At 70.7% G+C, this 51,052-nt stretch carries 49 protein-coding genes (1 of these 49 running past the window's edge); 28 read left to right on the top strand and 21 right to left on the bottom strand.

Annotated features, from left to right (window positions below; genetic code table 11):
• Positions 1-31: 31 nt before the first annotated feature.
• On the bottom strand, positions 32-859 hold the full coding sequence (locus ABD841_RS20340) for a trypsin-like serine peptidase (protein WP_344973910.1): 828 nt from the start codon (positions 857-859) through the stop codon (positions 32-34).
• 579 nt (positions 860-1,438) lie between these two features.
• Between ABD841_RS20340 and ABD841_RS20335 the strand changes: the two genes are divergently transcribed.
• The 4 genes from ABD841_RS20335 (at position 1,439) to ABD841_RS20320 (ending at position 5,978) form a co-directional block, all read left to right on the top strand.
• The gene (locus ABD841_RS20335) at positions 1,439-1,774 is read left to right on the top strand and encodes a hypothetical protein (protein ID WP_344973907.1); all 336 of its coding nucleotides are present in this window, start codon (positions 1,439-1,441) and stop codon (positions 1,772-1,774) included.
• 272 nt (positions 1,775-2,046) lie between these two features.
• Complete coding sequence (locus ABD841_RS20330) at positions 2,047-2,811, top strand: ferritin-like domain-containing protein (protein WP_344973905.1); 765 nt, start codon at positions 2,047-2,049, stop codon at positions 2,809-2,811.
• A gap of 17 nt (positions 2,812-2,828) precedes the next feature.
• The gene (locus tag ABD841_RS20325) at positions 2,829-3,086 is read left to right on the top strand and encodes a leucine-rich repeat domain-containing protein (RefSeq protein ID WP_344973919.1); all 258 of its coding nucleotides are present in this window, start codon (positions 2,829-2,831) and stop codon (positions 3,084-3,086) included.
• Positions 3,087-3,452: 366 nt separating this feature from the next.
• Positions 3,453-5,978 carry a GmrSD restriction endonuclease domain-containing protein gene (locus ABD841_RS20320; protein ID WP_344973902.1) on the top strand — a complete coding sequence of 842 codons (2,526 nt, stop codon included), beginning with the start codon at positions 3,453-3,455 and terminating at the stop codon, positions 5,976-5,978.
• A gap of 154 nt (positions 5,979-6,132) precedes the next feature.
• Here the strand turns inward: ABD841_RS20320 and ABD841_RS20315 are convergent, their stop codons facing one another.
• Positions 6,133-7,266, bottom strand: a complete 1,134-nt coding sequence (locus ABD841_RS20315) for a leucine-rich repeat domain-containing protein (RefSeq protein ID WP_344973899.1) — start codon at positions 7,264-7,266, stop codon at positions 6,133-6,135.
• A gap of 541 nt (positions 7,267-7,807) precedes the next feature.
• Between ABD841_RS20315 and ABD841_RS20310 the strand changes: the two genes are divergently transcribed.
• Both ABD841_RS20310 and ABD841_RS20305 read left to right on the top strand, forming a co-directional pair.
• The gene (locus ABD841_RS20310) at positions 7,808-9,652 is read left to right on the top strand and encodes an alpha/beta hydrolase (RefSeq protein ID WP_344973896.1); all 1,845 of its coding nucleotides are present in this window, start codon (positions 7,808-7,810) and stop codon (positions 9,650-9,652) included.
• A gap of 111 nt (positions 9,653-9,763) precedes the next feature.
• Positions 9,764-10,198, top strand: coding sequence for a hypothetical protein (locus ABD841_RS20305; RefSeq protein ID WP_344973893.1), 435 nt, complete (start codon positions 9,764-9,766; stop codon positions 10,196-10,198).
• A 328-nt stretch (positions 10,199-10,526) separates the two neighbouring features.
• On the opposite strand, the gene ABD841_RS20300 is transcribed toward ABD841_RS20305, so the two are convergent.
• Both ABD841_RS20300 and ABD841_RS20295 read right to left on the bottom strand, forming a co-directional pair.
• Positions 10,527-10,934 (bottom strand): ATP-binding protein, encoded by a 408-nt coding sequence (locus ABD841_RS20300; RefSeq protein ID WP_344973890.1) that lies wholly within the window; start codon positions 10,932-10,934, stop codon positions 10,527-10,529.
• Positions 10,931-11,209 carry a hypothetical protein gene (locus ABD841_RS20295; protein ID WP_344973887.1) on the bottom strand — a complete coding sequence of 93 codons (279 nt, stop codon included), beginning with the start codon at positions 11,207-11,209 and terminating at the stop codon, positions 10,931-10,933. The genes ABD841_RS20300 and ABD841_RS20295 overlap by 4 nt, the downstream gene beginning before the upstream one ends.
• Positions 11,210-11,440: 231 nt before the next feature.
• On the opposite strand from ABD841_RS20295, the gene ABD841_RS20290 reads away from it, so the two are divergent.
• Entirely contained in the window at positions 11,441-12,304 is an 864-nt protein-coding gene (locus ABD841_RS20290) for a helix-turn-helix domain-containing protein (RefSeq protein ID WP_344973884.1), read from the top strand.
• A 99-nt stretch (positions 12,305-12,403) separates the two neighbouring features.
• Positions 12,404-12,637: a DUF397 domain-containing protein gene (locus tag ABD841_RS20285; protein WP_344973881.1), complete on the top strand. Its 234-nt coding sequence runs from the start codon at positions 12,404-12,406 to the stop codon at positions 12,635-12,637.
• A gap of 175 nt (positions 12,638-12,812) precedes the next feature.
• On the opposite strand, the gene ABD841_RS20280 is transcribed toward ABD841_RS20285, so the two are convergent.
• Entirely contained in the window at positions 12,813-12,950 is a 138-nt protein-coding gene (locus ABD841_RS20280; protein ID WP_344973878.1) for a type I restriction enzyme endonuclease domain-containing protein, read from the bottom strand.
• Between ABD841_RS20280 and ABD841_RS20275 the strand changes: the two genes are divergently transcribed.
• From ABD841_RS20275 to ABD841_RS20265, 3 genes are all read left to right on the top strand, one after another.
• Positions 12,941-13,135 carry a hypothetical protein gene (locus ABD841_RS20275; RefSeq protein ID WP_344973875.1) on the top strand — a complete coding sequence of 65 codons (195 nt, stop codon included), beginning with the start codon at positions 12,941-12,943 and terminating at the stop codon, positions 13,133-13,135. The two genes, ABD841_RS20280 and ABD841_RS20275, sit on opposite strands and share 10 nt — an antisense overlap.
• 313 nt (positions 13,136-13,448) lie before the next feature.
• Positions 13,449-14,093 (top strand): type II toxin-antitoxin system antitoxin SocA domain-containing protein, encoded by a 645-nt coding sequence (locus ABD841_RS20270; protein ID WP_344973872.1) that lies wholly within the window; start codon positions 13,449-13,451, stop codon positions 14,091-14,093.
• On the top strand, positions 14,090-14,461 hold the full coding sequence (locus ABD841_RS20265) for a type II toxin-antitoxin system PemK/MazF family toxin (RefSeq protein WP_344973870.1): 372 nt from the start codon (positions 14,090-14,092) through the stop codon (positions 14,459-14,461). Before ABD841_RS20270 ends, ABD841_RS20265 begins: the two co-directional genes overlap by 4 nt.
• Positions 14,462-14,531: 70 nt before the next feature.
• On the opposite strand, the gene ABD841_RS20260 is transcribed toward ABD841_RS20265, so the two are convergent.
• The gene (locus ABD841_RS20260) at positions 14,532-14,888 is read right to left on the bottom strand and encodes a nucleotide pyrophosphohydrolase (protein WP_344973868.1); all 357 of its coding nucleotides are present in this window, start codon (positions 14,886-14,888) and stop codon (positions 14,532-14,534) included.
• Between the two features lie 277 nt (positions 14,889-15,165).
• Between ABD841_RS20260 and ABD841_RS20255 the strand changes: the two genes are divergently transcribed.
• Complete coding sequence (locus ABD841_RS20255; protein ID WP_344973866.1) at positions 15,166-15,882, top strand: hypothetical protein; 717 nt, start codon at positions 15,166-15,168, stop codon at positions 15,880-15,882.
• 180 nt (positions 15,883-16,062) lie between these two features.
• Here the strand turns inward: ABD841_RS20255 and ABD841_RS20250 are convergent, their stop codons facing one another.
• The 9 genes from ABD841_RS20250 to ABD841_RS20210 form a co-directional block, all read right to left on the bottom strand.
• The gene (locus tag ABD841_RS20250) at positions 16,063-17,211 is read right to left on the bottom strand and encodes a pectinesterase family protein (RefSeq protein ID WP_344973864.1); all 1,149 of its coding nucleotides are present in this window, start codon (positions 17,209-17,211) and stop codon (positions 16,063-16,065) included.
• Positions 17,212-17,368: 157 nt separating this feature from the next.
• Positions 17,369-18,274, bottom strand: a complete 906-nt coding sequence (locus ABD841_RS20245; protein ID WP_344973862.1) for a GNAT family N-acyltransferase — start codon at positions 18,272-18,274, stop codon at positions 17,369-17,371.
• A 256-nt stretch (positions 18,275-18,530) separates the two neighbouring features.
• On the bottom strand, positions 18,531-19,307 hold the full coding sequence (locus ABD841_RS20240) for a methyltransferase domain-containing protein (protein WP_344973860.1): 777 nt from the start codon (positions 19,305-19,307) through the stop codon (positions 18,531-18,533).
• Positions 19,308-19,953: 646 nt separating this feature from the next.
• Positions 19,954-20,739, bottom strand: coding sequence for a hypothetical protein (locus tag ABD841_RS20235; protein ID WP_344973858.1), 786 nt, complete (start codon positions 20,737-20,739; stop codon positions 19,954-19,956).
• Positions 20,736-22,322, bottom strand: coding sequence for a hypothetical protein (locus ABD841_RS20230; RefSeq protein WP_344973856.1), 1,587 nt, complete (start codon positions 22,320-22,322; stop codon positions 20,736-20,738). The genes ABD841_RS20235 and ABD841_RS20230 overlap by 4 nt, the downstream gene beginning before the upstream one ends.
• A 477-nt stretch (positions 22,323-22,799) precedes the next feature.
• On the bottom strand, positions 22,800-23,714 hold the full coding sequence (locus ABD841_RS20225; RefSeq protein ID WP_344973854.1) for a PCRF domain-containing protein: 915 nt from the start codon (positions 23,712-23,714) through the stop codon (positions 22,800-22,802).
• Positions 23,715-24,002: 288 nt separating this feature from the next.
• The gene (locus ABD841_RS20220; protein ID WP_344973852.1) at positions 24,003-24,560 is read right to left on the bottom strand and encodes a DJ-1/PfpI family protein; all 558 of its coding nucleotides are present in this window, start codon (positions 24,558-24,560) and stop codon (positions 24,003-24,005) included.
• Positions 24,561-24,668: 108 nt separating this feature from the next.
• On the bottom strand, positions 24,669-25,031 hold the full coding sequence (locus tag ABD841_RS20215; RefSeq protein ID WP_344973850.1) for a DUF488 domain-containing protein: 363 nt from the start codon (positions 25,029-25,031) through the stop codon (positions 24,669-24,671).
• A gap of 221 nt (positions 25,032-25,252) precedes the next feature.
• A complete protein-coding gene (locus ABD841_RS20210) occupies positions 25,253-26,335 on the bottom strand; it encodes an ADP-ribosylglycohydrolase family protein (RefSeq protein ID WP_344973848.1) in 1,083 nt (360 codons plus the stop codon).
• 475 nt (positions 26,336-26,810) lie between these two features.
• Here ABD841_RS20210 and ABD841_RS20205 point away from each other — a divergent pair, with 475 nt between their 5' ends.
• The 9 genes from ABD841_RS20205 to ABD841_RS20165 all read left to right on the top strand — a co-directional run bounded on the left by ABD841_RS20205 (position 26,811) and on the right by ABD841_RS20165 (position 36,387).
• Positions 26,811-27,815, top strand: a complete 1,005-nt coding sequence (locus tag ABD841_RS20205; RefSeq protein WP_344973846.1) for an ABC transporter substrate-binding protein — start codon at positions 26,811-26,813, stop codon at positions 27,813-27,815.
• Positions 27,812-28,738 carry an ABC transporter permease gene (locus tag ABD841_RS20200; protein ID WP_344973844.1) on the top strand — a complete coding sequence of 309 codons (927 nt, stop codon included), beginning with the start codon at positions 27,812-27,814 and terminating at the stop codon, positions 28,736-28,738. Before ABD841_RS20205 ends, ABD841_RS20200 begins: the two co-directional genes overlap by 4 nt.
• A complete protein-coding gene (locus ABD841_RS20195; protein ID WP_344973842.1) occupies positions 28,735-29,433 on the top strand; it encodes an ABC transporter ATP-binding protein in 699 nt (232 codons plus the stop codon). Before ABD841_RS20200 ends, ABD841_RS20195 begins: the two co-directional genes overlap by 4 nt.
• A gap of 150 nt (positions 29,434-29,583) precedes the next feature.
• On the top strand, positions 29,584-30,780 hold the full coding sequence (locus tag ABD841_RS20190) for an ABC transporter substrate-binding protein (protein WP_344973840.1): 1,197 nt from the start codon (positions 29,584-29,586) through the stop codon (positions 30,778-30,780).
• Positions 30,780-31,766: an LLM class flavin-dependent oxidoreductase gene (locus ABD841_RS20185; RefSeq protein WP_344973838.1), complete on the top strand. Its 987-nt coding sequence runs from the start codon at positions 30,780-30,782 to the stop codon at positions 31,764-31,766. Before ABD841_RS20190 ends, ABD841_RS20185 begins: the two co-directional genes overlap by 1 nt.
• Positions 31,756-32,907, top strand: a complete 1,152-nt coding sequence (locus tag ABD841_RS20180) for an LLM class flavin-dependent oxidoreductase (RefSeq protein WP_344973835.1) — start codon at positions 31,756-31,758, stop codon at positions 32,905-32,907. Before ABD841_RS20185 ends, ABD841_RS20180 begins: the two co-directional genes overlap by 11 nt.
• Positions 32,904-33,806 (top strand): aliphatic sulfonate ABC transporter substrate-binding protein, encoded by a 903-nt coding sequence (locus tag ABD841_RS20175; RefSeq protein ID WP_344973832.1) that lies wholly within the window; start codon positions 32,904-32,906, stop codon positions 33,804-33,806. Before ABD841_RS20180 ends, ABD841_RS20175 begins: the two co-directional genes overlap by 4 nt.
• A gap of 263 nt (positions 33,807-34,069) precedes the next feature.
• Positions 34,070-34,615: a hypothetical protein gene (locus ABD841_RS20170; RefSeq protein WP_344973829.1), complete on the top strand. Its 546-nt coding sequence runs from the start codon at positions 34,070-34,072 to the stop codon at positions 34,613-34,615.
• Between the two features lie 281 nt (positions 34,616-34,896).
• A complete protein-coding gene (locus ABD841_RS20165) occupies positions 34,897-36,387 on the top strand; it encodes a PepSY-associated TM helix domain-containing protein (protein WP_344973827.1) in 1,491 nt (496 codons plus the stop codon).
• A gap of 88 nt (positions 36,388-36,475) precedes the next feature.
• Here the strand turns inward: ABD841_RS20165 and ABD841_RS20160 are convergent, their stop codons facing one another.
• The 3 genes from ABD841_RS20160 to secA2 all read right to left on the bottom strand — a co-directional run bounded on the left by ABD841_RS20160 (position 36,476) and on the right by secA2 (position 40,765).
• Positions 36,476-37,237 (bottom strand): hypothetical protein, encoded by a 762-nt coding sequence (locus ABD841_RS20160; RefSeq protein WP_344973825.1) that lies wholly within the window; start codon positions 37,235-37,237, stop codon positions 36,476-36,478.
• Between the two features lie 106 nt (positions 37,238-37,343).
• Positions 37,344-38,147, bottom strand: coding sequence for a helix-turn-helix domain-containing protein (locus tag ABD841_RS20155; RefSeq protein WP_344973822.1), 804 nt, complete (start codon positions 38,145-38,147; stop codon positions 37,344-37,346).
• A 416-nt stretch (positions 38,148-38,563) separates the two neighbouring features.
• Positions 38,564-40,765 carry an accessory Sec system translocase SecA2 gene (gene secA2, locus ABD841_RS20150; RefSeq protein WP_344973916.1) on the bottom strand — a complete coding sequence of 734 codons (2,202 nt, stop codon included), beginning with the start codon at positions 40,763-40,765 and terminating at the stop codon, positions 38,564-38,566.
• A gap of 436 nt (positions 40,766-41,201) precedes the next feature.
• Between secA2 and ABD841_RS20145 the strand changes: the two genes are divergently transcribed.
• Positions 41,202-41,993, top strand: a complete 792-nt coding sequence (locus ABD841_RS20145) for a class II aldolase/adducin family protein (protein WP_344973821.1) — start codon at positions 41,202-41,204, stop codon at positions 41,991-41,993.
• Between the two features lie 176 nt (positions 41,994-42,169).
• Here the strand turns inward: ABD841_RS20145 and ABD841_RS20140 are convergent, their stop codons facing one another.
• Positions 42,170-43,072: an EamA family transporter gene (locus tag ABD841_RS20140; RefSeq protein WP_344973819.1), complete on the bottom strand. Its 903-nt coding sequence runs from the start codon at positions 43,070-43,072 to the stop codon at positions 42,170-42,172.
• Positions 43,073-43,322: 250 nt separating this feature from the next.
• Here ABD841_RS20140 and ABD841_RS20135 point away from each other — a divergent pair, with 250 nt between their 5' ends.
• Entirely contained in the window at positions 43,323-43,685 is a 363-nt protein-coding gene (locus tag ABD841_RS20135) for a VOC family protein (protein WP_344973817.1), read from the top strand.
• A 276-nt stretch (positions 43,686-43,961) separates the two neighbouring features.
• Positions 43,962-44,828, top strand: a complete 867-nt coding sequence (locus tag ABD841_RS20130) for a DMT family transporter (protein WP_344973815.1) — start codon at positions 43,962-43,964, stop codon at positions 44,826-44,828.
• A gap of 29 nt (positions 44,829-44,857) precedes the next feature.
• On the opposite strand, the gene ABD841_RS20125 is transcribed toward ABD841_RS20130, so the two are convergent.
• Complete coding sequence (locus ABD841_RS20125) at positions 44,858-46,231, bottom strand: FAD-dependent monooxygenase (protein ID WP_344973813.1); 1,374 nt, start codon at positions 46,229-46,231, stop codon at positions 44,858-44,860.
• 73 nt (positions 46,232-46,304) lie between these two features.
• On the opposite strand from ABD841_RS20125, the gene ABD841_RS20120 reads away from it, so the two are divergent.
• Entirely contained in the window at positions 46,305-46,922 is a 618-nt protein-coding gene (locus tag ABD841_RS20120; protein WP_344973810.1) for a TetR/AcrR family transcriptional regulator, read from the top strand.
• On the opposite strand, the gene ABD841_RS20115 is transcribed toward ABD841_RS20120, so the two are convergent.
• Entirely contained in the window at positions 46,903-47,490 is a 588-nt protein-coding gene (locus ABD841_RS20115; protein WP_344973807.1) for a GNAT family N-acetyltransferase, read from the bottom strand. The two genes, ABD841_RS20120 and ABD841_RS20115, sit on opposite strands and share 20 nt — an antisense overlap.
• A 354-nt stretch (positions 47,491-47,844) precedes the next feature.
• On the opposite strand from ABD841_RS20115, the gene ABD841_RS20110 reads away from it, so the two are divergent.
• The 3 genes from ABD841_RS20110 to ABD841_RS20100 form a co-directional block, all read left to right on the top strand.
• A complete protein-coding gene (locus tag ABD841_RS20110; protein ID WP_344973804.1) occupies positions 47,845-49,047 on the top strand; it encodes an acyl-CoA dehydrogenase family protein in 1,203 nt (400 codons plus the stop codon).
• A 49-nt stretch (positions 49,048-49,096) separates the two neighbouring features.
• Positions 49,097-50,272 (top strand): acyl-CoA dehydrogenase family protein, encoded by a 1,176-nt coding sequence (locus ABD841_RS20105; protein ID WP_425582011.1) that lies wholly within the window; start codon positions 49,097-49,099, stop codon positions 50,270-50,272.
• Positions 50,273-50,493: 221 nt separating this feature from the next.
• Positions 50,494-51,052: the 5' portion of an acyl-CoA dehydrogenase family protein gene (locus tag ABD841_RS20100; protein ID WP_344973801.1), read on the top strand. It continues 548 nt past the right edge of the window; 559 of the gene's 1,107 nt are visible here — the first part of the coding sequence; the start codon lies at positions 50,494-50,496; its stop codon lies beyond the right edge, outside the window.

Here is a 51,052-nt window from a genome sequence, read left to right as displayed (position 1 = left end):
GAAACACCCTCCCGAAACAGGACGCGTCAGCCTAAACCCCTACCGGACGCCCTCTCAGAGCCGTCACCCTGACGAGGCGGCGGCGCTTCTCGGTACTCCACTCCGACATCGCCCGCTCGATCCAGTTCTTCGTCCTGTCATTGATCATGGCGATCAGTGTCTTGCCGTGGTCACTGGCGTCCTGGCAGCTCAGCACGCCGACCAACCGGTACTCCGCCCGCTTGAACGCGTCGGTGGAGGCGTGGAAAACCGGCGAGCCGCTGTGTCCGGGCTGGGAGGCACGGGTGATGCTGAACCAGTGGGCTCCGTAGTCGGCGTAGTCCACCGGAGCGTTGACCTGGGTGAGCAGGCCGGGGGTGCCGCCGTAGCCGGCCGTGCGCAGGACGCTGCCGTCGCCTTGGTAGGCGGGATCCTGGTTCAGGTATTCGTCAGCCTCCAGCACGAACGAGGGCACGTTCCTGAACACGAGCGGAGTGGCCAGGCAGACCAGGGCGAAGTCCCAGCTGAAGTCGTCCCTCTTGTCCCGGGTGGCAAGCTGGGCCTCGCAGACCTGCACCCACTCGGCGCGCACTCCCCCGTCCGGCGGGCCGGAGTCGGCCGGACGGGCGGTGTTGTGGGCGGGGAACACCTCGACGTATGCGATCCGATTCAGGCCGCCTTCGGAGAAGATGTGCGCGCAGGTCAGGACCGCGTCATTGTCCAGGAAGACACCTGTGCCGCTGGTACTCCACTCCTGGCCGTCGCGGGGGTCCCGGAAGTGCACCCAGATCCAGGCGATCCGGGGGTAGGGGCTGAACGGCGCCGTGACCTCGGCCGGTGCGACCGGCTGGTAGGCGGGGGGCGGTGCCGTCGGGTACATGTGGCCTCTCAGGGGGTGGGGGATCGTTGAGGGAGCATCGTCCTGGTCCCTTCTCGGAGACCGGAAGCCGAGTTTTCCGGCTTTGGTGCCGCCGACGAAGCCGCACCTTCCCGCCGCCCGGACTCATGGTTGACCTTTCATGCGAACCGTTCGCCGGGTGCCAGACCGGATGATGAGCCACAAAAGCATGCGTACGACCACTCACACCCGTGCACTGACGTCACATGGCGAGTGGTCCGTCTCACCCACGAATAGAACACGTCTGATCGCAGAAAGAAAGGTTACGGTGTGCTTGCCGCGGGAGCGAGCCGCTCGCGCCGAGCGTGTTCCTCCGGGGAACGGGATGCCGGTGAGGAGTGGATCCTCTATAGGGAGCTGTATCCGAGCGCGGGCATCTTGGAGCGGTCCTACCCTATGCGTGGAAGGTGTTGATGGGTGAATGGCGGATGTCGTGGCGACGTTCACCGATGCGGTGGAGGTGTCAAACGACACGTTCCTTGTCATCGACGAGGAGGTTCTCCTGGGTAACGCTCCGGTCGGAGCGGCGGATCCCTGGGGTGAGCGCGCCCCGGAGGGAGAATGGGCTACCCGTCCGGTAACGGCGCTCATGTCACCCTGGAAACCAGCGACCAGGTGGTGGACGTGCGGTTCGAACTCTGGGACGGGCCGCCGTCCTCCTCGGAGTCGTGGACCAAAGAATGGCAGGGGGAACTCCGGCTTGTCTCCGGCAAGGTCTGTCTGGCGGACTGGATAGAGCTTGACCCTCCCCGACTTGTCTTCGACCTGGGGCGACGCGAGGCGACATGGGGTATTCATGCCTATATGCGATGTCTGCGTGATCTGATAAGGAGTGAGCATCAGATCACCTCCTACGACCTGGCGATCTACCTCGTTCAGTTCTGGCCGAAGGGTTGATTTCCTTCCCGATTCCGCGCCGATCGGTACGGAACTTCGCGAACCCCGCTGAATCCGAGCAGGAGAAGCGCCGCAGCGCATGATGGTGCGCGGCCGTTGAGGCGCATACGGGGCGACCAGGCTGTGAGGTCGGCGTACCGACTGTCACCTCCTGCTCCTTGCCGTTGGTACGGAGACCGAAGAACGAACGAGGTCGGAAATGACGTGGAAACGTGCTGGACCTTCACACGAGCCCCGCTGTTTCTGCACACGCTGACCGTAGGTTGCCGGACATGAGGGGAAAGCGGGACTTCGGGGGATGGGTGCTGGACTTCGAGGCCGAGGCCGATCGGCGGCGGCTTCTCGGTGATCCCGACTGGGAACGGGGAGCGCGTCTGGACCGCTCGGTGCTGCGCAGCCTGCAGCGTTTCCAGGTCGGTGAGGACGGCGACGGCTCGAACCTGATCGTGAAGGCGGCCGAGTCGGGCGATGAGGCCTACGCGACGGCGGTGCGCCTGTTCGTCGCCGAGGAGCAGAACCACGCGCGACTGCTGAAGTCCTTGCTCGCCGCGGCGAACACGCGGACCATCGAGGCTCACTGGAGCGACACGGTCTTCGTACGGCTCCGCCGGATGCTGGGGCTCCGGCTGGAACTGATGGTGTTGATGATCGCTGAGGTGGTCGCGCTCCGGTACTACCGGGCGCTGCGCGACGGGAGTGGGGACCGGCTCACCTCGGAGGTGGCGGGCCGGATCCTCGCCGACGAACAGCGGCACGTGCCGTTCCACTGCGACCGGCTACGGGACGCGTTCCGGCCGCTGCCCCGGCCGGTGCGGGCGGTCGTCCGCACCGGCTGGTGGGTGCTGCTGCTGGGCGTCTGCATCGTCGTCGCCGGGGACCACGGCTCCGCCCTGCGCCGTCTCGGGGTGCCGGAAGCCACCTTCGTCCGCGACGTCGCCGGGTTGTTCTCGACGGTGACCGAGAAGGTCTTCGGGGCGGAGGGCAGGGGACGGCGGACGCCGGGACGCCCGTCCGGCGCCGTGGACGTCCGGTCGTAGCCGACGCCGTACCGGAGCTGTCCGAGCTGGACCTCACGGGTAACCGCACGCTGACCGCCCTTCCCGAGTCGATGCGGGCCCTCACCTCCCTGACCAGGCTCGATCTGCAGGGCAACCGGCTGGCCGAGCTGCCGGAGTGGCTGGGCGAGCTGACCGCGCTCACCGAGCTGCGCCTGGACGGCAACGACCCCAGGCCCCAGGTGCCGGCCTCGCTGCGCGCGCTCGCGCGCACCCGCCCGGAATGGCGCCGTTTCCTGGCCAGCCGCACCCGCTGAGCCTCCCCGGGTCAGGTGAAGAGCGAGAGCTGCTCATCGAGGTCCGATTCCTGCGCGAGGCAGGCGGCGGCCAGCTCGGAGTCCGGGTCAGAAGATTCGTCCACAGCGGGAAACGCCGTCACATTCAGCAATCCCGCGAGCTCATCACCATCCTCGAGTTGGCGGAGAGAAAACGCGCTCAGGAAGGAAGCCGCCCATCTTGTCTCTTCCGCACGATCACTTCATTCCGTGTTCTTGGCATAACCGAGAGGCATCTGAGAGATGATGCATCTCTGCGATCCCCGCTTCTGCGGAGCTGTTCTCGGAAGCGGTCTCACCGAACGAAGACCATGATCTTTTTGAGGGCGACGTACCGAGGGGGGCGGAGTGAAGGCCAACGAGACGACGCTGCGGGATCTCATCAGCGGTGAGCACCAGCTGCTCGTGCCGCTCTACCAGCGGCCCTACGCATGGGAACGGGAGCAGCTCGCGCGGCTGTGGAGCGATGTCGAGAGGCAGGTGGACGGGCTTCAGAAGGGCGAGGACGTCAGTCATTTCCTCGGCTCCGTCGTCCTGGCCCCCGCGCCCGGCAACGCTCCGGGCCGTTCCCGCTGGCTTGTCGTCGACGGGCAGCAGAGGCTGACCACCCTGTTGCTGGCGTTATGCGCCTTACGGGACCACCAGGCGGCGGAAGACCCGGTCCACCGCGAGCGGATCAATGACCTTCATTTGCTCAACAAATACAAGCCCGGTGACATGCGATACCGGCTGCTTCCCACCCAGGTGGACCGGGAGGCGTTCAAAGCGTGTGTGGAAGAGTTGCCGTACGGCGGTGCCGACAGCCGGATCGGGAGCGCCTACCAGTTCTTCCGGAGCAAGCTGGGCCTGGTGGACGATCCCGCCGACCCGCACGACATCACACGCTTCGAAGAGGTCGTGCTCGACAGGCTCACACTCGTGCAGATCGTGGTCGAGAAGGACGACAACGCCTTCAGGATCTTCGAGTCCATCAACAACACCGGAATGCGGTTGAGCCAGGTGGACCTGATCCGCAACTACGTGTTCATGCACCTGCCGACCCGGGATCAGCACGTCTACGACACGTACTGGCGTCCGATGCACGATCTGCTCGGTCCCAAAGCCCTGGACCAGCTGATGTATCTCACCCTGGTGCTGGAGTTCGGTGACGACGCCCAGTACAACGACACCTATCGCGGGCACCAGGACCTCCTCCGGGCCGCGACCAGTACCGATGAGGCAAAGGAGGAGAAGGTCACCCAGTACGTGAAGGACCTGGCACGGCGGGCCCGGTACCTCCACCGGATCCTGAACCCCCAGGGGGATGGAGAGATCGAGGAGCGGCTGCGATTCCTGATCGACTGGAAAGGCGCGACGACCTACCCCCTGGTCATGCGGCTGCTGGAACTGGCCGACGACGGCCAGGCCACCGATGACGACGTCGTCGAGGCGCTGCGGTACATCGAGAGCTTCCTGGTGCGGCGCCTGGTCTCCGGTGTCACCACCGGAAACCTCAACAGGATTTTCATGCGGCTCACCCGTGACCTTACCGGTGACGAGCCAGTCGCCGACGCCGTCCGCACTGCCCTGTCGTCGGCCCGCCTGTACTGGTCGTCCGACGAGCAGTTCCGCCGGGACATCCGCCAGCGGGCCTTCTACTGGCAGGGCCGTACGGCGCAGCAGAAGCTGGTGCTCCGTCGCCTGGAGGAGATCCACGGTGCCAGGGAACGGGTGGACATCTCCGATAAGAAGATCACTATCGAGCACATCCTCCCGCAGAGTCCTACCCCGGAGTGGCTGGAACAGCTCGCCGATGAGGGCGACGCCGAGCTGGCGCACAAGGAGCTCGTGCACACCCTCGGGAATCTCACGCTGAGCGGCTACAACTCCGAACTGGGCAACATGCCCTTCGCCAGAAAACGGGATTTCCTCGCGCGGAGCGGACTGGTGATGAACCAGGAGATCGCCAGGCAGGAGCGCTGGGGCAGGGCCGAGATCCTCGCCAGAGCCGACACGCTGGCCGATCGGGCGATTGAGATCTGGCCCGGCCCGGTCGAGACGGGTCCGGTCAGCCCGTCCCGAGACTGGACCCTCCTGCACGCGGCCCTTGCGACGCTTCCACCGGGAACGTGGACGACCTACGGCGACCTTGCCGAGCTGACCGGTTCCCACGCCCGGCCGGTGGCGGCGCACCTGGCCGGCAGGCATGTGCTCAACGGCCACCGGGTCCTCACCGCCTCGGGAACGGTCTCACCGGGGTTCTACTGGCCGGATGAGAACGACGACCGGGACGTGCACGACGTGCTCCGAGCCGAGGGCGTCAAGCTCGACGAGGCCGGCCGGGCCAACCCTACCCAGCGCGTCTCCGCTCGCGAGCTGGCCGAACTGCTCGACCTCCCCGGCGCAGAGGACCTGAGCGAATCGGATCTGAGCGAATCGGGCCTGAGCGTCGGTGATCTGGAGGGTCTCGACGAGTGGGAGGAGCGTTTCTTCCACCAACTCGGAGAGGCGAGCGGCCCGCAGGCCGCCGGTGCGGTCTCCCGCCTGCTGGACCACTGGAAGGCGTACGGGGGAGAGGTGCAGTTCGGCCGCTCCTCCGGCGCCTCCTGCGCCCCGATCATCCGGCGTGGCGGTGAGCAGCTGCACCCCTTCCGCTTCTACTCCGATTCGGTGGAGGTGCCGTTCGGCACGCTCAAGAGACGGGCGCCCTTCAAGGACCCGGCGCTCCGGGAGGAGCTACGGCAGTGGATTAACACGGCACCGGGCGTGGACATCCCGGCCGCCAAGTTGGAGCTGTATCCGTCGTTCAAGGCCACCCTGCTCGCCAACGAGGCCGTCTGGGATGTGATGATCGGCTGCCTCGACTGGTTCGTCGCCCGGGTCAGGGACGAGTAGAGCCCGGTGGGAACCGGCGGTGACGGCGAGCCGATGTTCCGCGCCTCCCGGATCGCATGGAACAGTTCCATCGGCTGCGGTGGCGTCCTCTTCGCCGCCCTTCGCTCGGTCGTCCCCCATGCCCCGGCACCTTCCCGGTGGTGAGCCCTTGACTTCAGACGTCCCTCAAGCCGGGGCAACCCAGGAGCAGAGTCCCCGGCTTGGTTTTGAAGATACGACCCAGTGCCTCAGGAATGGTGGTGACCTGGTTGCCATCCAGGTCGAGCGTGACGAGGTTGGTGAGGTTCCCCAGCGACTCGGGCAATACCCTGAGCCGGTTGCCGCTCAAGCTGAGCATGGTGAGGGCGGTGAGGTTCCCCAGTGACTCCGGCAGGGCCGTGAGCTCGTTGTGCCACGCGCTGAGGTCGGTGAGGGCGGTCAGATTCCCCAGCCACTCGGGCAGGGTGGTCAGCCGGTTGCTGCCCATACTGAGCATGGTGAGGGCGGTGAGGTTCCCCAGTGACTCCGGCAGGGCCGTGAGCTCGTTCTTCCACAGGCGGAGCGTGGTGAGGGCGGTCAGGTTCCCCAGTGAGTCGGGCAGGGTGGTCAACCGGTTCTCGCTCAGGTCGAGCGTGGTGAGGGAGGTCAGGTTCCCCAGCCATTCGGGTGCGACGTCCAACGCGTTGTCGCTCAGGTCGAGTTCGGTGAGGGAGGTGAGGTTCCCCAGCGACTCGGGCAGGAGAAGCGAGCTGCACAGGTCGCTTTTACTCAGGTCGAGCGTGGTCAGAGCGGTCAGGTTCCCCAGCGACTCGGGGAGGGTCAGGAAAGCGTTGGACAGGCGGAGCGTGGTGAGGGAGGTGAGGTTCCCCAGCGACTCGGGCACGACGGTGTACTGGAGGGCGTTTCCGCTCCAGGACAGGTCGAGTTCGGTGAGGGAGGCCAGACTCCCCAGCCGTTCGGGCGCATCTCCCAGATTCGTACCGCTCAGGTTGAGCTTGGTGAGGTCGGTGAGATTCTCCAACCACTCGGGCAGGGTGGTCAGCGCGTTCTCGCTCAGGTTGAGTTCGGTGAGGGAGGCCAGGTTTCCCAATGAGTCGGGTAGGGCGGTCAACCGGTTCTCGCTCAGGTTGAGCGTGGTGAGGGAGGTCAGATTCCCCAGCCAGTCAGGCACGCTGGTCAGCCGGTTGTAGCTCAGATCGAGCCTGGTGAGGGCAGTCAGGCTTTCCAGAGACCGAGGCAAGGCGGTCAGCGTGAGCCCGGACAGGTCGAGTGTGGTCGATCCGTCCCGCAAGCATCTGTCGATCCGCATGGCGGCGGCTCTTGACTGGTCCCTCTGGGAATCCGACAAGATCTTTCTCCTTGTGCTTGCCGCTGTGGCCGGTCGTGGTCTTGCCGTATTGCGTCGAGCGAAGGCTGATGACGAAGTTAGCGATCGGTACTGGAGACCGACTTGCAGATCAAAGGTCTCCACGAATCGAGTTGAGGCGCACCGGCACCTCGCGGCCTCGTAGCTCCCGCCGGGGTCACGTGAGCGGGTCCCGGAAGCCGGGGTCCAGGTCGTCGCCGACCGTGCTCCCGGCCTGTGAGGTGCGGTGCGTCACCGCCGGCCTCGTACAGCTTTTCCACGGGGTACAGCTTTTCCAATGGAATCTCGTCGTCTCATCACGGCGGGCCGTCCGTAATGCGAGGCGGCGGTAGGTGTCTGGGATACGACGGTTGCCTATCCGGACTGGTCCCGGCCACGAGGATCCCGGAAGAGGTGGTATCCGGAATGACGCTGTCTTTGCCACACATTTTTTATTGATAAGCAGACCATTGATCGTTTGGTGCCCTTTTGGTGAAATAGCCGGGTGACGACCCCGGGTACGGACTCCACGGCGGCACCGTTACTCGCCGCGTACCGCAAGGTTGCCGAACTCGCCGGCACCCACGCCCCGGCGCTGGACACGGCCGCCCGGACGATGGCCACGAGCGCCTGGGTAGGCGGCGGGGCGCCCCGGTTCGGCGACGAGCTGATGGAACGACGCAAGCGGATGCAGACGGCGTTCGAGCAGGCGCTCACCGAGATCGCCGACCTGATCGCCAGGCGGGGCGAGAGCCCGCCCCGGCCGCCCCGCCTGACCTCGTCGATCGCGGTCGCCACCGCGACCCGCGGCGCGTTCGCCGGCATGGACGTCGAGGCGATGGAGCGGCTGGTGGCCGAACTGGACCGCGCCGGTCATTCGCTGCCGGAGGCGGGATCGCAGCTGAACGCCGAGTGCGCGACGGTGTGCGTGGCCGCGACGGCGGGCCGTACGGTCGGGGAGGCGGGCACGTGGGCCGCCGCCCAGGCCGGGGACCTGCGCAAGCGCATGGAGCTCATCAAGCAGTCGGGCCCCGACCCCTTCGCGGGCGGGGCGGGCGGCACGGGCGCGACCGGTGGCGTGGGCGCGGATCTGGCCGCCGCCGGGCTGGTGGGGTACGGGCTGTTCGGCGGCTTCGCTCCGGACGGCAACGGGGCCGGAGCGCTGCTGGCCCAGGCGCAGGCGGGCGACACCAAGGCGCTGGGCAAGGTGCTGGCGTTGCAGCGGGAGGGTAAGGACGCCGGTCTGGCCGCGCGGGTCAGCGCCTGGTGGCGGATGCTGGACCCGGCCGCCCGCCAGGGACTGATCGACAAGGCGCCGGGCGCGGTCGGCTCCCTCAACGGCCTGCCCTCCGCCACCCGCGACTCGGCGAACCGGGCCTTCCTGACCCTTGAGGAGAAGCGGCTGCGGGACGCGAAGGCCGACCTGATCAAGAAGCGAGACGACTATCTCCGGTTGCCCGGTCTTTTCGGGAGGCCCGGAGGCGTTCCCGGGATGGATGCCGAGCTTGCGAAATACTCCACCATGCTCGCCCGCGTCGAGGCGGTGAAGGCGGCTCTCGCCGAGGGGGGCCGGAACGGCCGGCCCCCGGCGTTGCTGCTGGCCTTCGACGCGACCGGGCAGGGCCGGGCCGTGGTCTCGTACGGCGACCCGGACACGGCTCACCACGTCACGGCCTATGTGCCCGGCTTCACCACCAAGATCGAGGGAGACGGTGTCGACTTTGAACGTGCCCGGTTCACCTGGGACCGGGCTGCTGGGTTGGATCCCGGCAAGCGGACCGCGTCCATCGCCTGGCTCGGCTACGACGCCCCCCAGGTCAACCAGATCCCCGTCCCCGGCCGTTCGGTGGCCTTCGACGGGGCCGCCGAGAACGGCGCGAAGGAGCTGGTCTCCTTCGTCGACGGGCTGCGCGCCTCCCACCAGCCCGATGCCCCGGCCAACCTGACCATGGTGGGGCACAGCTACGGCTCGCTGACCACGGCCAAGGCCGCCGTGCAACGCCCGTTCGGCAAGCTCGCCGACGACCTGGTGTTCGTCGGCAGTCCCGGTCTCGGCGTCGAGCACGCTCGCGATCTGGGTGTGGACCCGTCGCATGTGTGGGTCGGCGCGGCTCCCGACGACCAGGTCGCCAACCTCGGGCGTTTCGGAGAGGATCCCTACGCGCCGGGCTTCGGGGCCAAGCATTTCCAGGCCAAATCTGGAGGCCACTCTAGCTACTGGGATGAGAGATCGGAATCTTTGCGTAACATCGGGCGCATTGTCGCTGGTAAATCTGAACAGGTGAAGCCGCCTCCGGAACCGGATCTGGCTCTTCTACACCACCTGCAACAGCCGGTGCCTTCGGAGTGACCGGTCGGTTTTCGAGGGAGCACGATGACACGACGGGTTCGGATGTTGGCGATAGTCGCCGCGCTACTGGTATTCGGTGGGATCGGCGGCTGTACGGGGGAGGACGCCCAGATGAGCGATGGTTCTTCACTGACCGAGGCCCAGGCGACCGCCCGTGTCGAGGAGCTGGTCCGCCAGGTGGTTGCCGGGATCACCCCTGAGCCGCGGCTGGATCTTCTCCCCACGAGCTTGGCCGAGCATCCGTGTATTCCAAATGAAGGGAGCGCTCCAACGGGAAAGATCTACGTCGTCCGATCCTATTACCTGAAGGGCCTGCCCAAGGATCGTCTTTCGGAGGCGGGGCAGAAAATCCGGGACAACTGGGAACGGGCCGGCCACAAGATCACGATGACCCACATGTTCGAGTCCGGACAGCCTCAGCTCTCCGGGGAGACGAGTGACGGCTTTGGCCTTTCCCTTGATACCGCCACCACCATGGAACTTCTCCTGAGTGTGGTTTCGCCGTGTATGCGTCCCACCACCCCCTCGCCTTCGGCCGCTCCATAACTGGCGTCCAGCCAAGGAGCGCGGGCGTGCCCGAGATGCCACCGGATCGCTTATCGGACGAACCCCTTGGCCGGGAGCGCATCGGTGCGGGCCGGGAGATCGGGTGGCCCATCGAACAGGGGAAGGCCGTCGTCTGCCACGGGGCGATGGGAAGCGGAAACGGAGGCCCGACCTGGTGGGCGGGCACCAGGGGGCGATGTGCCGTCCGTTCTTCGTCACCGCGGTGGTCTCGCCGGGTGCGGCTGCACCGGGTGGCCCAGACCCTCCTCGAGACTTCGGAAGGGGAGCTTCGCGCCGTCTCGGCGAAAGGCTCATCTACTGCCGGTGGTCACTGACCGGCCAGCTGGAACCAGACCACGCGCCCGGACAGGGTTTCGTACCAGCCCCAGGCCGTGGCCAGCTCGTGGACCAGCCACAGGCCGCGTCCGCCGCCGCTGTCGAGGTCCACGTCGAGGCGGGGGCGGGGTCGGCGTTCGGTGGAGCCGCCGTCGATGACGTCGATGTGGAGCGTGCCATGAAGGGTGGCGACGGCTACGGTGACCCGCCCGCCGGGGGTGCGGCCGGAGTCGGAGTGGCGTACGGCGTTGGTGAAGAGTTCACTGACGAGCAGCAGGGCGTCGTCGGTGCGCGGGTGGTCGAGGCCCTTGAGCAGGTCGCGGACGTAGCGCCGGGCTCTGGGGACGGCGGCGACCTCGGCGGGCAGGTCGACCTGCCCCAGTAGTCTCAGTGCCCTCACCGCGCCGCCTCCAGGATCCGCTCCGCGACCTCCCGCAGCCGGGTGCGGCTCTGCCGGCCGTGCTCCGGCTGCATGCGGTTCCGGGGCCAGGTGAACACCGAGGTGCGGTCTCGCTGCGTCGTCGTGGCCCTGGGCCGGCCCGGCGGCAGGAAGATCTCCACGCTCGGCCGCTCGCCGGGCGGGAACCGGACCACGGAGTCAAACCCGAGATCGCTCAACTCCCAGGCCAACTCCACCAACCGCCCGTCCCACCCTTGAAGATCGTGAACCCTCATCCCTCACCTGCTCTCTTCTTGAGCTCCTTGTTGCACTCCTCGACCGTGCTGAGGCGTGACTCCGTGTGCCTCGGCAGTCACTGAATTCGCAACACCACCAGATGGTTCACCGCGTACTCTGAGTTAGCAAGTGATTCTGCAAAGTTACCGTTTGATTCTTCTCTTGGATTCCGCGGTACCGATCGGTGTTTGACGGCACACTGTCCGTAGTCATCTCGGGAGGGGGTTGTCGTGGCTGGAGGGCGTGGTCCCACCGTTCGACGTCGGCGACTGGCCGGTGAACTGCGCAGGTTACGGGAGCGCAAAGCGCTGACGATCGAGGAAGCTGCCGAGCGTGTGGGCTGGTCCACCGCGAAGGTCTCGCGGATCGAGACGGCCCGAGTCGGGATCACATCCCCGGATCTCACCCGTCTACTCGACCTGTACGAACTTGACGCGGGCAAGCGGACCGTCCTGCATGCGCTGGCGAGAACGGCGCGTACGAAGGGATGGTGGGACGCCTACACCGACTCTCTGCCCAGCGACTATGCGACTTACATTCAGCTTGAGGCGGAGGCCGCGTTCATCCGCAGCTTCGACGGCATGCTCGTCCATGGTCTGCTCCAGACTGAGGACTACGCCCGGGAGGTCATTCGTTCGGCTCTCATGGCTCTGTCTCCACCTGCAGAGGTCGATCGACGTGTCGAAGTTCGTATGACTCGCCAGAACCTCCTGCTGCGCGAGGAGAACCCTCTTCGGTTCTGGACGGTGATTGATGAGGCTGTCCTCGCTCGACGGGTCGGCTCAGCAGAGACCATGCGCGGCCAGTACGCCAAGCTTGCTGAATTCGCTGGCCGAGACAACATCACGATCCAGGTGTTGCCGTTCAGCGCAGGAGTTCACCCAGCCACCGCTGGGACGTTCGCCATCATGGAGTTTCGTGAGCCTTACGACCCTGACGTGGTGTACGTCGAGAGCATGACGAGTAGTCTGTATGTAGAAAAAGATGCTGAAATGTACTGGTATACGCTCGCGTTTGACCACCTTCGGGCGGTGGCACTCGGCCCCGACGAGTCGAGAGCGTTGATCTCAGAGATGGCCGAGAAGTCCTCCTGAGAAATAGCTTCTACTTGATCGGAAAGGCTGGGGTCCAAAGTGGACGTGTCTCGCATCGTGTGGCTTAAGAGCAGTCTTAGCGGTAACGGTTCTAATTGCGTGGAAGTTGGTATCTGGCGGAAGAGCTCCCTCAGCGGCAGCGGCCAGAACTGCGTCGAGGTCAGACTCGCCGACACCGCCTCCACTGCGGCCGAACCCACCACCGACGCCGACCGCCTCTTCCTGGTCCGCGACTCCAAGGACCCCGACGGCCCGGTCCTGTCCTTCACCCCGTCCGAGTGGGACGCGTTCATCACCGGCATCAAGGGCGGCGCCTTCGCTGATCTGGCCTGAGCGTCCGGGCGATCGCGACTCCACCTCCCCGGCGCCCGGTGCCCGGTGCCCGGTGAAGGGGAAGCCTGAAGCGATTGCGAGGATGTGTGGATCGGGTGTCCGGATGCCCCGAGCCACCCGAACGAGCGCGGTGGCTCGGGGGCATCCGGAGCCGAGCAGGCGTGGGCGCCCCTCGCTACGCCTTCGGAGGCCATTCGTTGGCGAAGGTCTCCATCTGCTTGATCACGAGGTCCACGGCCGCGCGTTCCTCCTCCGGCGGGTGGTCGAACCTCGCCGGCAGGCGGCGGACGCGGGTGCGCAGCCTTGCGCGCACGTGGCGTCGGAATCGGCTCGGTGATCGCCACGGCCGCCGCTGGGCCGCCCGCTGCCCTGGCCCTTCTCACCGAGGCGGACGGGCAGTGCCTGGTGACGCTGTGCGGCATCGACCCGGCCCCGGCCGGTCGTCTGCGCATCATCGATCCAGCCGCCCCGCCGAAGTACTGGCCGGATCTGACGTAGTGCTTCCGCGCGGCCGGGGCGTTGGCGCTGCTGTCGGTACACGGGGAAGTGGGCGAGCTCGCCGGTCGGCCTGAGCCCTACGCCGACAGCGCGATGTCGTACGAGTTCCGCGACCACCCGAACAGCGAGCCTGCCGCCCGAAAGCCGGGCTGTGCGGGATGTCGTAACCGGCTGACATCGAAATAGCCCGGTGTGATGATGTGCTCACACGGCGTCGTTACCCTTCCTTGGGTGGCGAGCCGCCGACGACCCGGAGATGGAAACGACCGAGAGGAGTACCGTGGCATCGGCCCAGATCCGGGGAGGAGCGGTGATGAGCAGGCCCCTTCAATCGCCCAACCCCCTGGCAGGTGCCGTCCTCGCGGTGCTGAAGGCGGCTCGCGAGCCGGCTGTCGAGATCACCACGGCGAAGCTGGCGAAGCTTCTCTATCTCGCGGATCTGGAGGCCGTCGAATCGGGGCGTACGCAGTTCAGTGGAGCCACCTGGCGGTGGGACGACCATGGTCCCTATGACCACGCGCTCATGCGTGCCGAAGACTGGGTGGTGGAGAGCGAGCTGGTGGAGCGCCACGACGACCGGAACACGGAGCACGGCTCGTACGTGCTCACCGTGACCGTCGACATCGACGATCCGCTGGATGCGGCCGATATGGACTGCGTGCGGAATGTGGTCCGCCTGCACGGGGGCAAGAGCGCGACCGTTCTCGCGGAACTCTCCCACGAGACCGCTCCTGTGATCGAGGCACGGGCGGGCGGCGAGCCGGGAGGACTACTCGATCTCAACCGCGCGCGACGCCGTAGGCAGGTGGAAGCGCTTCTTGAGCGGTTCCGGTCGCGACGCAGGACGTGGCCTCCGCAGCAGGACGATCCGGGCGTCGGCGATGCGCTCAGGACGGAGTTCCTGAAGACGAGGGACGCTCTCCGGCGGGCCAACGCGAAGATACTCGGTGATCAATGAAGGGGGCCGTCCACAAGGGTGGCGTCCATCTCGTGTCCGACCGGTCGCTCACGATGCCCCCCGACGACCAGCGCAACTACCACCCGCAGCGGCCGGTGATCGTCCTCAGTGGCGATGCCAAGAACCAGCAGGCTTCCTGGCCCCTGGTGTACGTCGTTCCGACGTCGACGGCGACCACGCTCAAGACCGAATACTGCGTCAAGCTCGCCCAGGGAGTCGGCAATCTCCCGAGTAAGTGCTGGGTGCGGACGGTCTGTGCGCAGCCTTTCCTCAAGGAGGAACTCGGTGACTATCTGGGGCAGCTGCCGGCCCAGGTGCTTTTCATGATCGAGGAGAACCTGTTCGCCTACATGGGCCTGGCCGACTGAGGGACTCCGGCCGCGGGGCAGGTGCAGCGCTCCGAGAGACAGGCACCATCGCCTGATTCGCCGGGCGAATTCAGGCGAGCGGCGGGGCCTTCCTGGCCGACCCGCGGTAGCTTTCCACGGTGTAGCGTCGCTCGCTCTCGTCGAGTTTCGCGTGGGCCGCCTCGGCGAGGTCGACGCCCAGGGTGTCGGCGAGCCGGGTCAGGTAGATCATGACGTCGGCGATCTCGGATCGGAGGCGCGCGGCGGCCTGCGGGTCGTCCATGATCGTGGCGGACTCCTCGGGGGTCAGCCACTGGAGCTCCGCGAGCAGTTCGCCGACCTCTCCGGCCAGGGCCATCGCGAGGTTCTTCGGGGTGTGGAACTGCTCCCAGTCCCTGACCTCCGCGAACCGCCGCAGCCTGCCCGCCAGTTCCCCGAGCTCCGTCATGGAAGAACGCTACAGGGCCGGGGCACCGGGCGGCCCGGGGGGGCGAAGGCCGCGGTCGACAAGGCGCACCGGGGCTTGCTCCTCCCCGTGGAGGACAGCTGCGACGGTGTGCCGCATCGCCGCCGGGCGGCCTGTGACAGGGTGCCTCCGCCGGGGCGGGCGCATCGTCCGGGGCCGGATCCCGAAGGCGGGGGAGGCGGGTCCTGGGAGGCCGGGCCCGGGGGCGACGCCGACAAATGTAAGTGCGGTCGTCCGGATAGGTGAGGATAATCCCGGCATGACGCAAGCATGGCTGCTGGAAGCGGCGCGGAACAATGCCGAGTGGTGTGATGCGATGTGCCGCGCGCACGGCCTGCCCGGTACGTTCAGCGGCCCCGTCTGGTCCAACCCCCGCAGGACGCCGCCCTACTATCCGGACGCCGTCACTCTCGCCCCCGCGGCGACCGCTGACGACGTGCTCGATCCCATCGACCGCGCCTCGGCGGGAGCCTCGGTGAAGGACAGCTTCGCCTGCCTGGACCTGTCGGGTGCGGGGTTCGGCATACTGTTCGACGCGGAGTGGATCATACGGTTCCCGGGGGCGGGCCGGCCTGCGGGCGAACCGCGGGCCGCCACGGGTGATCCGATCACGTGGGGGGTGGTCGAGGACGCCTCCGGCCTGCGGACCTGGGAGGCGGGTCTCCACGGGGGGACGGGCGACGGCCTCTTCCCCCCGGCGCTGCTTGCCGACCCGTCGGTCGCCGTGCTGGCCGGCCGGATCGGCGGAGACATCGTCTGCGGCGCGGTGCTCAGCACGAGCGGCCGGGTGGTCGGCCTGTCCAATGTCTTCGCCTCGGGCTGCGACCTGGATGCGGTGTGGGACGGGGCGGTGGCGACCGCCGCCCGCCTCTTCCCGGACCGGCCCGTGGTCGGCTATGAGAGCGGCGAGGATCTGGATCACGCGCGGTCGCGCGGTTTCCAGCCGATCGGCCGGCTACGGGTCTGGATCGCCTGACGTCCGCCCCGGCGGCCCCGCCGGAAGGCGCCGCAACGCGTCGGGTTCGCCGGAGCGGTGCCGGGTGGCGGACCGATCCGGGGTTTCACGGCGCTCGGGGGCGGGAGAGAGGACAGGGCGAGGGTTGGGAGAGGGGAGCGGGCTGGGCGATTGCGGCGTGGTGAACGCGAAGCCGCTGTCTCAGATGCGCGGACGCCGACCGGCTATCGCGGGCCTCCAGTCGCCGAGGTGGGATTCGACGGTCCGCTCGGACGCCTGCTCGGGGGTGAGCTGGGGTCTGTTCTCGGGGACGGGGATCGCGGCTCCGGGGCCGAAATTGCGGTACTCCCCGAACCTGGCCTCCTGCCAGGGGTAGCCGGAGCTCATGTTCACGTACGGGGTGTCGGTGTCGATCCCGGGGCCGATCCAGGTCTCGCGCACGGTCAGCATCGGGACGGCGGTCGGGTCGCTGCTGGGACGCCAGGGGCGGGCGAGGGCGTAGGCGCCGTCGGGAGACTCGCCGGTGATGCGGCACCTGGTCGCCAGGTAACCGTGCGGGTTCGCACCGGCGGTGCTGGGGGCGAAGACGTAGCCGTAGGGGGTGAACGACACGTCGCGGATCAGGGTGTGCAGCTCGCACCGGTCGAGGACCGCGGTGGCGCGGCCGAAGACGAAGTCGACGTCGCCTTCGACGTAGCAGTTCCGGTAGTACTGCCGGGCGAAGGAGGCCAGGGAGAGGCTGTCGGCGTACAGCGTGTCCTGGTGGCCGAGGAAGCGGCAGGCCAGGAAGGAGGAGCGGTCGCCCATGACCTTCACGGCGACGGCCTGCGTCGCGGTGATCTCCGGGTGGTCGGCGCGCAGCCAGTCGTTGGCGAAGGTCACGTGGAACGCCGTGAACCCGTCGGCCTGGAGCGTGGTGGTGGCGCTGCCGCTCGTGCCGTACGTGCCGCCGCCGGGCTTGGGCGTCCCGGCGGCGTTGTCGAAGACGATGACGACGTCGCGGGCGTCGCCGGTGGCGCCGGCGAAGGTCAGGCCGGTCTTGGCCTGGGGCACCAGGACCGTCTCGCGGTAGGTCCCGGCCGCGATCACCAGGGTCCAGCCCTGCCCGGGGGCGTCCGGCGTCGCGTTGACGGCCGCCTGGACGGTGGTGTGGTCGCCCCGGCCCTGGGCGTCGACGTACAGCGTGCGCTCGTTCAGCCTGCGGAGTGGCGATCCGTACCGCCCGAACGGGTGCCGCCCGGCGGTCCCGGCCGCCGCTTCGGTGGCCGGGACGAGCGCGAAGCCGAGGGCCGTGGCCGCGGCTCCGGCCAGCACCTGACGCCGGCCTAACAACGGACTCTGGGGCGACATGGTCACACTCCAATTTCACATATGTGAATGCTTCTACATACGAGAACACCTGAAAGTTAGGGAAACCCGGCGGCGGTGTCAATGACGGATCGGACGGCAGCGCGAAATCAGCGTCATCGCGGTTGCCGTCCATGTGATTTCCGTATTTACGGCCGGTTCATTCCTGGAATACGGACGTGTTGTCAGTGAGCGCCTTGCTCACACCTCCGCCTTGGGAGCCGGAGGCCCCGGCGGGGGCGTCCTCGCCCTGAGGGCTGAAGGTCCCGGCGGGAGCGTCCTCGCCCTGAGGGCGGCCGGGGAGGCGAACCCGGGCGAGCGCGTCGGTCACGATCGGCGTGATCTGCGCGGTGAGCACGGGATGGTGCCGGAGCAGTTCCTCCGGCCGGCAGGCCAGCAGTCTGACCAGGTCACCCACCCCGGGCAGGACGTGCTCCTCCGGCGAAGCCTCGCGGAAACCGAAACGACGCAGGGTCGCGTCCTGCCCGGCGGCGGTGATGGCCCCTACCCAGATCATTTTCCTGCGCAGATGCCGTGCCAGGACATTGCCTGTCACGACGAGCAGTTTCCCGATGCTCCGGCCGCGATGCCGAGGATCGACGATCCATCGCGCGCCTTCGAGGACGTCGGACCGGCGGAGTCCTTCAGATCTCAGAAGCCGCATCGCGACCGCCTCGTCCATCGCCATCACCCGGCTGGGACTCAGGAGTTCGACCGGAGCCAGCCTTGCCGACGCGATGAGTTTTCCCGTCGACCGGAGCCGGCCCAGGATGTGGTACGCGTGGCAGTCGTGTTCGTCGGCGTCGCTGAATTCTCCGTTCTCAAGGCGGAACTGGGGAAGGCGGCCGTTGTCGTATATCATCTCGCCGCGGAACGCTCTGACCTCTCGTTGCCACGGCTCGTTGCCGAACGACTCGGGAGGATCGGATATCGGATAGACCTCGATTTTTATGCTTTCCAGCGGCGAACTCTCTCTCATGCGAGAGCCGCCTTGCTCGTCGGATATATCACTCGCCGGGTGATCGTGATTCCATGCGTCATGGTCGTCGCCTGCGCTTCGCAACATTCTTCTCTCCTGCGGTCGGTCGTCGGCCGTCGAAACCGTCGGGGCGGTCTCCCGCGCCCGGATGTCGTGAGCGGTCCTGGAGCCGACGGGTCGATTCATCGGTGTGCGCCGTTTCCGGGTGCGCGGCGCCTGCCTCGTCCGCTCGTGGCCGCTCCGCGTCGGGGGCGCCGGCTCGTGGCCGACGGGGCCATCCCCGGCCCGCGCCCGGAGGCCGTGCGGTCCGGAGCGAACCCCGGGGGGCGGGGCGCCGGTGGGGCTACGGTTTTCTCGCGAAAGCCATGTAGATCGGCAGGGCCATCATGAACTCTCCCCGCGCGTCGGCCTCCTCCAGTGAGTCGAACCACGCGGTCCGATCGGCTTCCGGGACGGAATTCGACACTCGCCTGTCGAGGACGGGGATGACGGCCGCCGCCTCCGCCAGGCTTGTCAGCACGGGATGGACCGTTCGTACCACGGGGTCGACCAACCCCGCTCGCACGAGCCGGCGGCGCAGCGTGCGGCCGACGGCCGGCTGAGGAAGCTTCGCCCGGAAAGCGTCCAGGACGCGCGCCGTCATGGCCTCGTCCGTTCCGTCGACCACGAACGCTTCCCAGTCCACGTCGACGACGCATGCGCGTCCTCCGGGGGAGAGCATGCGCGCCATGTTCTGGACGGCGGAGTCCGGATCGGGGACATGTTGCATGACCCGCTCGCACCACACCACGTCGAACGCCTGCGGGTATTCGACGGAGCAGATGTCTTCGACACGATAGGTCACCGTTGCGGCTTCCGGATCGGTGACATGAATCTTCTGGGCCGCGGCTGTCATCGCGGGATTCACGTCGACGGCGATCACCGACCCGTCCGGTCCCACCAGGCCGGCGAACCGCCTCGCCATGTCGCCGAGTCCGCACCCGGCGTCCAACGCGCGCTCGCCCGGGGCGACGGACAGCAGTTCCAGAGCCGAAGCCCGCAGCGCGCTTATCTCCTGGTGCATGGAAACTCTTTCGAGGTATCCCGCTATCGCGGAATCCGTCTCGAAGACCTCGTCCACGGGTGCCCTCCTTTCATTGCCCCTGATTTTTCCGGATCGCGCGGAAGTGGCTGCGTCCGGCACTCGCGTGAATGCCGGAGGCGCGGCGTGTTCCTGCCGGACGAGGGTGGAGCGTTTCACCTGCCGTGGCAACGGAAATGATGGCAGGGGACTCGACGTCGACATTCTCTTCCGGTATGTTCCGCTCAGGGGCGCAGAGTCGATAAATTCGACTGCGAAGGTATATGTCTACCTTTGTAGATCGCTTAAGGATTGCTTGTGCGGCCACTTGAGCTTCGTTAGTGCGGTGACCGGAAACCTTCACCGGGGCGGCGGCGCGGTGCCGCTGTGCCACGGCTGTGCCACCGCTGTGCCGCCGCCGTGGGGACGGACCGCTGCCGAGCCGCGACCGGCCGGAGGACACCGGAGATCCACCCCTGGCCACGTCCTGGCCACGCCTTGACCATGTCGCCTCGGACCCCGTCGATCAGCGGTCGTTCGACCGCGTCGCCGGACGGCTTCCCCCGGCGGTGAGGGCGTCCCCGATGGTGAGGGTGTCCCCGGTGGGAAGGCGTCACCGCCGGGGACGCGATGGACGCCAGGGCGGCGTGGTCACCGGCCCTGGGCAAAGAGGGGTACCGGCCCGGAGGAGAAGGGGAGCGCCCGCTTACTTGCCAGGCGATCCCGGGTTTCCGGACGCGGGGGAGCAGCCGTAGGTCATGAAGTAGATCTCCATGGAGATCGACCCGCTCGGCGCGGCGAGGTCGTGGAAGTTCCGGGTCACGGCCGTCCCGAAAATGCGCGGGTACGCCTCGCGTATGACCGTGTTGACCCGGGTGGCCAGGCGAACACCGTTCCCGGTGCCGCCGTCGGCGCCGAAGGTCAGGACCATGCCGGCGTGCCGTCCCGCCAGCCGGTCCCGGTGCTTGCGCAGCTCCTGCCGGATCTGCGCGGCCAGTACGGCGTCACCGGCACCGGGAGTGACCCGGAAGGAGAGCGTGATCGGCTTCGCCCGGACGCCTGCGACGCGGCCGATGCAGGGGGACGCGGATGGTGAAGGAGCAGACCGGGTGGGGCCGGGACTCTTTTTCGGGGCGGGGCTCTCTTCCACCAGGGGGGTTTCCTCCGCCGCGGGGCTCCCCGCGAGGTCTTCTTCCGAAGCGGGGTTCTCTTCCGCCGGGAGCCGGCCGGAGTCGGACGGGGGCTCGGTGGCCCCCGTCAGGGGCCGACTGGAGTCAGACGGGGACGGGGAGGCGCCCGGCAGAGGATGGGCCGCGTCAGAGGGGGACGGGGAGGCACCCGGCAGAGGATGGGCGCCGTCCGCCAGGGACCGGACGGGTGAGGGAGGCGGTGCCTGCGCTCCCAGCATGACGATCGTGAGCCCGAGCAGCAGGTCGGCGAAGAGCCAGCCGGCCAGCAGGGTCAGGGTGGAGGTCCTCCGGCGGGTGGTCACCGCGGGGTCCTCTGGTGGCGGTCCGGGCCGTCACCGGTTTCGTCGCCGGAATCCCTGCCGGCACCCCGGCCGGAACCGCCGCCGGGCCCTTCGCCGGGGACGGCGGTTCCGAGGGCATCGGCCGCGCGGTCCACCGCGAGCTGCAACCGGGTGATCGCCCGCCTCAGATCGGCGACCTCGCCGCCGGTGAGTTCCTTCACCTTCACCGGCAGGCCGGACAGAACGTCCGCGAGGACGACGGGGAGCCGGTCGAGCGCCTCCCGGGTCTCCTCCAGGAGGGAGGCCGTTCTGCCCGAGACGTCGGAGGCGAGTTCGATCCGGGAGACGTAGGCCCCGGTGGTGACCGACCAGCCTTCGAGGGCGTCCCGGATCTCCGTACCGGTGTTCCCGAAGGTCCGGTGGAACTCCTTGGCCGCGCCGGTGAGGGTGTCGGTGACCCGGGCGCCGAGAAGGTCGACGGCTTTCTCCGTCGACGTGCCGACCGAGTCGATCGAGACGGTCGCGCGGTCGACGGCGTGGCTGATGCCCTCCGTCGCGTCGACCAGCTTGCCGATCCCGATGTTCAGGCCGGAGACGGTGCCCTGGACCGACCTCACGGATCGGACGAGCTCGTCGTTGAACGCGCGCCGCATGTCGAGGGTGGTCTGGGAGATGGTCGTCGAGAGCTGGTTCCCCACGCTGGTGACGGCCTGACCGGTTGCGGATCCGGCGGTGTCGATCACGGTCGTGGCCCGCGCCACCGCCGCGGTGAGGTCGTCACAGGTGTTGTTGATGGCCGCCAGATGCCCGCCCAGGAGTTCGACGGCGTCGCGCACGTCGATCGCGCTGCCGGTCAGCGCGTCCGTGGCCTTCCGGGTGGCCTCCAGGGTCAGGGTGAGCACCTCGACCAGTTCGGCGTGCACCTTGCGCGCGGTGGTGCCGACGAAGGCGATGTCCGCCGCCGTCCTGGTGAGTTCAGCCCCGAACCGTGCCGGGGTAGAGAGCCGGACCTGGCCGAGCACGAGACTCGCCTGGGTCAATGCCCCGCGGAGCCGGACGCGGAGGGTTGAGAGCGCCCGCTCCGAGGCGTCCTCGCGGGTGTTCCGCGCGATGTTCTCGAACACGGTCCAGAGGATGAGGCAGAAGATGGCCGCGAGGGTGCAGAGCGCGATGTTGTCGAACTTGAAGAACCCGGGCAGCCTGCCGTCGAAGCCCTGCTGCCACATCTCCAGGAAGGGCCGCCGAGCGGCGTCCAGCCCGCCGGCGTCGAGGACCTCGCCGTAGGCGCCGGTGGCCATCATCAGCCCGAGCCAGGTGATGAAGATCGGTACGAAGACGAGGGCGGGACCGATGGCGGCGCTGAACCCGCGGCGCCGTCCGGTTTTCCTCGATGGAACCGTGGTCTCCGCCGGTTCACCGTCCACGAGGATGGTGTCGTCGGGGGAGAAGGCGGCGAACAGGTCGACTTCACACCAGCGTTCGGCCCCCTCCGGGTCGGTGATCGCGTCTGCGAGGTCATGCAGCTGGTCTCGGCGGGCCGCCAGATGGGGGTGATCGGCAAGCTCGCGAAGCTCGCCGACAAGCTCCTCGTCCGTCACGGACAATCAACAACCTCTCCCTGATAGTGCTGAGCGTCATTCGGCGATCCGGATGGACCGATTCATGCCTTCGAGACGCGTGATCATTTCGACATACGGCGCACATGTCAACGGACGAGGTAGAGGGCGGTGGGCCCGCCGATCCGGCGGCACGGCGGGCTGTGGCGCAGGTCACCTCGGAGGTGGCGGCTTCCCGTACTCGGGTGGCGGGTCACGTCGGAGGGCATGACCAGGTGAGGACGCGAAGCGCGCGGTGCGGTCACGGATCGCGGCGGAGGCCACCTCCGGGACTGCCGGATCGCTCCGGATCCCGGCGGCCGGTACGGGCTCGGGTCGCCGTGCGGGCTCAGATCACCCGTGCGGGCTCGGGTCGCCGTGCGGGCTCAGATCACCCGTGCGGGCTCGGGTCGCCTGCGCGGGTCCGGATCGCGGGTGTGGACCCGGGGCATCCGATCGGGCTCGGGTCCCCCGTTCGGGTCCGGGTCACCCGGCCTGGTCCGGACCGGTGCCGGTCGCCAGATCCCGTGCCACGCTCCCGGGCTCGCCGGCCGAGATGGCCGAAACGGCCGCCCGGTATTCCTCCGAGGTCCCGCCCGTCATCATCGCCTCGACGTCGGGCGGCGACCAGCTCCGCCAGATGTTGCGGCTGATCGGCTCGGCGGGCGGCCGGACGAACCGGTGGGCGGGCTCGTCCGGGCCGATGCGGTCGGTGAGCAACCAGGCCCGCATCAGCCGCCGCGCGTCGGCGTGGACGACGGAGACATTCGCCTCCTTGCTGTAGTCGTTCCCGCGCACCCACCGTCCGGAGGGGATGTGGGTGATCCTGACCGCCGCGGTCGGACCACCAGAGCACGAGGGGCCCTGCCGGTGGTAGACGTCTTCCCGCCAGTCCTCCGGCGGGCCGGGCAGTTCCGCGGGGCCGTGGTCGTCGGGCCAGACCCGTATCTCGAAGCGGACGGCCTCCCCCTCGGGCACGCCGTGGGCGCCGAGGAACTCGTGGACACCGCTCAGCCGCTTGAACACCGACCAGGGCCCCGGGCCGCTCTCACCCGCCCGCACCGCCAGGACCGTCAGGGCCGAATCCGCGTTGAGCGGCACGGTCTTCCAGCCGAACCGGTCGGCGTGGTGGCGGCAGAGCCTCATGATGTCCCAGGGATCCGGCCAGACGGGCGGCTCGCCGCTCGCGTTCCGCAGGGCCTCGACCCGGATCATGACGTCGTACGGGTCGTAGGGGTCCCAGCCGCCCGGCGAGCCGTCGACGACGACCGCCTCCATGGCCTCCAACTGCCTGCGCAGCCTGTGGCCCAGCCGGTAGTCCCGCAGGACGGCACGGGTGTACAGCCGCTCCTCGATCTCTGCGTACTCGGCCATGAGGGCTTCGTATCCGGCGTTGTCCATGCCCGTGATCTCCTGACACCGCTTCGGGGTGAGAACCGATGACGAGTCTCACGGCAGGTGCCGGGAAACAACTTGGAGATCACTGGAACGGAGGTTCGGGGCAGGGTGCCGCACGCTCTTCGAACGCGCGGCCGTTCTCGTCGACGATCCGGTGTTCGAGCCCGCAGCCGGTGCCCGCCTCACCGGAGGCGGTGGCCAGGGCCCGCAGGCGGGCCTTTGCCTCGGCGGCCGTCGCTTCGACGGTGCCGAGCGGCGGGCCCTGGCTCCCCGCCGGTCGCGACCCGGCTCTCAGCCGGTCGCGGTACGGAGGACCTTCATGAACTCGCGCATCCACGCCGGGTGGTCGGGCCAGGCCCGCCCGGTCACGAGGTTCCCGTCCACGTGGGCCTCGCTGTCGACCCAGGTCGCGCCCGCCTGCTCGACGTCCGGGGCGCAGGCCGGGTAGGCGCTGCTCTCCCGTCCCTTCAGCACCCCCGCCGCGGCCAGCACGAGCGGCCCGTGGCACAGCGCCGCGATCGGCTTGCCGCTCTCCGCGAAGTGCCTGACGATCTCCTGGCAGTGGCGGTCGTTGCGGATGTACTCGGGCGCCCTCCCGCCGGGCACGACCAGCGCCGCGTACTGCCCCGGGTCCACCTCCGAGAACGCGACGTCGGCCGCCCAGGTGTGTCCGGGCTTCTCGGTGTAGGTGTCGAAGCCCTCGACGAAGTCGTGGACCACGAACTGGAGCTTCTTGGCGCTCGGCGCGGCGATGTCGACCTCGTACCCCTCCTCCAGCAGCCGCTGGTAGGGGTACATCACCTCCAGGTCCTCCGCCGCGTCACCGGTGATGATCAGCACTTTCGCCATGGGTAACACCTCCGTGGTCCGTGTCCCCCGATCCTTGCCATGCCGGCGGGCGGGGTCAACGACGGAGGCCCCACGGGCCGGTAAAACGGACGTCGGCGGGGAGCCGTGTCAGGCGGACGCCGCGAGGCGGTCCCGCAGGTAGTCCTTCAGGACCACGGCGTTGTTGTGCTCGGTGTCCTTCGCCGCGTAGAGAAGGGTGATCGGTCCCCGGCGTGCGGCGTCCAGCAGCGGGCGCGCGGCGTCCGGGTTTCCGTCCAGTTCCCGCCGGTAGCGGGTGCGGAACTCCGCGAAACGCTCCGGGCGATGGCCGAACCAGCGCCGGAGGTCCGCCGAGGGTGCGACGTCGCGTACCCACCCGTCGAGTTCGAGGTCGTCCTTGCGGACGCCTCGCGGCCACATCCCGTCGACGAGGAACACCGCCCCCTTGGCGGGTTCCGCGTCGTACACCCGACTGATGATGATTTCCCCCATTTCTCATGCCTACCCGGGCCGGGCGTCCGGAAGCGGCACCTGCCCCCGGGCGCTCGGTCCCGGGCGTTCGGTCCGGGGCCGCGCGGGGTGACCGCGGGGGTCGGTCCGGGGCGCGCGGTCCGGGGTCGCGAGGGTGGGCTGCGCGGGGTGACCGCGGGGGTACCACGGGGGCCGACTGCGGGGGGCGACGGTGCAGGCCGGCCGCGGGGTGACCGTGCGGGTCAGTCTCGGGGGTATTTCTCCAGCCACGCGCCGGTGACCTCGTGGTCCTCGACCGGCTGGGTCGCGAAGTCGTCGGCGAGTTCCCTGATGGCCTCGCGGCCCTCCAGATGTCTCAGCCACTCGCGCGGCAGCGCCGCCTCCCCGTGCAGTGCCCCCAGGAGGTTGCCGCAGACGGCGCCGGTGGAGTCGCTGTCGCCGGAGTGGTTGACGGCGAGCAGCAGGGCCGCCCGGAACCCGTCCGGTTCCGGGTGCGTGAGGGCGCAGTAGACCGCGATGGCGAGGGCCTCCTCGGCGACCCAGGCGCCGCCGAGGGACTCGACCTTCTCCGGGGACGGGGCGCCCTCCGCCGCGAGGGACACGGCGGCCTCCACGGCTCGCGCGGTCTCCTCGTGCGAGGGGTAGGTCGCCAGCAGGTCCGCCGATCTCCGTACGGCCTTCGTGAGCGGGTCGCCTTCCACCAGGAAGTGGACGAGGGCGGCGAGGGCACCGGCGGCGAGGGCGCCGGTGGGGTGGCCGTGGGTGAGCTGGGCGCACGCGGCGGCCAGGTCGAAGGCGTGGCGGGGGTCCGGCGCGCGCAGGCCGAAGGGAGCCGAGCGCATGACCGTTCCGCAGCCCTTGGAGTCGGGGTTGACCGGGCCGGGGAGACCGGGCGGGGCGGGGGCGGGGGCCTGGCGGCGGCGCAGGCCGGACAGGCAGGCGTTGCCGGGGGCCCGCCTGGAGTAGAGCCATTTCTGCTCGCGGAGCCGGCCGGTGCGGAAGCCGCCGTTCGCTATGAGGGGGGAGGCGTGCTGCTGGGTGTCCAGCCAGCGCAGGTAGGCGTGGTGGACGGCGGCCACGTCACCGCCGCGGAGCAGGCCCTCCACGGTGAACAGGGTCATCTGCGTGTCGTCGGTGATCAGACCGACCGTGCCGCGCCAGTCGGGGGCGAGATCGGTCAGCCCTTCGGGGCCGTACTGCCTGCGTATCTGGCCGATCGACTCGAACTCGACCGGGGCGCCCAGCGCGTCGCCGAGCGCGCCGCCCAGCAGGCAGCCTCGCACGCGGTCGCGGTAGTCAGGCAGACCGTCGGGGGAGGGCGTCAAGATCTCTCCGTTCGCGCCGCATGCCGTTTCATGGTGACCTTTGTACCCCCTGAGGTGCCACGAGCCCAGTGTCAGCCGGCATTCGGTGCTTTCCCGGTATCAGCCCGCGAAACGGGCTTGACTTGACCTAAACCTACCTGAAATATAGGGAATGTGCCGCATGCTCCCCTGACCCTCCGGCGGGTCGTCGACTACATGCGCCTGGACGGCAGCCTCTGTCCGTGAGGGCGTCTCGTCGCGACCGCGCCGAGTCATCGTTCCCTCCTGCGTCGCCCTTCCCCGGCGTCGCCCCTCTCCGATCCCCTCCTTCCTTCCCGGATTCCTCTTCCGCGTCTCGCCGCGTGACCGCGTGCGCCGCCGACGTCGCCGGCGCCGCCCCGCCGCGTGCGCGTTTCCCCACCTTCTCAAGCTTCAAAGGGGCCGATTCACCATGTGGACATCTCGTCAACGGAGTCGACGGACGCGCGCCGCGGTCGTGGCCGCGGCGCTCTCGCTGGCCGCGCTCACCGCCGCGTGCGGGGGCACCGAGACCGGGAAGGCCGTGGCGGCGGCGGGGAGCGGGGACGGCGGGGCCGTGCTCAAGCTCAAGGACCCGGGAAACGCGGGGCCGCTGGCGGTGGCGAAGAAGGAGGGAATCCTGGAGAAGCGCCTGGCCGAGGTCGGGGCCAAGGTCGAGTGGGGCGGGACGTACGCCTCGTTCACCGCCACGATCGACGCGGTCCGCTCCGGGTCGGTGAACGTGCTGGAGGGCGCCATCTCGCCCGTCCTCGGCTACCTGGCCAACGGCAAGGACATCAAGATCTTCTCCTTCACCGACCGGGTGACCGACCCGGCGGCCCCCGAGACCGACGGCCTCGTCGTCAGGCCCGACAGCCCGATCAAGAGCGTCAAGGACCTCGCCGGCAAGCAGGTCGCGGTGAACAAGGGCGGGCGGGGCGAGTACCTGCTGCTGCTCGCGCTCCAGGAGGCCGGCGTCCCCGCGGACCAGGTCAAGCGGGTCTACCTCAACCCCGACCAGGGCGCCGCGGCCTTCGCCACCGGCAAGGTCGACGCCTGGTGGGCGATCGTCAGGGCGTACCCGGAGGCGGTGGCCAAGGGGGCGAGGGTCATCGTCAACGGCCGTGACCTGAAGGACCAGGACCTGACGATGCAGGCCGCCCGGACCGAACTGCTGGACAGGCACCCCGAGGTGGTCCGCGTCTACCTGGAGGTCCTGCAGGAGCTCACCGCCGAGGCGAGGAAGAATCCCGAGAAGTTCCAGAACGTCTTCCTCACCCAGGGCCCCACGGCCGTCTCCGGGCCGAGACTGGCCGAGGAGATCGCCAAGGCGAGGTACGCCAACGTGCCACGCCCGGCCACCGCCGCCGACGGGACGTTCGTGACCGACGTGGCGGGCGTCTTCCAGAAGTACGGCGTGCTGCCCGCCTCGGTGAAGGTGGACCCGCGTGACGTCATCTTCGAGCTGAAGCCCGCGTCATGACGATGGAGAAGGTCGCAGAAGCCGTGCCGCGACCCCCTGCCACGCCGGAGACCCCGCACCCCTCCACCGCGACGCCGCCGGTGCCGGCACCGGCGGCCGAGATGCCGGCGCCGCCCGGGGCACTGGAGACGCCCCGCTACCTGGGGGCCCGGCGCCGCCGCCCGGCCGTCTCCGCGGCCGTCCGGATCCTGGTCCCGCTGCTCCTGCTCGTTTCGTGGTGGTACGGCACGAGCAGCGGGGCCATCCCCCCCGACGTGCTCGCCGGGCCCGGCGCGGTGGCCGGGGCCCTCGGCGAGCTGGTCGCCACCGGGCAGCTCGGCGACTACCTGCTGGCGTCGGCGCACCGGGCCGGGCTCGGGGTGCTGGCCGGTGGCGGGATCGGGCTGCTGCTCGGGGTGGTGGCCGGGCTCTCGGCTCTCGGCGAGGAGCTCATCGACCCGACCATGCAGATGAAGCGGGCCGTGCCGTTCCTGGCGCTGGTGCCGCTGTTCATCTCCTGGTTCGGGGTGGAGGAGACGTTCAAGGTCGTGCTGATCGCGGTCGCCGCCGCCGGCCCGATGTACGCGTACTCCTACCTCGGCGTCCGCGGCGTGGACCGCAAGACGGTCGAGGCGGCCCGGGGGTTCGGGCTCGGCGGCGTGCGGCTGGCCGTCGGGGTGATCATCCCGACGGCGCTGCCGAACATCCTGATGGCGCTGCGCATCTGCCTGTCGGTCTCGCTCACCGGCCTGATCGCCGCCGAGCAGATCGGTGCCACCGAGGGCATCGGCTATCTCGTCACCCTCGCCCAGCAGTACTACCGCAGCGACTACATGGTCCTGTGCATCCTGATCTACGCGGTGCTCGGGCTGGTGATCGACCTGCTGATCCGGGGCGTGGAGCGGCTGGCCATGCCGTGGCGCGGACAGGTGGCCGCCCGATGAGCGCGGTGCGGATCAAGGGGCTGCGCAAGGCGTTCGGGGCCAAGACCGTACTGGACGGGATCGACCTGGAGATCGGGCGCGGGGAGTTCTTCGTCCTGCTCGGGCCGAGCGGCACCGGCAAGACGACCCTGCTGCGGATCCTCGCCGGCCTCGAACTGCCCGACGCGGGCACCGTCCTCGCCCCGCCGCGCCGTACCACCGTCTACCAGGAGCCGCGCCTGGTCCAGGCACGCAGGGTGCTCGCCAACGTCACCCTCGGGCTGCCCCGGAGCTCCAGGCCCGCGGGTCTCGCCGCGCTGGCCGAGGTCGGGCTGGAGGGGTACGACAGGGCGTGGCCGGCCACGCTCTCCGGCGGCGAGGCGCAGCGGGTCGCCCTGGCCAGGGCGCTCGTCCGCGACCCCGAGCTGCTCCTGCTCGACGAGCCGTTCGCCGCGCTCGACGCGCTGACCCGGCTGCAGATGCAGGAACTGGTCGCCGAACTGTGCGCGCGGCACCGCCCCGCCGTCGTGCTCGTCACGCACGACGTGGACGAGGCCGTGCGGCTGGCCGACCGGATCGCGGTGCTGCGGGAGGGCTCCTTCGCCGTCGAGCAGCGGATCGACCTCCCGCACCCGCGTGACCGCGGCGATCCCGCCTTCATCGCCCACCGGCGCCTGTTCCTGTCACACCTCGGCGTCGCCGCCGGGGCCCACTGAACAGCACCGGCGAGCACCGAACAGCGCCGGCGAGCACCGAACAGCGCCGGCGAGCGCCGAACAGCACCGGCGAGCGCCGAAGAACCCCACAAGCAGTGAAAAGCAGTGAGAAGCACTGGCGAACACCGAAGAGCACTGACGAGGAGTCACGTGTCGTCCACCGTTGAGAAGATCTGGTTCACCCGCTGCCCGGTGCCCACCGCCAGCGGCCTGGCCTACAACCTGGGCTGGCTGGACGAGGAGTTCGGCGAGGTCGGGGTCCTCCAGGACGCCGGCCCCGAACTGGCCGAGCACCATTTCGACCACCGGCTGCTGGGACTGTTCCGCGAGGGCGGAAACGTTCCCGCGCTGGTCGCGCGCTCGGAGGGCGCGCGGACCCGGCTGATCGGGCTCACCTGGATCGAGGAGTGGCAGTCGATCCTGGTCCGCCCGGAGTCGGGCGTCACCGGCGCGGCCGGGCTGCGCGGCGCGCGGGTCGCCCTGCCGCGCTGGGCGGGGACGCGGGCCAGGAGCTTCCCCCGGGCGATGGCCCTGCACGGGATCAAGGGGGCGCTCTCGCAGGCCGGGCTCACCGTCGACGACGTGACCTTCGTCGAGGTGGACCAGCCCGAGCCCGGCGTCGGGCGGGACGCGACCGGCCGGGCGCACACCTGGCCGGGGCTCAGGGAGCTCGCGGACGGCGCGGTCGACGCGGTCTACGTCAAGGGGGCCCGCTCCGCCGAGCAGGCCCGGGAGATCGGCGCCGTCGTCGCGGTCGACCTGGACGCGCACCCCGACCGCCGTACCCGGGTCAACAACGGCACCCCACGGCCGATCACCGTGCACGAGGACCTGCTCACCGAGCACCCGGACCTCGTGGTCGCCTTCCTCACCCGGACGCTGCGCGCCGCAGACTGGGCGGCGGGCAACCTGGAGGCCGTCCGCGGCATCCTGGCCGCGGAGACCCGTTCCGGAGCGGAGGGGGTCACCGCCGCCTACCGGGGAGACTTCCACCGGAACCTCCACCCCGACCTGTCCCGGGAGCGGCTGGACCTGCTCCGGGTCCAGAAGGACTTCCTGCTGCTCCACGGCTTCCTCGCGGCGGACGTCGACGTGGAGGCGTGGGCGGCGTACGAGCCGCTCGCGACGGCACGCGCCAGGCTCGCCGCGGAGGCCGAGGGCGGGGCCGCGCCGGGCCGCGAGGGGGAAACCGCCCAGGGCCCCGGCGCCGGGCCGGCCAGGGAGCCGGAACCGCTGACCGGAGAGGGACGCGCGGAGCACGAGGCCGCGGCGGGCCGCGAGGGCGGGGCCGTCCGGGAGCGGGCCGCCGGAGAGCCGGCCCTGGCGTCCGGGAAGGCGGCGCGCTGATGGCCAGGTTCGTGATCACGCTGCCTGCCGGCGGAGACGGCGGGCGCGGCCCCCGGCCGGACTTCCCGGGGTTCGTCACCGACCTCCGGCGGGCGTTCGGGCCGTTCGACCACCTCGCCCAGGCTGGCCGGGCCGCGGAGATCGCGGGGTTCGGCGGGGCGTTCGCCCCGTTCGACCCGGAGGGGGAGGAGTCGCTGGTCGTCGCGGCGGGACTGCTGCGGCAGAGCCGCTGGCTGCGGCTGGTGGCCGGGTTCCACCCCGGTATCGCCACGCCCGTCTACGCGGCCAAGGTCTCCGCCTCCCTGCAGCGCTTCTCCGCCGACCGCCTCGACTGGTGGCTCGACGTCGACCTCGACCCGGCCGTGGCCCGCGCGCAGGGCGACTTCCTGGAGGGACCGGACCGGTACGCGCGGGCCGAGGAGTTCCTCACCGTCGCCAAGGGCGTGTGGTCCGAGGAGGGCTACACGTACGAGGGACGGTTCTACCAGGTCCTCGCGGGCGGTTTCGCGTCGCCGCTCACCGGGCGGCGGTTCCCGGCGGTCCACCTGTCGGGCACCTCGCCGGAGGCGTACGCGCTCTCGGCCCGCCACGCCGACGTGCACGTCTTCGACCCCGACGACGACATCGAGGCGGCGCCGCTGCCCGGGGTCGCGTACGGGCTGCGGCTGCCCGTCCTGGCCCGGGACGACGAGAACGAGGCGTGGGCGGCGGCCCGCCACCTGTGGACGGCGGGCGGGGAAACGGCCGGGACGCTGCCGGACCCCGACCCGCGGACCCGCCTGTGGCGGGGGTTCCCCTCACCGGGGCGGGCGCACGGGCCCGGACTGGTCGGGTCGTTCGAGACCGTCGCCGCCGGGATCCGCGACTACATCGACCGGGGTGTCGGCGTCTTCTTCCTGGAGGCGGCGCCGTACATCGAGGAGACCTACCGCCTGGGCGAGCGGCTGCTGCCGCTGCTGGCGAAGGAGAAGGCTCATGTCCGTTGACATCTACTGGCGGATCGGGACGCACGGTGACCAGCCCTCGCTCCGGCGCAGGGTGGCCAGCCGCGGGGAGTGGGCGCCGGTGGCGCCCGGCAGCCTGGCGCCCGGCATCCGGGACGGGGAGCGGGACGGCTACAGCTACGTCGAGCACATGGGCGACGTCGCCCGCGCCTCGGAGATCTCCGGGTTCGTCGGCGGGCTGCTCCCGTCGTTCCCCAACACCGACGACCCGTGGGCGGCCGCCGCGACCCTGGCCAGGGAGACGACCACCTACCGCTTCATGATCGCCTTCCAGCCGGGGTTCCTCCACCCGGTGCAGGCCGCCCGCATGTCGGCGAGCCTGCAGCGGGCCACCGGGGGGCGCGTCGTCTACAACATCATCTCCGGGGGCGGCGGGCCCGACCAGCTCTGGTGGGGCGACCGGGTCGACCACGACGACCGCTACGCGCGCACCTCGGAGTTCCTCGACGTGCTCAAGGGCGTCTGGCACGGCGGGCCGTTCGACTTCGACGGCCGCTTCTACCGGGTCGAGGGGGCCGGGCTGCCCCCGGCGCTGGCCGGGCAGCCGTTCCCCGAGATCTACTTCTCCGGCTCGTCCAGGGCCGCGATCGAGGCGGCCGGCCGGCACGCCGACTACTACCTGTCGTGGCTGGAGCCCTTCCACGCGCTGGCCGAGAAGTTCGACCAGGTCCGGGCGGTCGGCGGCCGCGACCCCAAGTTCGCCGTCAGGATCGACGTGCTCGCCCGGGAGACCGAGGAGGAGGCCTGGGACGAGATCCGCCGCGGCTGGGACAACATCGACCCGTCCGTCCTCCGCGACGCCACCGGCGACTCCATCGGCTGGCAGCGCAGCCGGTCGTTCGTCACCGGGGCGATCACCGGTCACCGGGACCTGGAGGTCACCCCCAACGTCTGGGGCGGCTTCCACCTGCTGCGCGGCGGGCCCGCGTTCGGCCTGGTCGGCAGCTACGAGCAGGTCGCGGAGCGGCTCGACGAGCTCATCGGCCTCGGCGTCGGCGCCTTCATCCTCGCGGGCGTCCCGCACCTGGAGGAGGCCTACCGCGTCGGCGAGCGGGTGCTCCCGCTGCTGCGCGGCCACGACCTCCGCATCGAATCCCCTCTTCTGGAAGGAACCCTCTCATGAGCGTCCGTGTCGGCTACTTTCCCAGCAACAACTCCCTGTGGGTGCTGCGCCACCGGGGCATCCTGGAGCGTGCGATCCCCGACGTCGAGTGGGTGGACCTGCGCTCGCTGCCGTCCGGGGCGAAGCCCGCGCCGACCGAGGGGCTGCCCTCGCTCCACGGCGACCACCTCTTCGACGGCGGGTACGACTTCATCGGCACCGGCTCCACGCCGCCGGTGACCGCCCAGGGCAAGGGGCACGACATCGTCTACGTCGCGATCTCCGGCTCCCGGCACGAGAACGGCAGGCTGGTCGTGCGCGACGACTCGCCGATCACCTCCCTTGAGGAGCTGAAGGGGAAGAAGGTCGCGCTCGGGCACGGCTCGTGGCAGACCACGCTGCTGCTGTTCGCCCTCGACAGGGTGGGCCTGAGCTGGAAGGACATCGAGCCGGTCGACGCCGGGGTGGACGCCTCCGAGCTGTTCCTCGGCGGCGAGGTCGACGCCTGGGTCGGCTCGTACCCGGCGCTCAGCAAGGTCGAGGAGCGCACGCGGGTCCGCGAGCTGGTCGCCACCGACGGGCTGTTCAGCCACCGCTCGCTCTGGTTCACCCGCCGCGACTTCGCCGAGAAGCAGCCGGAGCAGCTGGCCGCGATCGTCGCCGCGCTGCAGGAGTCCGACGCCTGGATCCAGGAGAACCACCGCGCCGCGGCCGAGCTGTTCGCGGCCGACGACGGCGGTGACGTCGACCACTGGGAGAACGCCCTGCGCAAGCGTCCCTTCGGGCTCCACCCGGTCACCGAGGAGTTCGTCGCCGAGCAGCAGCGCGCCGCCGACCTCTTCCACGCCAACGGCCTCATCGACCGTAGGATCACCGTCGCCGACGCGGTCGACCCGGAGATCGCCAAGCTCGTCAAGTAGATCAGGGGAACGGACAGGGGCGGGGATCGATCCCCGCCCCTGTCCGTCGTTACGGGTGACGGGCCCGCACCGTTACGGGTGACGGGCCCGCACCGTTACCGGTGATGGGCCCGCACGCCGTCAGGAGCGGTTCCGGATCGCCGGCCCACTGGACGAGGCGGGTGCTCAACCGGTCTTCGGCGGGAGCTTGACCGGTACTTATACGCACTCCCGGAACAGATCAAGGGGCTGGCAGATCCATCGATTTCTGTCACCATTTCCCCATGCATGTCCTTCGCCTTCTCCGCGCCGCCGTGTTCGCGGTCGCGTGTGTGACGGCTTCGTTGGCCATGCACGTGCTGGCCGGGGGCTCCCCGGTGGAGCCGGAAACCCTGAGCTGGGCGATCCCGCCCGTGGCGGCGGGGGCCTTCCTCCTCGCTCGCCGCAGATGCGGGTTCGGCGTGCTGATGGGCGCGAGTTTCGCCGCGCAGTACGGTCTGCACCTGTGGTTCTCCGCAGGTGCGGTGCCGCCGCCGCTCCAGGGGCACCAGCACGCGGGCGGCCTGTCCGCCGGCCTGTTCATGCTGCTGGTGCACGTCGGGATGGCGCTGCTGTCGGCGTACTGGCTGGAGCGCGGGGAGTCGGGCCTGGCCCTGCTCCTCTGGTTGCTCGTCGCCTCGTTCCTGACCGTGCTGCTGTGGCGGCTCCCCGCCTCGGCCCGCCGGGCCGCCGTCCCCGCCCGCCGCCACGACCGCGTCCCGCTCGTCACCCGGCTCCTCGCCGCCGCCGTCTCCCGGCGTGGTCCGCCGGTCCCGTTCTCCGTCAGCTGAGTTCACCCGATCGGGCCGCCGCGCCCGCGTCTCCGCCTGCTCGTTTCCGGCCGGCCGGGGACCGGCGCACGCGCCACGTTCCCCGGGTGCCGCCGCCACCGGCGGCGCGTACGCCCGGCCCACGTGACCGCCCGTGCCGGCATGCCCGCTGCCCGCCCTGCCCGTACCGGGACGGGGCGGATCGGCGCCGTCCCGTCCGCGTGGCGGCCCGCCTCCGAACCCCCTGTCGTGGTGACGCGTACCCGTCGGTGTGCGCGTTCCCCGTGAACGGAGAGCCACCCATGACGTCCGACGTCGGCGTCCGGCCCGAGACCGGACCCGCCACGCCCGCCGCCCCCTCGACCTGGGCGACGCTGCGCGCGCTCCTGCTCCGCCTGCACTTCTACGCCGGGATCCTCGTCGCCCCCTTCCTGCTGGTGGCGGCGGTGACCGGCCTGCTGTACGCGGCCTCCTTCCAGTTGGAGAAGGTCGTCCACGCCCACGAGCTGACCGTCCCCGTCCCGGCCGGGCAGGAGCGGTTGCCACTGGCGCGGCAGGTCACCGCCGCGACCGCCGCGCACCCCGGGGGAACGGTCGGCGCCGTGCGGCCCGCCGCCGAACCCGGCCAGACGACCCGGGTGCTGCTCGACGTGCCCGGCCTGGCGGAGAGCACCCGGCTCGCGGTCTTCGTCGACCCCTACACCGGCGAGGTCCGGGGCGTCCTGGAGAGCTACGGCAGCTCCGGCGCCCTGCCCGTGCGGACGTGGATCTCCCAGTTCCACCGGCACCTGCACCTGGGCGAGCCGGGACGCCTCTACAGCGAACTGGCCGCAAGCTGGCTCTGGGCGGTCGCACTGGGCGGAGTCGTGCTCTGGACGACCCGCAGGCGCCGGGCGGGCCGGCGGCTGCGCCGCATCGTCGCACCCGAGCGCCGCGCCCGCGGCCTGCGCGGAACCCTTTCCCGGCACGGCTCGGTCGGCCTGTGGGCGCTGGTCGGCCTGCTCTTCCTCTCGGCCACCGGCCTGACCTGGTCGAAGTACGCCGGAGCGAACGTGGACGTGCTCCAGTCGGCACTCGACTGGTCCACCCCGTCGATCTCCTCGGCCGCGAGCGACCACGGCGCCCACGGAGCCGGGGGCCACGAGCGCCACGGCGCCGCCCACCCCGCCGACGCCGATCAGGTCGTCCGGGCGGCGGCCGGCAAGGGGCTGTCCGGGCCCCTGGAGATCGTCTGGCCGGCCGAACCCGGGGCCTTGTATATCGTCAAGGAGATGGACCGCCTCTGGCCGCAGCGCAACGACCAGGTGGCGGTCGACCCCGTGAGCGGTCAGGTCACCGCCGAGCTGCGCTTCGACGACTACCCCCTCGCCGCCAAGCTGACCCGCTGGGGCATCGACGGGCACATGGGCCTGCTGTTCGGCCTGCCCAACCAGGTCCTCCTGGCCGCCCTGGCCACCGGGCTGATCTGCCTCATCGTGTGGGGCTACCGCATGTGGTGGCTGCGCCGCCCGACCCGGGGCTTCGGCACCCCGTACGGGCGCGGCAACCTGCGGCGCCTGCCGCTCGCCGCGGTCCTGCCCCTGGCCGCGGCGGTGGTCGCGCTGGGCGTCTTCCTCCCGCTCCTCGGCGTCTCGCTGGCCGCGTTCCTCGTGCTCGACGTCGTCCTGGCGAGGGTCGCGGCGTCCCGGGCGAAGAGGCCCGGCGCCGCCGAGGTCGGAGCCGCCGAGCCAGAAGCCGGCGTTCCCGACGCCGGCGGATCCCGGGCCCGGGACGGTGTCGACGTGTCCGGCTGATACCGGCAGAGCCGGCGGGGTGTGGCATGGGGAGCGTGCCGCACCCCGCCTCGGGTGCACGGGCGTACGGGCGCGCTGTCGTGCCCGTTCAGGACTTCGGCGACGGACGTCCGGCCACCAGGTTCTGGATCTCGTCCAGGAACCGCTCGATCGGCTGGTGGATCTTCCGCTCCCGCCACTCCGCCCTGCGCAGCCTCCACGAGCCCGGCCTGTAGCGGCGGCGTGCCCACGGGGAGCCGGGGCGGGCCAGCCGGACCGCGCCGACCAGCGCCAGCGGGGTGAGGTAGATCCCGATCAGGCCGGTCCAGATCTTCCCCTTGCCCAGGGCGATCACCGACAGCGCCAGGTTGACGCCGACCACCAGCGCGATCTGCCCGGTGGACAGCAGATCCTCGTCGGGCCCCGGGTTGAGGACATCGCCGAGCTCCAGCGGGCTCGCGCCCAGCAACGCCAGCCCGCACATCGCGGCGGCCACGAAGACGGCGTCCACCGACAGACGGCCCTGCTCCTTCCAGTAGACGTCGTCGAGCAGGACCACCAGCGCGAACTCGTCCAGCACGAGTGCGGTCCCGGCGCCGAAGAGCCCGGCGAGCAACCCGGCGGCGGCGGAGGTGCCGTTCTGCACGGCCAGCCCGCTGACGCCGCCCACGCACATGAAGACCACGCCGAACACGACGTGGTGGATGTGCACTCCGCCGGACGTGACGTTTCCCGGCCACCACTTCACCTCGGCGCGGATCAGGCGGACGCTGACCCGGATGAAGACGAACGTGCCGATGAAGAAGACGAAGAAGCAGAACAGGCGGAGCTTGCCCGTCGCCACGATCTCCGTCGCGAACCATTCCCCCATCCGTGCTCCCGTGTCCCGCGATCGCAAAAAGGGGGATTTGGGCAGATTATCACCGCGCCTGGTCCTGGCGGGTGTCCCGGCGGAGGCCTGCCGGGCGGGCGCGGTGTCAGTCGGGGTGGTGCTGGTGCTGCAGGTAGGCGGCGGTCTCCGGGTTGGCCGGGAAGTAGGCCTCGATGGCCAGCTCGGCCACGGTGATGTCCAGCGGGGTGCCGAAGGTGGCCATCGTGCTGAAGAAGGCGAGTTCCCGGTAGCCGCGGCGGATCCGGAGCGGTACGACGATGTCGCCCGGCCCCGGGCGCTCGATCTCGGGCTCGGGCTGGTCGCAGGGGTAGCCCTCCAGCTCGTGCCAGAGCGAGGCCAGGTCGGGGTCGGCGGTCAGGCTCATCTGGCGGCGGAGCCGGTGCAGCAGGTGGGCCCGCCACTCGCCCAGGTTGATGATCCGCTGCGCCATGCCCTTGGGGTGCAGGCTGAGCCGGAGCACGTTGACCGGTGGCTCCAGGAGCTCCGGGGCGACCCCGCGCAGGAGCAGGCCGGTGGCGGAGTTGCGGTCGACGAGGTTCCAGCGCTGGTCGACGACCACCGCCGGGTACGGCTCGTGCCCGCTCAGCACCTGCCCCAGCGCCTCCCGCACGGACGCCATGTGCGGGGAGCTGAGCGGTGTCTCCGAGTACAGCGGCGCGAAGCCGCCGGAGAGAAGCAGGTGGTTGCGCTCGCGGAGGGGGAGGTCCAGCTCCTCGGCGAGATGCAGGATCATCTCCCTGCTCGGCTTCGACCTGCCGGTCTCCACGAAGCTCAGATGCCGGGTGGAGATGTCGGCCTGGATCGCGAGATCCATCTGACTCATCCGCCGGCGTTCCCGCCACTGGCGCAGGAGCTCGCCGACCGGTCGGGGTGCGCTGGTGGTGGTCACGCGTACCACGATAACCGCCGCCCCTTGGCGAAACCATTACCTACTATGTAACGAATGTCGTGATGTCTGCCCTGAAATCAAGATGGCGTACATGCGACGGCGAAAGACCTCACCCCCTTGCATCTTCGGGCTCTTCCGTCCGTTCACGGCGGAAAGTCCCAGGGAGACGGTGCCGGCCCTGGCCGCGTTCCGGAGCCGCGAGTCCGCGAGTCCGCGACGCCGCTCACGGGCCGGCCCCGGCGCCGCGCGTCGCCGGGATGACGTACGGCGGATCACCCGCCTGGTGTGACGGCCCCGGTCACCACCCGGTCACCGGGGCCGTCACCCGCCTGGTGTGACGGCCCCGGTCACCGGGGCCGGCGGGCCGTCCACGCGCGCTCCCGGTCAGCGCGTCCCCGGACCGGTGCGGGGTCCGGTCAGCGGCGGCGGAGTTTGGTGGTCAGGCGGTTGAGGATGCGGTCCCATTCGGTGCCGAAGGGGTTGTCCTGGACGAGGTACGTCCAGGTGGCGGTGGGGCGCTTGAGGCCCGCGCCCTCGAGGTCGAGGCCGTCGGCGGTGACCGCGGCGGTCCGGAAGGTCTCGACCGAGCGCGACTCGATCTCGGCGAGCAGCCGCTCGTAGGCGGGGACGGCGTCCTTGTGGAACTCGTCGATCGGGTTGAGCCGGCCGAGGGCGCGCAGGTGGATGCCCTCCCTCAACTCGGCCAGGTAGGCCAGGTGCTCGGCCCAGCAGCGGTCGAGGTGGAACAGGACGATCTGGCGGGCGGCCTCGCGCAGCGCCTCCTCGCCGAGGTCGTCCACCAGCTCCGCCCACCGCTCGGGCACCGCCGCGGCGAGGGCGTCACCGGCCACCCGGTCGCGCAGGACCCGGTCGCGGCGTTCCAGGACCAGGCCGCGCTGGCGCTCCAGCAGGCGGGTGTAGCGCCAGGTGTTGCGGTGGATCTCCATGTTGACGCCCTCGGCGACCCGCTGGGCGTGGCCCACCAGGGACCGTTCGGGCACGCCCTTGGCGTACTCGTCGGCGACGTAGTGGGCGATCAGCTCGTCCTCGCCGCTGACGAAGAAGACCGAGCCGCCGGGGTCGCCCTGCCGGCCGGCGCGCCCGCGGAGCTGGTCGTCCAGGCGGCTGCTGGTGTGCCGCCCGGAGCCGATGACGTAGAGCCCGCCGAGCTCTTCGACGCCCTCGCCGAGGCGGATGTCGGTGCCGCGCCCGGCCATCTGGGTGGAGACCGTGAGCGCGCCGCGCTCGCCGGCCCGGGAGATGATCTCCGCTTCCTCGGCGTCGTTCTTGGCGTTGAGCACCACGCACTCGAGCCCCCGGCCGCTCAGGGTGAGCGCCAGGCGCTCGGACTCGGCCACGTCGAGGGTGCCGATCAGGATCGGCCGCCCGGTGGCGTGCACCTCGACGATCTCCTCGACCAGCGCGAGGTCCTTCTCCATCCGGTACTCGAACAGCCGGTCCGGCTCGTCGACGCGCACGCACGGCCGGTTGGGCGGGATCACGGCCACCTTGAGGCCGTAGAACTCCCGCAGCTGGTCGCCGACCGCGACCGCCGTGCCGGTCATGCCGCACTTCTCGGGGTAGCGGGTGATCAGCCCCTGGACGGTGATCGAGTCGAGGATCTCGCCGGTCTCCGACGCCGGCAGCGCCTCCTTGGCCTCCACCGCCGCCTGCAGGCCGTCCGGCCAGCGCTGCAGCAGCGCCACCCGGCCCCGCGACGGGTTGATCAGGTGCACCCTGCCGTCGCGGACGATGTAGTCGACGTCCTTGGCCAGCAGAGCGTGCGCGTGCAGGGCGAGGTTGACCTCGGTCAGCGTCTCCGCGCTGTCGTAGAGGGTGACGTCGAGCGCCTGCTCGACGGTGTCGATGCCCTTGGCGGTCAGGTGGACGTTGCGCGCCTGGTCGTCGATCTCGTAGTGGTACCCCTTGACCAGCTGCCGGACCAGCGCCGCCATCTCCGGCACCGCGTCACCCGGGTCGGACGCCCCGGCCAGCACCAGCGGCACCCGGGCCTCGTCGACCAGCACCGAGTCGGCCTCGTCGACCAGCGCCACGCTCGGTGCGGGCACGACGAGATCGGCCACGTCGGTGGCGAGCCGGTCGCGCAGCACGTCGAAGCCGATCTCGCTGACCGAGCCGTACGTCACGTCCTTGGCGTAGGCCGCCCGGCGCTCCTCGGGCGTGGAGGTCTGGCCGATCCAGCCGACCGACACGCCGAGCGCCTCGTACAGCGGGCCCATCCACTCGGCGTCGCGCCGGGCCAGGTAGTCGTTGACCGAGATCACGTGGACGCGCTTGCCCTGCAGGGCGTACCCGGCGGCGGCCATCGCCCCGGACAGGGTCTTGCCCTCGCCGGTGGCCATCTCCGCGACGTTGCCCGACAGCATCGCCAGCGTGCCGGCCAGCTGCACGTCGTACGGGCGCAGACCCAGCGCGCGGTGGGCCGCCTCCCGGGCGATCGCGCAGAACTCGGCCAGGTCGTCGGTCGAGGGCGTGGGCAACTCGTCGAGCGCGCGGATCCGCTCCTCCCGGGCCCCGGCCTCCGCCACGGTCCGGTTGAACGCCGACAGGTCGAGGGAGCCAGGACGTTCGAGGAACCGCCTGATGCGTTGAGTTATCGAGCCCACGTTCCCTCCAACGCCCGTCCCCGGGCTCCCGTTCCACCTCTGCGCACATTGTGGTCCAAAGATCGGCGACGTACAGGACCGGACGCGTGCGGGATGTCGCGGGGCGGGGCTGCCGCGGCGGGTGCGGTGCCGCCGGGTGCGGGGGCGGGGTGGCCGCGGCGGGCGCGGTGCCGTGGGGCGGGCGGTGGGGCGGGCGGTGCCGCCGGGTGCCGGGCGGGGACCGTCGTGGGGCGTGGGGGTGTCTCCGGGACGGCGGGCGGCTCCGCGGCCCCGCGCGGGCCCCGGAGGGGATGTACCGCCGGGTCGCCACCGATTATCGTGTTACCGGACAGTAGGTAGATCTTAATTCCGGCAAGTGGGGCGTGGAGGTCGGCCGGGTGCCGGACGGGGCCCGCCGCGCACCCACGACGACTGTCTTGGAGGCACGATGAGCTTGTCCGACCTGCAGCCGGTCCCCGCGGACCAGCTCACCTTCCGGCTGCCGCAGAAGTTCGAGACCGTGGAGCAGGAGCGCCGCCACCGTCGGGAACGCCTGACCGCCGCCCTGCGGCTGTTCGGCAGGTTCGGCTTCGAGGAGGGCGTGGCCGGCCACATCACCGTCCGCGACCCCGAGCACACCGACCACTTCTGGGTGAACCCGTTCGGGATGTCCTTCAAGCACATCAAGGTGAGCGACCTGATCCTCGTCAACCACGACGGTCAGGTGGTGGAGGGGCGCCACCACGTCAACCAGGCCGCGTTCGCGATCCACTCGATGGTCCACCAGGCCAGGCCGGACGTGGTCGCCGCCGCGCACAGCCACTCGGTGTACGGCAAGGCCCTGTCGTCGCTCGGTACCCTCCTGGAGCCGCTCACCCAGGACGCCTGCGCGTTCTACGAGGACCACGCCCTGTTCGACGACTACACCGGCGTGGTCGTGGAGACCGAGGAGGGCCGCCGCATCGCCCAGGCCCTCGGCTCCCACAAGGCCGTCATCCTGCGCAACCACGGCCTGCTCACCGTCGGCGACAGCGTCGACGCCGCCGCCTGGTGGTTCATCACGATGGAGCGCTCGTGCCAGGCCCAGCTCCTGGCCAAGGCCGCCGGTCCGACCGTCCCCATCAGCCACGAGAACGCCAAGCTCACCCACGGCCAGATCGGCAACGACCTGGTCGGCTGGATCAACTTCCAGCCCCTCCACGACCAGATCGTCGCCGCCGAGCCCGACCTGTTCGACTGAGGGCGGGCGCGCACCCGTGCCCGCGTCCGGCGCGGCGGGCCGGTGCTCGCTTCCGGCGCGGCGGGTCGCGCCGTGTCCGGTACGGCGCCCGCACCCGCGCCCGCCCGCTCAGGGCCGCGTCCGCCGGTCCGGGCGCGGGCGCGCCGGGCGGGCCCGCGTCCCGCCGCTCCGCCGGTTCACGCCCCGGCTGTCATCCGCCCCCGCTCCTTCAGCGCGAGCAGAACGACCGCGCCGAGCAGCAGGACCGCGCCGGCGACGGCCGACGGGGTCAGCCGCTCGCCGAGCAGGAACACCCCGATGGCCGCCGCGCCGACCGGCTCCACGAGGGCGATCACCGAGGCCGTCGTGGCGCGTACCGCGGTGAGGCCCGCGAAGAAGATCCCGTAGGCCAGGGCCGTCGGGACCGTGCCCAGGTAGACGATGATCGCGTAGGACGTGAGCAGGTCACCGGCGGGCAGCAGCCCCTGAGCCAGCGCGACCGGCAGCAGGCAGATCCCGCCGACGGCGAAGGCGCCCATGGCGGTGCCGTACGGTTCGCCGGTGGAGGCCCGGTTGAGCAGGGTCACGCCCGCGTAGGTCGCCGCCGAGAGCAGCGCCCAGCCGATGCCGGCCGCCGAGAAGGCCGCCGGCCCGTCGCCGAGGGTCAGCATCGTCAGGCCGGTCAGGGCGACCGCCACCGCGCCCAGCCCGGCCGCGCCCGGTTGCTCGCCCAGCAGCAGCCGCGCTCCGGCGGTCACCAGGACGGGCGCGGCGCCTATGGTGACCACGGTCGCCACGGCCAGCCCCGACGCGGAGACCGACGCGAAGTAGGCCGCCTGGGAGACGGCCATCGCCACGCCCGTGGCCGCGGTCCGTCCGGTGACCGGACCCGCGGTGAACGGTCGCGCCCGGCCCCGGCCGAGCAGGCGGGCGGTGAGCAGGAGCGCGGCCGCCCCGATGGCGAACCGCCAGAAGCAGGCGGCGACGGGCCCGAGCCCGCCCGCCCGGTGGAGCAGCGCCGCGGCGGCGCCGCCGGTGCCCCAGGCGGTCGCCGCGATCGATACGTACAGCAGGCCCCGCCGCACGGAGACATGCGTCATGAATTCTCTCCAGCTGAGTGGTGTCGTCAGGCCGCACGTATGCGGGCAGCGACCACCCACCGGGCCGCTCGGACCCGGTCGTCAGGAGAGGGAGCCGCCCGCTAGCGGGCGGGCGGCGGAGAAACGATCATGATGCGAGGCACGACACCAGCCTAGTCGGCAGCCTCTCGCGGCGGCCAGCGCTTATCCGGGCGCCATGCGTCCGGCAATCATGACGGCACCTGACAGGTATGGGCGGGACGATCGTGCCATGACCATGACCGCGAAACTCATCGCCGTGAACATCGACTGTGCCGAGCCCCGCCGGCTGGCCGAGTTCTACGCGGCCGTCTTCGGCTACGAGGTCCAGTACGCCGAGGACACCTACGCCGGCATCGGCGACGGCACGACGAGCATCTACTTCCAGCAGAACCTCGACCGCAAGCCCGCCGACTGGCCCGGCCCGGACAAGCAGTTCCACCTCGACGTCCGCGTCCCCGACGTCGACGAGGCCGTCCGGGACTACCTGGAACTCGGGGCCACCAAGCCCGCCTTCCAGCCCGGCGAGGGCAACTGGGTGGTGCTCGCCGACCCGGAGGGCCACCTGTTCTGCGTCTGCCCGACCCGGGACTGACTCCGGCTCCGGCCTCGGCTCCAGGTTCGGCTCCGGCTTCGGCCCCGACCTCCGCGGAGCCGCACCTCACCGCCTCCCGCCGCCTCCGACCCGCCGGGACGGCGGGAGGCGGCCCCGGCGGCCGGGCGGAGGTCCGCCGTACGTCGGCGGAGGTCCGCCATGCGTCCGTCCCGTGGACGGGCGCACGTCCCTACCCGTCTGCCGGGCGCTCTAAGCTTGCGGAATGACCCGAGAATCGCTTTTCACCGGACGACCTATCCTCCCGGGTAGGTGGTGATGACCTGGATCGGTGTCTCGATCGCTCTGGTCGGCGCGCTGGGTTACGCGCTGGGGGCCGCGCTCCAGCAGTTTGAAGCGGTCTCCGAGGGCGCCTCGCTCAAGCTGATGCGGCGGCCCCGCTGGTGGCTGGGCGGCGTCATCGGGTTCACCGGTGCCTCCCTGCACGCCGTCGCCCTCAGCTTCGCGCCCCTGGTCGCGATCCAGCCCATCAGCGTGCTGACCCTGGTGTTCGCCGTGCCGCTGGCGGCGCTGCTGCACGGCAGGCGCCCGCACCGGGGCGAGTTCTTCGGGTCGATCGCGGTCGCCGCCGGGCTGCTCGGCCTGCTCCTGCTGGTGCCGATGCACTCGGTGACCCCGCACATGACGAATCCGGAGGCGTTCGGCTTCATCGGGACCGTCGGGCTGGTCGTGCTGCTGGCCCACCTGGCCGGACGGAAGGCGACCGGCGTGCCCAAGGTGCTGCTGCTGTCGGTCGCCGCCGGGGCGGTGACGGCCAGCGTGTCCACCTTCGTCCGGGTGGTGGGCGGCAACTTCAAGGGCGACTTCGCCAACCTGCTCACCTGGTTCTCGCTCGCCATCCCGATCCTGCTCATCTGGGCGGTCGTGCTGCTCCAGAAGTCGTACGAGGTGGGTTACTTCGGGATCGCCTACGCCGCGGTCCAGGTGGTCGACCCGATCACCTCGATCCTCGCCGGGGCGCTCCTGCTCGACGAGGCGATGCCGAGCGGCTGGTCGAACGTGATCCCCGCCCTCTTCGCCGCCGCCGTGCTGATCTGGGGGACGATCACCCTGGCCCGCCTCGCTCCCGACAAGGGCGTCTCCGCCGAGATGCGGGAGCAGGCGAAGACCCCCGTCGCGCCGTAGCCGTCGCGCCGGGCGCGGAGGCGGCCAGGTCACGTCGACCGGTGCGTCCGGCCGGGGGGTTCCTCCCGCTCGTCCAGGGGTGTCCAGCCGCGGATGGCCCCCTCTACGACGTCCGGGGGCGTCCAGCCGAGGACCTCGTCCATGGCGGCGGTCATCCGAGCCGAGGCGAGCCGCCAGCCGAGGGTCACCAGCGTGTCGCGCAGCCTCACGGTCAGCGGGTCGCGCAACCGGGTGGCCCGGCAGACCGCGGCGGACCTGGCCACGATCCGGGAGGTCCGTTCCAGGCGGGCGGCGGTGTAGGCGGCCAGCCCGGCCGGTACGGTGTCGTCGGGGTGCGCGGGGAACCTGCCGGTCGGTGCGGACACGACCATCGTGGTCGTGTGGGCCAGCACCACCGCGTCCTCGACGGCCTGGCAGGCGCCCTGCCCCAGGTTGGGGGTCATCGCGTGCGCGGCGTCGCCCAGCAGGGCGACCTTGCCCCGGTGCATCGCGGGCAGCGGGGTCGCGAGGTGGTAGACGTCGTTGCGCAGCACGTTCTCCGGCGCGACGGCGGCGAGCAGCGCCGGGATCGGGTCATGCCAGTCGCCGAACCGCCGCAGCAGCTCGGCCCGCTGGTCGCCGCCCCGGTCGCCGCCCGCAGGGACGGTGTCGGTGGCGTAACAGTAGGCCAGGTCCCCGGCCAGTGGCATGACCCCGAAGATTTTCCCGCGGCCCCAGCTCTCGTACGTCTGGCCGGGGACGCCACCGCCGGGGATGAGCATCCGCCAGCTGGTGATCCCGGCGTAGCGCGGGCCGGGGTGGTGGGGGAACAGCGCGGCCCGGGTGGGGGAGTGGATGCCGTCGGCGGCCACCACCAGGTGCGCCTTCACCGTCCCTTCCGTCCCTTCCGTGCCGGCCCCCGCCGCGTCGTCCCCGGTGGCGGGACCGCCGGCGCCGTCGGCGCCGCTGGTCTCTCCGGCGCCTCCCTCGTTTCCTGAGGGTTCCCGGCGCGTGAAGGCCACCCGGCCGGTCTCCGGGTCGACGCCCGTGACCGTGGTGTCCAGCCGGAGCGTCCCGGGGGCGAGGCGGGAGGAGAGCGCGTCGACCAGATCCGCGCGGCGCAGCAGCACCACGGAGTCGCCGTACCGGGCGGAGGCGGCCTCCTCGGTGGTCCGCACCAGCCACCCGCCGCCGGACCGCCGGATGCCGCCCTCGCCGCGGATCGCCGAGAGAGCGCGGATCTCGTCGCCGATCCCGATCGTGTCGAGCGCCTTGAGCGCGTTGGCGGCGACCGCGAGGCCGGAGCCGACCGGCTCCAGGGACGCCGCCCTCTCGAACAGAGTCACCTCCCAGCCCCACCGTTGCAGGGCCACCGCCGCCGTCAGGCCGCCGATGCCCGCCCCGATCACCACTGCCCGGAACATGGCCACTCCCTCACTACATGTGTAGTGCGATGCTATCGCGCCCGCATTCCAACTACAAATGTAGTATTGAGGGGTGAAGTCCCAACGTGCCGAACTCGTCGCCGACACCGCCATCGGCCTGCTGGTGGAGCGCGGGATGCGCGGCCTGACCCACCGGGCGGTGGACGAGGCGGCGGGCCTGCCGCCCGGCTCGACGTCCAACCTGGCCCGCACCCGATCCGCGCTGCTGGAGCTGGCGCTCGCGCGGCTGACCCAGCTGGAGGCGGCCGTGTTCCAGCCGGTTCTCAGCGCTGCCGAGCCGGGCGATCTGGATGCCCTCGCCGAGATGACCGCCCAGGCGCTCTGGGCGCAGCTGACCGTGGGCCGCGGCAGCACGATCGCCCGTTACGAACTGGCCCTGGAGGCCACCCGACGTCCCGAGCTGCGCCGGATCTACGACCGGCTGGGTGAGCGCTTCCGCGAGCCGGCGGTCGCGATCCTCTCCGCCGCCGGCTCGTCCGACCCGGTCCGGCACGCCCGGCAGGTCTTCGCCTTCAGCGAGGGCGTGATGTTCGACGCCGTCGTCGGCGCCGGCGCCGAGCCGACCCTCGACGACCTCCGCCTCGGCGTCAGGGAGTTCCTGCGCGGCATGCTGGGAGGGGAGGACCTGCGAGGCGGGCCCGGTGGTGTGTTCAGCGGGGAAGGCCCGTGAGGCGGGCCCGGTGGGCGGGCCACTCGTCGTCCAGGATGCTGAAGTAGGCGGTGTCGCGCCAGGTGCCGTCCCGGCGGCGGCGCTGGCGGCGCAGGACGCCCTCGGCGACGCCGCCGATCCGCCGGATCGCGGCCTGCGAGCGGGTGTTGAGGATGTCGGTCTTGAGCACGACCCGGTTCACGCCGAGCTTGTCGAAGGCGTGGTCGATCAGCAGGACCTTGCACTCGGTGTTCACGGCCGAGCGCCACACGGCCCTGCCGTACCAGGTCCAGCCGATCTCGATGCTCTCGGCGTAACCGGGCGTGTCGACGTAGCAGGTCCAGCCGGTCGCGCGGCCCGTCTCCTTGAGGACCACCGCGTGCGGCACGTGATCCGGGTCGTCGATCAGGCCCTTCGTGAGCACCGCCAGCTCGTCCTCGGTGCGCGGGGCCGGGGCGGGCAGCCAGCGCCACACCTCCTCGTCGCCGCCCCCGGCCAGGAACAGGTCGGGGACGTGGTCGAGGCTCAGCGGCTCCAGGCGGACGACGTCGCCGGTGAGGACGACGGGGGCGGGCATGCTCGCGGTCATGCCGGTGACGTTACGGCCCCGGGTGGACCCGCCTGAAGGGCCACTCGGGAGGGCTTTCCGGAGACCACTCTGCGGTCGGACCGAGTGAGCCGCCGTTTCCGCGCCGACTCCGCGATCGGCTCCGCGAGACGTTTCTCCCTCGTCCCCGGCTTCTCGGCGCTCGTCACCCGGTGCGCGGCGGTCTTCCGGCGGCCGTACGGGCCGGTCCTGCCCGGTGGTGTGACGCCTTTCCGGTCGGGACGGGCCTTCTTCGCCGTGGCGAAACAGGTGGGATCGGGGAGATCGGACGGGAAGGCATGTCGACACTCATACCGTCCGGTCGGTACGCTCCTGGGGAACTGTGAGGAGGGGCCTGTGGATTTCGCGTTCGACGCCCGGACCGAGGAGTTGCGCGAGCGGCTGCTCGCCTTCATGGACGAGTGCGTCTACCCGGCGGAGGAGGATTTCGAGGTCCAGGCCGCCGCGAGCGGGTGGGCGGCTCCGCCGCTGCTGGAGGACCTCAAGGAGGAGGCGCGCGGGCGCGGCCTGTGGAACCTGTTCCTGCCCGGTGAGCACGGTGCGGGGCTGACCAACCTGCAGTACGCGCCGCTGGCCGAGATCATGGGCCGCTCGCCGAGGATCGCCCCCGTGGCGACCAACTGCGCCGCCCCCGACACCGGCAACATGGAGGTCCTCTCCATGTTCGGCAGCGACCGGCAGCGCAAGGATTGGCTGGAGCCGCTGCTCCGCGGCGAGATCCGGTCGGCGTTCGCGATGACCGAGCCCGACGTCGCGTCCTCCGACGCCACCAACATCGCGCTGTCGATCGTCAGGGACGGCTCCGAGTACGTCGTCAACGGACGCAAGTGGTTCGCCTCGGGCGCGATGAACCCCAACTGCAAGATCTTCATCGTGATGGGTGAGACCGACCCCGAGGCGTCCTCGCACCGGCGGCAGTCGATGATCCTGGTGCCGCGCGAGACGCCCGGCGTGCACGTCAAGCGGGGCATGCACGTGTTCGGCTACTCCGACGCCGACCACGGCGGCCACGCCGAGATCGTGTTCGAGGACGCCCGGGTGCCGGTGGACAACCTGATCGGTGAGGAGGGCGGCGGCTTCGCCATCGCCCAGGCCCGTCTCGGGCCCGGGCGGATCCACCACTGCATGCGGCTGATCGGGATGGCCGAGCGGGCCGTCGAGCTGATGTGCGCCCGCGCCCTGTCGCGGACGGCGTTCGGCGGGCCCATCGCCCGGCAGGGCGTGGTCCAGGACTGGATCGCCGAGTCGCGGGTGAAGATCGAGCAACTCCGCCTGCTCGTGCTGAAGACCGCCTGGCTGATGGACACGGTGGGCAACCGGGGCGCCCACACCGAGATCCAGGCGATCAAGATCGCCACCCCGCGCGAGGTGGAGTGGATCCTCGACAAGGCCATCCAGTGCCACGGCGCCGGAGGCGTCAGCCAGGACTTCCCGCTGGCCGGCCTGTGGGCGGGCGCCCGGTCGTTGCGGCTCGCCGACGGGCCCGACGAGGTCCACAAGCGCTCCCTGGCCAACCGGGAGCTCAAGAAGCACAGGTGACCCGGGAGACGGGCCACCGCGGCACGAGGTATCGACGAAGGGAGCGTTCGTGGCGTTGGACGAAGAGGCGATCAAGGAGCGCGTGGCCGCGTTCCTGGCCGGGCACGACCCGGCCGGCGACCGGCTGGAGTTCCTGCGGGCCCGGTTCGACGCCGGGCTGGCCTGGGTGCACTTCCCCGAGGGGCTCGGCGGGCTCGGCGCCCCCCGCGAGCTGCAGAACGTCGTGGAGCGAGAGTTCGCGGGGACCCCGCAGATCAACCCCGGGCTGCAGACGATCGGCCTGGGCATGGCGGCGCCGACGATCCTGGCGTTCGGCACCGACGAGCAGCGCAGGCGCTTCCTGCGCCCGCTGTGGACGGGCGAGGAGATCTGGTGTCAGCTCTTCAGCGAGCCCGGTGCCGGATCCGACCTGGCCACTCTCGCCACGCGGGCGGTCAGGGACGGCGACGAGTGGGTCGTGGACGGGCAGAAGGTGTGGACCTCCGGGGCCCACCACGCCCGGTGGGGCATCCTGGTCGCCAGGACCGACGTGAACGTGCCCAAGCACCGGGGGCTCACCTACTTCGTGTGCGACATGCACGCCCCCGGGGTCGAGGTGCGGCCGCTGCGGCAGATCACCGGTGAGGCCGAGTTCAACGAGGTCTTCCTCACCGGCGTGCGCCTCGGCGACGACCTGCGGCTGGGGGAGGTCGGCGACGGCTGGCGGGTCGCCCAGACCACGCTCATGAACGAGCGCGTGGCGATCGGCGGCGGGCCGGTCCGGCGGGGCGGCGGCATGGTCGGCCTGGTCGCCGAGACCTGGCGCGCCCGGCCCGAACTGCGCACCCACGACCTGCACGGGCGGCTGCTGCGCCTGTGGGTGGAGGCCGAGGTCACCCGCCTGGCCGGTACCCGGCTCCGCGAGCAGCTCGCCGCCGGGCAGCCGGGGCCGGAGGGTTCCGGGATGAAGCTCTCCTTCGCCTCGCTCAACCAGGCCCTGTCCGGGCTGGACGTGGAGATGCGCGGTGAGGAGGGCCTGACCTACGACGACTGGAGCTTCCGCCGCTCCGACAGCGTCGACTTCTTCGGCCGCGGCCCCGGCTACCGCTACCTGCGGGCCAAGGGCAACTCCATCGAGGGCGGCACCTCGGAGATCCTGCGCAACATCGTCGCCGAGCGCGTGCTCGGCCTGCCCTCGGAACCCCGCGTCGACAAGGACGTCCCCTGGAAGGACCTTCCCCGATGAGGCCCGGCGGCCACTGCGCAGCGGATGGGGAGCGGCGGGTGACCGATGACGGGGAGCGAGTCCGACGCGGTGCGCGGAGTGGGCCGCGAGGGACGAGTGGGCCGCGTAGCGAACGAGGAGTGGTGAGCGACCGATGACGGGGAGCGAGTCCGACGTAGTGCGCGGAGTGGGCCGCGAGGGACGAGTGGGCCGCGTAGCGAACGAGGAGTGGTGAGCGACCGATGACACTGCTGTACACCGAGGTCGAGGAGGAGCTCCGGGCCTCCGTGCGGGACCTGCTCGCGGACCGCTGCGGCCCGGGCGCCGTGCTGCGGCGGGTCGAGTCCGCCACCCCGTACGACATGGATCTGTGGAAGACGCTGGCCCACCAGGTGGGGGCGGCGGGCCTGCTCGTGCCGGAGGAGCACGGCGGGGCCGGGGCGTCCGCGCGGGAGGTCGCGGTGGTGCTGGAGGAGCTGGGGCGGGCGGTGGCGCCGCTGCCGTTCCTCACCAGCTCGGTGCTCGCCACCTCGGCCCTGCTCGGTTCCGGCGACGAGTTGCTGGGCGCGCTGGCGGACGGGGAGGTCACGGCGGCCCTGGTGGTGCCGTTCGCGGTCTCGCCGTACCGGTTCGCCGAGACCGTGACCGTGCGGGACGGCGCGCTGAGCGGGCAGGTGCGCGCCGTCGCGGGCGCCGACGTCGCCGACGTGCTGCTGGTCCCCGCCGACGGCGGGCTGTACGCGGTGGGCGCGGCGGACGCGACCGTGGAGGTCGTCCCGTCGCTCGACCTGACCCGGCCGA

The sequence above is a fragment of the Streptosporangium fragile genome, assembly GCF_039534445.1.
Taxonomy (GTDB): domain Bacteria; phylum Actinomycetota; class Actinomycetes; order Streptosporangiales; family Streptosporangiaceae; genus Streptosporangium; species Streptosporangium fragile.
Note: the sequence above shows the minus strand (reverse complement) of the source record. Positions and strands in the feature narration are given on the sequence as shown.

Excerpts from the sequence above, each read along its gene's own strand:
- ABD841_RS20175 (WP_344973832.1), top strand. The coding sequence starts at position 32,904 with ATGAGCGTCCGTGTCGGCTACTTTCCCAGCAACAACTCCCTGTGGGTG.
- ABD841_RS20130 (WP_344973815.1), top strand. The coding sequence starts at position 43,962 with ATGACCTGGATCGGTGTCTCGATCGCTCTGGTCGGCGCGCTGGGTTAC.
- ABD841_RS20335 (WP_344973907.1), top strand. The coding sequence starts at position 1,439 with ATGGGCTACCCGTCCGGTAACGGCGCTCATGTCACCCTGGAAACCAGC.
- ABD841_RS20270 (WP_344973872.1), top strand. The coding sequence starts at position 13,449 with ATGAGCAGGCCCCTTCAATCGCCCAACCCCCTGGCAGGTGCCGTCCTC.
- ABD841_RS20135 (WP_344973817.1), top strand. The coding sequence starts at position 43,323 with ATGACCATGACCGCGAAACTCATCGCCGTGAACATCGACTGTGCCGAG.
- ABD841_RS20165 (WP_344973827.1), top strand. The coding sequence starts at position 34,897 with ATGACGTCCGACGTCGGCGTCCGGCCCGAGACCGGACCCGCCACGCCC.
- ABD841_RS20245 (WP_344973862.1), bottom strand. The coding sequence starts at position 18,274 with ATGTTGCGAAGCGCAGGCGACGACCATGACGCATGGAATCACGATCAC.
- ABD841_RS20305 (WP_344973893.1), top strand. The coding sequence starts at position 9,764 with ATGAGCGATGGTTCTTCACTGACCGAGGCCCAGGCGACCGCCCGTGTC.
- ABD841_RS20140 (WP_344973819.1), bottom strand. The coding sequence starts at position 43,072 with ATGACGCATGTCTCCGTGCGGCGGGGCCTGCTGTACGTATCGATCGCG.
- ABD841_RS20185 (WP_344973838.1), top strand. The coding sequence starts at position 30,780 with ATGGCCAGGTTCGTGATCACGCTGCCTGCCGGCGGAGACGGCGGGCGC.
- ABD841_RS20250 (WP_344973864.1), bottom strand. The coding sequence starts at position 17,211 with ATGTCGCCCCAGAGTCCGTTGTTAGGCCGGCGTCAGGTGCTGGCCGGA.
- ABD841_RS20225 (WP_344973854.1), bottom strand. The coding sequence starts at position 23,714 with ATGGACAACGCCGGATACGAAGCCCTCATGGCCGAGTACGCAGAGATC.
- ABD841_RS20200 (WP_344973844.1), top strand. The coding sequence starts at position 27,812 with ATGACGATGGAGAAGGTCGCAGAAGCCGTGCCGCGACCCCCTGCCACG.
- ABD841_RS20340 (WP_344973910.1), bottom strand. The coding sequence starts at position 859 with ATGTACCCGACGGCACCGCCCCCCGCCTACCAGCCGGTCGCACCGGCC.
- ABD841_RS20260 (WP_344973868.1), bottom strand. The coding sequence starts at position 14,888 with ATGACGGAGCTCGGGGAACTGGCGGGCAGGCTGCGGCGGTTCGCGGAG.
- ABD841_RS20160 (WP_344973825.1), bottom strand. The coding sequence starts at position 37,237 with ATGGGGGAATGGTTCGCGACGGAGATCGTGGCGACGGGCAAGCTCCGC.
- ABD841_RS20265 (WP_344973870.1), top strand. The coding sequence starts at position 14,090 with ATGAAGGGGGCCGTCCACAAGGGTGGCGTCCATCTCGTGTCCGACCGG.
- ABD841_RS20125 (WP_344973813.1), bottom strand. The coding sequence starts at position 46,231 with ATGTTCCGGGCAGTGGTGATCGGGGCGGGCATCGGCGGCCTGACGGCG.
- ABD841_RS20115 (WP_344973807.1), bottom strand. The coding sequence starts at position 47,490 with ATGACCGCGAGCATGCCCGCCCCCGTCGTCCTCACCGGCGACGTCGTC.
- ABD841_RS20255 (WP_344973866.1), top strand. The coding sequence starts at position 15,166 with ATGACGCAAGCATGGCTGCTGGAAGCGGCGCGGAACAATGCCGAGTGG.
- ABD841_RS20170 (WP_344973829.1), top strand. The coding sequence starts at position 34,070 with ATGCATGTCCTTCGCCTTCTCCGCGCCGCCGTGTTCGCGGTCGCGTGT.
- ABD841_RS20215 (WP_344973850.1), bottom strand. The coding sequence starts at position 25,031 with ATGGGGGAAATCATCATCAGTCGGGTGTACGACGCGGAACCCGCCAAG.
- ABD841_RS20295 (WP_344973887.1), bottom strand. The coding sequence starts at position 11,209 with ATGAGGGTTCACGATCTTCAAGGGTGGGACGGGCGGTTGGTGGAGTTG.
- ABD841_RS20315 (WP_344973899.1), bottom strand. The coding sequence starts at position 7,266 with ATGCGGATCGACAGATGCTTGCGGGACGGATCGACCACACTCGACCTG.
- ABD841_RS20220 (WP_344973852.1), bottom strand. The coding sequence starts at position 24,560 with ATGGCGAAAGTGCTGATCATCACCGGTGACGCGGCGGAGGACCTGGAG.
- ABD841_RS20145 (WP_344973821.1), top strand. The coding sequence starts at position 41,202 with ATGAGCTTGTCCGACCTGCAGCCGGTCCCCGCGGACCAGCTCACCTTC.
- ABD841_RS20330 (WP_344973905.1), top strand. The coding sequence starts at position 2,047 with ATGAGGGGAAAGCGGGACTTCGGGGGATGGGTGCTGGACTTCGAGGCC.
- ABD841_RS20180 (WP_344973835.1), top strand. The coding sequence starts at position 31,756 with ATGTCCGTTGACATCTACTGGCGGATCGGGACGCACGGTGACCAGCCC.
- ABD841_RS20195 (WP_344973842.1), top strand. The coding sequence starts at position 28,735 with ATGAGCGCGGTGCGGATCAAGGGGCTGCGCAAGGCGTTCGGGGCCAAG.